Source organism: Paenibacillus sp. MMO-58 (genome assembly GCF_037146255.1).
In the GTDB taxonomy this organism is placed as follows: domain Bacteria; phylum Bacillota; class Bacilli; order Paenibacillales; family Paenibacillaceae; genus Pristimantibacillus.
Map to the genome: position 1 here is coordinate 1 of NZ_JBBCVY010000001.1, position 57,671 is coordinate 57,671.

Genomic DNA, 57,671 nt, shown 5'->3' on the forward strand with positions numbered 1-57,671 from the left:
TTTATGCAATTATCGATGACTTAGAAAATAAGCTAGAGCCAGTCATTGAAGAAGCGATAAAGCTAGCTAACAAGTAACTTATTATATGTTGGCTTTCAACTAACGGGAAACTATAGCTCAATACAGATTGCAGCAGCCGGCCATGAGCAGCTGCTTTTTCATTGCGGGAGGATAACGTAATTGCTGCGTAGAAATTGTTATGACGAAATGGAAGAAGATGGTGGGAGAGTGAGTGTAGAATGGACCCTCGTCAAATTGAGTCTCTATGTAATGAATTAGAGCTTGGTGATATAGTAATTGGTCCTACTGCGATATCAGGCGGTTTATTACATCGGATGTATGCAGTACAAACCACCTTGGGGAGATACGTAGTCAAAGCTTTAAACCCTGAAATTATGGCCAGACCAACAGCCATGCAAAACTTCATCAAATCAGAACTTATTGCTAATCGTGCTGCAAACTATGTACCTTCTCTTCCGGCTAAGACGTTTAATGGTGCTTCGATTCAGCAAGTGGGTGAGCAATTCTGTCTCGTATTTGAATGGCTGGATGGAAAAAGCCTTAAGCCCAGTGAAATAAATTCAGGTCATTGCAAAATAATGGGCAGCATTCTTTCTTCTCTACATACGGGGGATTTCTCTGACCTTGGGATAGTTAATCATTCCTCAGAAGATCGGGGACTAACTGACTGGAACTTCTATTTGAAAAAAGGGCAAGAGAGTAATGCCGAATGGACGAATTTATTATATGAAAACAGCCAAATGCTTAACGATTGGAATATCGAAGCTATAAATTCAGCTAAGCAAATTTCAACGGATATGGTCATCAGCCATGGAGACCTAGACCCTAAGAATGTTTTATGGAATGATAAACCTGCACTGATTGATTGGGAATGTGCAGGTTATAGAAACCCTAAACTTGACTTAATTGAAACGGCTATTTATTGGTCTGAAAATGAGTCGGGCGAGATCGACCAGGAAAAGTTCTTATCTTTCATAGAAGGCTATAAAGGAATAACACAAAACCATATCCATGCAAACTGGAGAATGATTTTGGCAAGTGGCTTTTTAGGTGAGTTGGACTGGTTAGAATATTGTCTAAAGCGGTCTTTATGGATTGATTGCACAGATCAAGATGAACAGAAAGCCGGGACCGAACAGGTTGCTGGGACAATACTAAATATTAAGCGTTATGCAGAGAAAATTAATGAAATTGAAGAATGGCTGAATGGACGATTACGCTAACGAGAGACATTAGTTCAATACAACGACAGCAGCCGGCGCATTAAGTACGGCTGCTTTTTTTGTTGAACGGGTAGGATACTTCAACCAGTGGACATAAAATATGTTAATATTGGGATAAATTAACCAATTGGGGGGTGGAGAACGTAATGGCAAACTACTCTTTAGACAATTACCATGAAATAGAGAACATTTACTTACATGATAGTGAATTGCAAGAGATAACGATAAATTACAGAGGTAAAGAAGTTAGTTTGAAATTGGTTACAGCAGTTACAAGAGAGAACCCCTCCCAAACGGTTGAGTTTTTATTTGAGCAAGTAAGTTACATCCATGTCCCTATTAAAGAGCCATGGGGTAGTGGATTTTATATTTTTTCTATAGAAGCAGAGTTAGCAGAGGATAATCGTATTATTACAAGCGTTATCTTAAATTCTGGTGATATAGTGAAATGCATTTCTGTATCAATTAGAACCAGTGATTAAGCTATCGGGGAACGATAGTTCAATTAACACATAGGCAGCCGATCGAGGATCAGCTGCCTTATTTATAGAAGAAGGACAGGATAGTCCCCCAAGAAATGATATAATATAAATATAAGTTTAAGATAAATAATGAGGTGGGAATTATGGGGAATTGTGCAGATGTTTTAATAGTCATTGATTTGCAAAATGGTGTATGTTACAACAAAGAGCATTTGTATAAAATGGAAAAATTGCTTGCTATAGTAAATGAAAGAATTCTCTTATACAGAAAGTTAAATAAACAAATTATTTTTGTTCAACACTGTGATGATGAATTAGTACCTGGAGACGAACAATGGGCTATTAATGCAAAACTTGATGTTCAAGCACAGGACGTATTGATAAATAAAATACATGCAAATTCATTCTACAAAACGAACTTAAAAGAAAATTTAGATCAATTAAATGTAAACAGTATAGAATTTTGCGGTGCCCAAACTGAATACTGTATGGATGCTACTATTAAATTCGCTCATGGACTCGGTTACAAAAACCTTATGGTAAGAAACGCAACCTCCACTTTAAATAATCCATTTATGTCAGCAGAAGAGACTATTAATTTTTATGAAAATATGTGGAGTCATAGATATCTACAGTTCATTTAAGCCAGGAGTTGTTAAATGAAACTCTTATAAATTAAGTCCTGAAGATATGACTGATATTAAATGGTTAAGTGAAGATATGTTTATGGTCGAATATCCAAATGGATACGTAGTTGATGTCGGATGGTATGGCAGGTTTTCAACTCTTAACGGCGTTTTTATTATACATATTATCAAGAACACAGAATGGAGCAACCCAGTATTCAAAGAAGAATATCGGTCAGTAACAGCTTTGTATGAAGGAATGAAGATAGCAATTCAAAAAGTAAACCAGTTAATAAAGTAATAGTTGCTTGTAAACCGAATATGGAAGTGGCTTCATATAACACCATATTCACGCATAGGGCATTCTCTTCTCGGTCCTCCGATGATTTCGAGATTGAACTAACTGGGAACGATAGTTCAGCAACGCGAGCAGCCGGCGTATTCCTTTCGGCTGCGTTTTTATAGAACTAAAGTTTAGCAACTAATTGACCAATGTAAACGAACAAATATCGCCAATTGCAGATGGAGGAAGGCCCACTCAGTAGTTTAGCTGACTCCATCTCGTTCAGTTAATGGGTCAGATATTAGGGGTTATTTTTCTAATTGATGCGGAGGTCTAATGAAACGTAAAACTAAGCTAAGCGTTGCTTTTATCGGAGTAGCTGCTGTATTTTTATATTGCTGGCTGGTCGGTTTTCCCGCTGCATGGACGATGCAAATGGCGGATATCGCAAATAACACGGAGAAGTTTACGGATAAAAACGGTTATGCCGTTCCTGGGGAGTATTCCGTTTCCGTCGATTGGCAGATTTGGAGAGCAACGTGGGGAAAGAACTGTACAATGACGGGGCGCACCGCATTTTTGTGAGTTGGCTTGATAACGTCGGTTTGCAAGGTGGAGGCTATCGGATTGGCTTTCGAGCAGTCGGAACTTATTCGCGAAACGGAGCTTCATTAATTTCGGGCACACAATACAAGACACTAGGCGAAAATAATTTTTCGATAGAAATGGTAGCGAAAATGAAGTCCGAATATAAGGGAAGCATTTATGAAAGCGCCACATACGGCGGCGGTGGACTTAATTTCAAGGATGGGGATGAATTTTCTTTTTACCTTTTTCCGAATAATGCCTATGAGAAGGATGGAATCACGCTAAATGAAAATGGGATAGTCCGCCTGACAGTTACGGGATTGTATCAAAATCTATGGTCCAGGAAATAGAAATAAGAGTTCGATTTATTCGGCAACCGATTAAGCTAAACGGGGAACGATAGTTCAACCAAGACAGGGAGCAGACCGCCGCGGCGCTGCTCCCTGTTTCATTGAAGTAACGGGCAGGATAGTTCCAATATGTGGTAGTATGGAGACGATGCATATGAGTGCTTTTATAGTTCACTCCATACATTCAGCTAACAGGGGACGACGTCAAAGGAGATGTTTCGTATTGAAAAGAAAATACTTGGTCTTTTCCTCCTTATTAATTATTTTGTTACTTGTAGTAGCTTTAGAAGTGACCCATTTTGGGGGAAAGCAAAGAGAATTGGTGTACGTCTATGATGAAAGTATATTTCATGAATTTACGATTGACGATTCGGGTTACGTCACCTTCAGATGTGACATAACCATAAGAAACCGAAGTAAAACTGAAGTGAAATTTTACATGACGGCAGATGTAACTAAGGATATTGGATTAACTAAAGGAAAATTCGCTTATTCATTTGAAGGTGAATCGCAAAATTACAAAGTTTATACTATTGCTCCGAATTCTAAACAAACTTATCCTGTGGAGTTTACAGCACTTAGTGGCGATAAAAAGACTAAGAAGGATAGGTTGCCCCCGAAAGAGGTTATTCTCACCTCATTATAAAGCAGTCGGTTAGATTGGATTTCAATGATGGGCTGGATATTATGAGTAAGATGGGGTATTTCGTTGTATGCTTAGTCCCTTAAGCTATCGGAGAACATTAGTTCAACTTTTCTGCAGGGAGGTCGGGGGCATAGAGAGCATTCGTTTTGTTAAAGCACTAATTTATTGGGACAAAGATCCAAGCAAATATCCCTGTAATACCTGGTTACCAGATCTTATCGTGCACTATGGAAGCATAGAGGGTAAACAGTTAACCGGTGAAGCCTGGACCGTACCTGTTAGAATTACAAGTTTAATTGAAGGCACTCATGATGCAGATGTATGCTTTTTAGTTGATGATGCACCATGGCATCTTCTTGTCAGCGGATATATGTTTAAATTATGGGCTGGGAAGGAAATTGCATCTGTTAAAGTCTTATAGTATGCAATAGGAAGTTGAGCTAACGGGAGACGATAGTGCGGCAGCTGATAGGGATCAGCTGCCGCTTTTTATGGAATAAAAGGGAGGATAGGTGGGATTCTGATGTTAATTAATAGGTATTATAGTCCCTTGATCATATAATCATTTAATAGTAAAAAGTAAACATGTAGTGAAATGGAGGAAATTTACTATGCACATAGTTTGGTCGACTTTAATTGTTCAAGTTGTAGTATTAGTCGCTTTTTTAACGTTTCTTATATGGGGAATAGTTAGAATAATAAGGGTCTTAAAGAAGTAGTTAACCTTTTTTGAACTAACTGGGAACTATAGCGTAACAATGAGACAGCAGCCGGCCTCAACGATCGGTTGTTTTTTTGTTGAACTAAAGGGAGTTTAGCGTAATTACTAGTGGTATAATTTAGTTGAATGTATATTGTATTTATATTAAATACAGGAGGATACATTTTGGAAAAGCACATATATCTAATGTCTATGGAGGTTTTATTGCTTTCAATTCTATATAGTTATGGGATAAGAAAGAATGGTGTGAGTGCGTTAAGTATCTGGTTATCACCACTTCTTGAGAAATTAATCTTCTTAAGAAGTTTTAATCAAAAGATACCACTGGAATCAATTATTGCGCGGTTGTTGTTTAATGTTCTTTTAACATCACTTTTATTAACCTGGTTGTTTAAGCTAATTTCTATTGAGATTTTAGACTATATAACTTCACTTGTTTTTATTATTTTCTTGTTGAATGGTTTCGTTGGATTTATCGGATTTACTATATCTTATATTTTATTTAGAAAAAAGTAATAGTAAGATGAGAGCCTTATGATAATGAGTCGGTAAGGAAATGAGCCGAATCCGTAGTAAGCTTTTCAACTAACGGGACACGATAGTTAAACAAAGGAACAGGAAGAGGCTGCCGGCGCTGATTGGCAGCTTTATTACGGGCAGGTTAACGCAACTACTGATCAGCAGGATGCGTATTTATAAGAGAAGCCAATTACCTGTTAGTCAAAATTCAACAGATAGGAAGATTGTATCAAATGATGAAGCAAACTAAATTCACCTTGCTATCTCTAGCACTAGCCGCAGCTTTAACGATTCCAGCAGTAATTAACGCTGATTCTGAAGAGGTAACACCGACAGAATCCAATTCCCCAATCGTAACTCCAGCCACGTCGCCAGAAGTACCTGACGAAGGCTTTGAATCTATTACGCCGTTTATTAAGGGTAACCAACAGCCTCTCACAACCGTGACCGCTTCTACTTCTGGCGCCCCCGCCTATTTTGTAATACCAGCTGGTTATGGACATGGAAAATTTTATTTTCACAACACAGGTAAAGGCGTGCTAACGGTTACGATGAAACACTCGTCAGGGTTAGAGTATATTGCAGCAACTATACAGCCAGGACAAGCATATACATGGAGAAGTACGACGGATTATCCACAAGGAATGCGCGGTGGTGATTATGCCATCTCATTCCAGTGTTCCACTGGTGTAAGTGTAGAGTGGTCTGCATCCGCTTCCGATAGTGTAACTTGAAGAAATAACATTGAATGAAGATCTGGGATTGATAAAGGGAAGTCGGATGAATTGGTATCTTCACTTTTTACGTTAAGCTATCGGAGAACGTTAGTTGAGAAATAACCTGGAGGAGCTGCTGGCGCTGGTCGGCAGCTTCATTACGTTAACGGGCAGCTTAACAGAATGATCCATAAAATTAACGTACACTGAGGTAATATATAGTAATAACCTGAATGGAGAAGGTTTTGAAATGGATAACTTGTCCATCCGAGACGAGATTGAAGAACTACTCAAATCACTAAAAAGTCATGAGCATTTAGTTGAAAGGAACAAAAATGTATGGAGACCAGTGATCAAAAATATCGAAGAGAAATTCATTCAAAAGCAACATTATACAAATAGTTTGCATTGGGGTTGGCAGAGACTTAGAGATCCACAATACTTGTTTAGACTAGTTGACGTACCAAATAATTATATTAAGTACTTTGTAACCGACGATAGGGTTTGGTTTATTGTAGAGGATTACAGAGATAAAATGTGGCTATATGAAGGAGACCCGAATTTTATTTCAAAGAATGTAATTCCTGAACTTATGCATCTTAGGGAATATTACTTAGTTTCCAAAAAGTACGAATGGTTACTATGCGTTAATCACCATAATATTGTGTTCGGATCAGGGCAAGTGATAGTGAATAAAATGAAAACATTTGAAGGGCAGAACTCAGAAGAAATTATTTGAAATAATTGAACCATGTGATTGACCGGAGAACGTTAGTTCAACCCATCTTAGAGAAGTAGGTTTGGAAGCCTCAGCTCCATTTTTATTTAACTAATGGGGTAGGATCCTTTAAATATCGGATATGTTAAACTCTAATGTTGATTTTTGATCATAAGAAAACCGCCTTGGGGAATAAGGCGATTTGTTAGATTACTCCGAACTGACAGCGTCTGACCTGATTACGAAAGCATATTCCCGCAACTGCTCGTCCCATTTACCTATTAATCGAAATCCTCTTATCAACTTTCCTGGTTCGTAGTCGTTACTATTCGAACTAAGTTTGGAGCTTAAATTTTCTTTAAGCTTAAATGAACCAACCTTATCCGTTAATTCCAAAGAAACGGATTCCGTTGCAAGTGAGGAATACTTCATTGTTCCGTCTTCTTGCAAAACATAGTCATACATCTCAATGGATTCTGGAATCGTATCGCTAAAATGAAGGTAGCTGTTTACGTTTTGGATATGGTAAACGCCCTTGACACGCTTTTTACCATCGGATTTGAATCGGTAATGAGCCAAGCCTTTTGAGTTCGCATAAGAACTGAATGCCCGCCATGCATCCGTGCAAAGCACGTTTTAGTCGGATATATGTGTCGCGTTTTCTTGACTTACGTTCAATGATACTCCGCTTGCCCTTTTCTGAGTACAGAAAATAGGTCTCGTCCATTTCATCGATACTTTGGAAACAAATTGTTACTGATTATCTCAGCTATGCTGCTTCAAACTCATCGACTTCTAACAATTGGGAAGAGATGCTTAAACCATATCAATTGCGCATTGAAAAGTTAGGCGATGCTCAAAAAACACTTGTGATAGCTGAAAAAGATATCGGCTCAATAGAAATAAAATGGTTATTTAAATAAAATAGCTCCGCAAGGCGGATTGAGCTAAACTATACGTCACCATCGTTACTCATAATCACCGTGATCCGGCTTGGAATATTGGCCAGATTCGTGCTCACGATCTCTACTCTATAGTCAGCTCGGAGCGTATCCAGCACCTCAGGTACGTTTATTCTGAAGCGCTTTAGCTTACCGTCATCCCGAAGCACGTTAATGATGTTGCCTTCTTTGTTTATAATACGGCCTTGAATCGTTCGCCGCGCCTTCGTCAGAAGGTCTATTAGCATTACTACGAGGAGCCCCAAAAACACTAGGCTCACAAGAAAATACGTGCCATGTAAGCTCAGAGTCAGAGCGTCATCTTCTAATCATCGCAGCTCATGATTTTCGTTCTGCACTCTACCTGCTTTTGCTTATCATCTATTTACAAACGATGTCGTGTATGTAACCACACCCAACACCCAATCACCTCAAACATGCATTTGGTTTAATTTGGATAATAGTATACACGATTGGGGTGAAGGAGAGAACAACTTTATGCGCTTATACTGTTGCCATTTAGCCACGGGGCCATTGCCGCCTGTATTAAGGTAGGGTCACTCGGTTAGCCCATTCAACTACCATGAAAGAACGAATTTACTTTAATGCTCTGTGGTGCAAATATGAGATGCATGGATGGCTAACGGGAAACTTTAGTTGAACAACAAGACAGCTGCCAACAAGCAATTGGCAGCTGTCTTTCATTGAACAATTGGGGAGAATAGTATCACGTTGCGAATAATTTAAGTCATGGTTAATTTACGAAGTTTATAAAAAGACGAAGGAATTGGTTCTCATGAGCATTAAATCGGAGGAATTCTTAATAAACATGTTAGAGTTCTTACCTTCAACAGGTAATGGTTATGAAAAATCAATTGAGCGTTACGGTGAGGTATTAGAAACCGTCATAATTGAGGACTTCTTCTTGCCTGATATTATTAAGTTACTAAGCGAGAATAGAAACATCAAGCTGTTAGAAAGTATTTTTGATGTACATGAACGAGTCATTAACTTTCTGGCTCAGTATGGTGGGCTGACGATAAAACAGCCAGCATATAAAGTTCCGAATAAAACCACTAGCTTTCATTTTAATCCGAATAAAGCGATAAATCATATTAATAAAGAACGAGTTGAAACTTATGAGGAACGTATTAATTCTGCGTTGGTAGTTATTGGTGAAGCTGATAATGAACATCTAATTTTAATGATGACTCCTTCAGGGGGAATTTATGGAGCTCTCGATGATTATCTGACTTTTCTCGGTAATAACCCAAAAGAAGCAATTGAAGCTTTATGTGAAGGTAAGGAAACTTTTTAGACTCTTTATTAAACTAGGAACGTTAATTCAGCCATCAAGGAGCAGTTTGTCACTACGGCAGCTGCTCCTTTTATTAAACTAAAGGGTAGTATAATGAAACTTAGGGGGACTATTACAGAATATCAAATGTTGTGGTAACGAATGTACTCGTTTTATCATAGAAATACATGTACATATAGATTTTTTAGTTGTGCTTATTAAGTATTTCTATCGATTGGAGTATTGTGATATAACTCATGAAATGCTAGCATAAACCTAATAATATATAATTCCCATGAGAAAAGTATGCTTTACGAATGAAAATTAATGAATAGGAGAGGTCGTATCAATAGCCGACTATTCGATAGAAAGTAGGTGGATCTCATGATGCAAAAACAAGTGCTCGTTCGCGAAGCGACGGCGGAAGACCGTGACGCGGTCCGGGACGTGCTGCTGGACGCCTATGGGCAATACGCGAATACGTTATCCGAAGAACGCTGGGAGCAATATAAAGAAAACATCGTCGCCGCCGCGAGCGCCGGGGCAACAAAAAACCGGCTAGTCGCCGAATTAGACGGCCGCATCGTCGGCAGTGTGTTCCTGTTCGAATCATCGGAGCAAGCGTACGGTTACGTCGGCATCCACACGCCAATCATCCGTCTGCTCGCCGTCTCACAGGAAGCCCGCGGCCATGGCGTCGCAACGCAGCTCATCCGCGAGAGCGCCGGGATCGCGCTCGCGTCCGGCGCCGAGCTTCTTCATTTGCACACGTCCGACATGATGGATTCTGCGGTTCGTCTATACGAACGTCTCGGCTTCGAACGGGCGAAGGAGTTCGACGTAAAGAACGGGGAGACGCTCGTCAAAAGCTATCGGCTTCGCCTACGGGAATCCGCGATATTGAACGCCCGCTAAACAAGCGAGGATACGAGGAAGAGATTCCCACGCCTTGACAAAAAACAGCTCAAGTTCGTGGAGCGTGTGGGAAATGAGCATTTTAGAGAATGAATGGCTTTAGAAAACGGCACGAAAAGAACCATGCAGAAAAGCAAAGATCATTACGCTAACTGGGAACATTAGTTTAAATCAAAGACCGGCAGCAGATCAGAGATCCGCTACCGGTCTTTGTTGAATTAAAGGGCAGGTTTAGTTCCAATATATGGTATCCTTATTGTGATAAGGAGGGGATATCGATTGGATGGCGGAAATCGGCTCCTAGAATCCTTAAAGTAAGCAAAGAATCTAAGCTAGACGGGAGACTTTAGCTCAACATCACGATAACCAGACAAAACAGGAAACTGCAATCATCAACAAAATTAGTGATGAGGAGATGTATGTATTGGGGGAATTTAAGTATAAGGGCATAATTCTTAGTACAGTCACAGTTCTGGCACTGGCAAGCTCTGTTTATCTTCATTACTCAAAAGACAAAAGTGAAGAACGATATGACTTTCTTCAAGAACAAGCGAACAAAACGTTTCAACGTCAATTGGGGCAGGTAAGCGAATGTTTTGGTGTGCAAATAGACGACTCAGCTTACACAAAATGTATCGCTGCTGTTGCTGCTGCAGATTCGATTCCGCACCTCACTACCTATGAGCAGGGACAAGGAGAAACAATCGATTTTCTCTTGAAAAAGCTATATATAGAGATGTTGGTTCCAGATAATAAGTCCACTATTATTAACCATCACGACCAATTATTTAGTCTATTCGGGCGCTTAGCACAGAACCCAGCCGATTCGCAGTTAAAGCAACAATTGGAAGAAATCATTGAAGGTTTAAAATTAAGTTAGTTATTTGAGCGAAATGTGAGTGTTAAGAAAACGAAGCCTGCTCATGTTCAACTATCGAGCTTAACGTTGAACTACCCCGAAAATTACTCTTAGCTCAGACCTAAAAATGGCAGCACGAAAACAAACCCAGCTTTTACGGTTTTTAAAAACTGTGCTTCTTAGGGAAATATGAAAATTCGAAATGGTTAAGATGCTTCTGAGGTTGAGAGAGCAACCTGAAAACCAAGGTTTTCAAGCCTACGAATGGCTTGTTTCATAAGGGTTTCCTGTTGTCGCTGTTCAAAGTGCACTCATGTTCCCGCGCAAGGCTAATTCTAGTTCTTCTTTCTTTTTCTTTAAGGTTCGTCTTGCGAAGGCAGCCAGCTTTTCTGGATCTTCTTCCCCCTCGATCATAGCCCCCATCATATCGCGGCTGCTTACGCCCATAATGTCGGAGACAACAGCAGCGAGTTTAATATTGGCACCTTCCAGAACCTTCTGGACGCGGTTGTGTTCACGGGATCGTTCCTGAATCAGGCTGCGCCGGTAACGGACTAATTCGCGAAGTTCGCGTTGGTTACGGTCAGGAATATAACTCGGCTTAAGTAGCCCGTGACGCAGCAAGTTGCAAATCCACTCTGCATCTTTGACGTCTGTCTTCCTGCCAGGGACTGCCTTAATATGTTGGGCGTTAACGACAAGAAACTGAATCTCCTCGGCTTCAAGCAGATTGACAATGGGTTTCCAGTAGACGCCGGTGCTCTCCATGGCCACATGTGTACAGCGATGCTGCTTGATCCAGTCGATCAAGTCAAGCAAGAAAACCGTGTGTGTACGAAACGTCTTAATCTCCTTTCCTTCGGAAGTCACGATGCAAGCGGTAATGGACTTCTTGTGAACATCCAAACCGCAAGCGCGCTCGATGAGGACATCCATAACATTCACCTTTCTACGGCAATTAGAATGGAGGACTGGGCAACAACCAGAAAATGATTAATCTACCCCGCGTGCTTCCAAAAAGGAGCGACATACCGTGGTGCACCATGATCGTTGGAGTCAGACTAACGGGTGGGTTCGCAACACCATAGCTTAACGACCTTCCTCACCAGCCGTAAGAATAGTATAGAACGCAGCAGCAAAATTTTCATTATTCTGTGGTGCCCCGAGAGGGGCATGGATGGCTAACGAGAAACTTTAGTTCAATGATCATCCAGGAGCAGTTTGCCGCGGCAGCTCCTTTTTCGTTAAGGGAGTTTAATGTAAAAATACCCTATATAATTAATCTATTTGTCTCCAAACTTCTTTCCGAATTCCTCCATTAAATCGATGATTGGAATCAACTCCTCACCTTTTGATGTTAATGAATATTCTACACGCGGAGGTACTTCTGGATAGATTTTACGATTAATTAAGCCATCAGCTTCTAATTCTCGAAGTTGTTTTGTTAGGGAGCCTTGTGAAAGTCCCCATAATCGAGTCTTAATTTCATTATATCGACGCGGGCTAAACTTTAAAAACCAAAGAATCAGATACTTCCAACGTCCCGAAAGTATGTTTTGAGTGTAGGCAATGCCATATACCTCCCTATGATCTTTCTTACATTCATCACTAAATCCATCTTCATCTATTCTAGACACCTTAATCACTCTTTTCTGCTGTTAGGTACGAAAAAGTGTACTATGTCAATTTTTATTGCCTTCTTCAAATATCCGAGCAACGTATATATATTAGTACATGTATACAGATTACTCAAACTTGGGACATAAAATAGAATATTGGAGGGATAGAAATGAGATTTGGAATTATAGGTGCAGGACCAATTGGGTCTAATATTGCGAAAAAATTGGTTGAAAATGGACATGATGTTAAGATTGCAGATGCTCGTGGAATTGAACGCTTGGAAGGAAAAAAGCTTTCAGGAACACCTGTAATCGTTGGAGATGTAATTAAAAACATTGATGTTCTTATAACATCTATCCCTTTTCATGCGCTACCAAGCATTCGCAACATTATTGATAAAGTTGGGGAGGAAGTAGTCATTGTAGATACCTCAAATTATTATCCTCAATTGAGCGGTAAAATCGAAGAAGTTGAGAACGGGATGGTTGAAAGTGTTTGGGTATCCAAACAATTAGGGAAATCCATCATTAAAGCATTCAACAATTTCTTGGCCTATACGTTAGAGCATCATGGAACTCCCGAAGGGACGAATGGACGCATTGCTATAGCGGTTGCTGGCGATGACCTATCCCATAAACAAATCATCATGGGTGTAGCAAACGATCTAGGCTTCGATTCCGTAGATAGTGGTTCTTTAAACGATTCATGGAGACAACAACCAGGAACCCCTGCATACTGCACCGAACTTACAAAAGAGGAACTGTCTATTGCCTTAACTAAAGCGAATAAAGAAAAAGCTCCAATTTTACGTGATAAGGTGATGGAAAAGCTGTATTCTACTGGCGGTTCCTTTTCAATTCAAGATGTTGTTAAAGCAAATAGAGAAATCTTCAATTCTTAAGTTAGAAACCTTTATCTAGGTAATTGACGTTCAACTAACTGGGAAACTATAGCTCAATACAACAGGACGGCAGCTGACCCTCAAGTCAGCTGCCGTTTCATTAAGTACGCGAATGTAGTGCTATTTTGAGGTATCGGCATTAAGCAAACGGTCGGTCGGATTACCTTGCGCTTCGTTCGATACAGCCTCCCATGCCTCCCAAGCGGCTAATCGATCGGCATAGGCTCCGCGTACCAAAGGCAAGACTCCAGCACCGACCGCAAACCGCAGAGGCGGGTTCTGAGCGTCTACGATTTGAAGAATCGCTTCGGCTGTTGCCCGCGGATCGCCTCGGTGTTCAGTCGATAAACGACCGAACACCTGATTTCGAAGGTTAGTGTAGACTTCCATTCCCTGTGATGTCTTCATGGACAAGGGACTTCCAAAATCGGTTGCAAAGGCGCCGGGCTCAAGTAACGTCACCTTAATGCCGAAGCCTTTAACTTCTTGCGCGAGGCTATCGTGCAGTGCTTCGACCGCCCATTTGGAAGCGCAATAGAAGCCGATGAGCGGTGCCGCAACAATGCCCATGGCGCTTGAGACTCCGAGAATGTGCCCGCTGCCCTGTAGCCGAAGCAAAGGCAGGGCAGCTTGGATGACCCGAAGAGTACCAAAGTAATTGGCGTCAAATAGTTCGCGGACGTCGGATTCGTCAGCCTCCTCAGTCGTGCCAACCAACGTGTATCCGGCATTGTTTAAGACGACGTCCAGCCTGCCGAAATGCGCATATGCCTGTTGAACGACACGCTCGACCTGACGGGCATCCGTCACATCGAGCGCTAGGGGGAGAACGGCTTCTCCAAAACGTTCCTTAAGTTCGTTGATGCTTTCCAGAGTGCGGGCGGTCGCGGCAACCTTATCCCCGCGAGAGAGAGCAGCCTCGGCCCAAATGCGCCCTAACCCACGAGAGGCTCCGGTAATGAACCAGACTTTGTTTTCCATAGTATTCTCCTCCAATATGTTCCTGTGTGTAGTATTTTAGCTCTCTGTCGTTCTTGTCTAATGTTACGGCGTATCAGCTTGATACGGAACTTCAAATAGGTTAGCATGGTGTTAACTATTGGTTTATGCAAAAGGGGGGCTTTTTGAATGAATGAACAACTGAAGACGTTTGTTCAAGTGGCGCAGTCCGGAAGCTTCTCTAAGGCAGCCGAACAGCTATTTATTTCTTCCACCGCGGTAATGAAGCAAATGAATTTGTTGGAAAAGCAAGCCGGAATCCCTCTTTTTAACCGTACCAACCACGGTGTCAGGCTCACAGAGGCAGGCGCAGCTTTTATCAAGGATGCAGAATTTATGCTGCAATATTATCAAGAATCTCTGATCCGTATGCGTCAGGCCGCACAAACAAATCGGCATATTGTTCGGGTCGGCACTTCTATGCTTAACTCATGTAAGGTTTTGATTGATTTGTGGAATGGAATTAGCGACTTATCGCCGCAAATCGGAATAAGTATCGTTCATTTCGAAGATGACGCACATACCCTCCCAACCACTTACCGTACGATCGGCCAATCGTTTGATATCATGGTAGGGCCATTTCTTGCAGACCGCTGGAAGGATTACTACCGTGTGCTTGAATTGGGGAGTTACCGTTTTTGCTTTGCCGTATCTCGGCACCATAGACTGGCTTCTAAGAAAACACTTTCTGTCACAGATTTGTATGGGGAGAGATTGGTTGTGGTGAATGGCGGGAACTGCTCAGTCATTCATGACATACGTGATTTTCTGATAAAGAATCATCCTCAAATACGAATTAAAGAGGTTCCCCGACTCTACGACCTTGATGGGTTTAATCGCTGCGAGGAAAGCAATACGGTTATGCTGACATTGGAGGCGTGGGCAGATATTCATCCATCCTTGGTGACGATCCCAAGTGATTTGGATTTTGCAGTTCCATATGGATTGCTATATTCATTACATCCATCGGAGGTAGCTAATCAATTTATAGAAATCATAAAAGAAATGAATGCTAGCAAATAGGGGGACGCATTCATCTAACGGGAGACATTAGCTCCACCACGAACAGTTGCCGGCAAACATCGGCAGCTGTTTTTCTTGTAGAAAGGGCAGGATAGCCGAATAGTTTCAAGAATAATTCAATAAAAGATTATTCATATTCAATAGATGTGCAAAATTTTAGTCACTATGAGAATTGCTTTGCAAAGAAAGATGAAAGGATGAGGATTCATGGAAGTAAATGTGTTAGAGCGTTTACCAAATCCAATAATTTTAAAAAAGCTAATGAAAATCCAAGCATCACTAAATATTATTCTTTGTCCGGAAAAATGGCTCCGTTACCATAGCTTTGTTCAAGATTGGGATGAGAGTGTTTGTATGGCGAAAATTGATAATGGAGCTGGTGATCATCTTATTATTTTGTTTTCCCCTGTAGGCTCCATAATAAAAGGCTTCGATCATGAATCTGAATTAAGCCCATATGCGCAAGATGAACATAAAGTAGTGCAAGGGATTTATGATGAAGTGCCAAAGGAATTATTATCTTTACTTGAAGACGATGCAATTGAAAAAGACGATGTGACTTTTTGTTTTTGGCGTAAAAACAGTGACACTAACTGGCACAAGGGAAACGTGGAGATTCCAGAAGGTGAAAGCGATGGTTCTGATTTTTTAGTGGGCTGTATATTCCATACACCAGAGGATTTTATAGAATTTGCAATAGATTATTTTGAATTATCACCATCAATAGATGTTGTTGCGAAAATTTACGATGATTTCCCCATAACGGAAGAGATGATCAATATCTTAAATCCCGACTGTGATGTAAAGGGGGTTCTTCAAGAATTAGAGTTATTACGCTTAAGGAGTTAGTGAAGATAAAATGATTTTGAGCGTGACCGCCGGCTCAGCGAAATCATTAGTCTTGATTCATGGATTGCAGAAGGCGTGCACAGGTCGTGAGTAGGTCCGAGTTTTGCTGCTGCAGATAAGATTGTTGCACTAACGCCATTATCTGCGCAGGAAGAGCGGATCTGGAACGTTATGAAGAACGCATTTCGTTTCCGGCATTGGACGTTAATTCCATTAAGCAATCTACTATGAAGCTATCGGTTCGATAGGCAGCTTCATACGTTAAGATGAGAGAGCACATATTGTCGATGATAAACTATAAGAAGTGACCCTATGGATCGATTAGACGAGAATATCGTTTTGTGGAAGAAGGCAGCAATTGTTCTTTAGTTGGATGATGAACAAAAGTGCTGTATAAAGATTCCACTTCGCACTGCTGTGTGTTATTGTCAAAGTGCTACCTTGAAGTTTATCATACCGTGTCCAAGGACGGCAGCAACGCGAGAAGCCAATAAGGCTAACCCTTCCGTCGCCTGCGCAGCCGACAGATCACCAAGGTCGTATATCTGCTTCCACCCGAATGCCCCTTTAAGCAAGTCCGAGACCATTTGCTTTGAAACAGTATCGTTTCCACACATAAACAGGTCATGATCTCCGTTAGCGACTATACCCGGATCCACCATAACGTCCAAGAGGACTTTTTCGCTTAGATTTTCTTCTCCAGACATTTCGAGTGCCGCAAGTTTCTCCGGTTGCCGAGATCCGAGCATCACGGTATAACCTTGCTTAGCAAATGCCAATCCTAATGTTCTGCCAGCATTGCCGGCTCCGATAATACCAATTTTCATCTGTATTCTCCTCCTTAACGAGCCATACTGGGGCCCCTAACACGAGCATATTCCAAATGCCATACTTGCGAAAGAACGCAAAATGTTTAGGTATAGACTGTTTTTCTAGTTCAACTAACTTTTTGTAAGGAGGGTTTGGCTATGAATCAGCCAGATGAGCTTCTCTGCTTCCCGGCAATTGTTTCCGCTATCGAAGTCATTAGCGGAAAATGGTCGTATTCTGTGATTTCGCAGTTGTGTCAGGGCACACAGCGCTTCAACCAACTGCGTCGAAACCTGCCTGGCATTAGTATCAAGTCGCTGACCGATACGCTTCGTCATCTTGAGAATCGTGGCATCATTAGTCGTAAAGTGGTTTCAACAGTACCGGTTACCGTCGAATATGCATTAACCGAGAGTGGAAGGGCATTCAATGAGGTTCTTGTACGAATGCGTGACTGGGGAGTTACGTGGGGTAGGTACAATCTTGCTGAAGATTAACATTCATTCTCAGAGTCCAGCTCTACATGATGGTTTGCATGCAGGACTATTTTTTAGTGCTTATTAGCGGCGGATCATAGGCAAGGATCAAAAAATTGCAATGGGAGTGAAGAGGAAATATTTTTACAATCTAAATAGAAAAGGACAGGGAGATTACCCTGTCCTTTTTTTTTACAGATGAGGACAAATGCATGATGAGTTTACGCTTAATCAAGTTTACAGATCGACTTTCCAGTTTCCCATCATCTTGGCGACTTCCGGATCGCGGTACGATAAGAAAAGACTTTTCCGCGTATCGAGAGTGGAAATTTGTTCGATGTCGTCCATGCTCAATTCAAAATCGAAAATGTTAAAGTTTTCGACGATCCGTTCTTTTTTTACCGACTTCGGGATTACAACGACTCCACGCTGAACAAGCCAGCGAAGCACGACTTGGGCGACGGACTTGTTGTGTTTTTCTGCGATTGAAGCCAGCACTTCGTTCCCAAACAAGTTGTTAAGTCCTTCAGCCAAAGGTGCCCAAGACTGGTGCTGCACTCTCTGCTCTTTCATAAAAGCGGCGCTCTCGATCTGATGGTAGAACGGGTGTGTTTCGACCTGATTGACGGCGGGCACGATTTCGTTATGCACGATAAGGTCCATCAATCGGTCAGGCAGGAAATTGCTGACCCCGATTGCCTTGATTTTGCCTTCACGGTACAGCTCTTCCATCGCACGCCAAGCGCCATAGTAATCGCCGAAAGGCTGGTGAATAAGGTATAAATCCAGATAGTCGAGCTGGAGCTTCTTCAGGGATTTGGCAAACGCCAGCTTGGCACTCTCGTAGTTGGCATCCTGAACCCAAAGCTTGGTTGTGATGAACAGCTCCTCACGTGGTATACCGCTGCGCTTGATCGCACGGCCCACCGCTTCCTCATTCAGATAACCGGAGGCAGTATCGATTAGGCGGTAACCAGCCATCAGCGCTTCATATACGGATTTCTCGCATTCTTCAGCATCAGGAACTTGGTAAACACCGAAGCCAATGATTGGCATTTTCACACCATTGTTTAATGTTACGGATTGCATTGTAATTCCTCCCAGTGTTCGAATGTATAACAGCAAACGGCCCCCCCCTTAAATCGGACGCTGCGGCGGGGTTTCCAGTTACGAACCGTTTGCGTTACACTAAGCTTAGAACCTTCGTGTTACACGAAGTCAAGCTGTTATATTATTTATTTTTCAAGGGGGATTTCACATGCATACAGTAAAAGAAGCCGTTCAAATAACGGGACTCACTGAGCACGCAGTACGCTTTTACACGGATAAAGGTCTGGTGCCAAGCGTACAACGTAACAAAAACAATATTCGGATGTTTGATGATGAATCGATCAACTGGCTGCATGGCATCAAATGCCTCAAGCAATCCGGGATGCCGATCGAAGTTATCAAAATGTACGTTGATCTCTGTCTTGAAGGGGATACGACCCTCTCGCAACGCTATTCACTCATGATGGAGCATAAAAAGGAGGCAGTCGCTAGGCTTGAAGAAGCCAAACAGCATGTTGCCCATTTGGAACAAAAAACCCTACTATATCAGGCCATTCTGGAGCACCGCTCTCCAGACACAATGAATCCTGGTAACTGGGACAAAATCAAGCATATGCATAGTGACGTATTTTACTCGCCGGCTATTCAGAAAACGTAAGACATGTTTATCCATATTTCGTTGATGTAATTGAGTCATACAGGGTGAATGGATTTCGCTGATTTAATAAGCAAACTGGGAATGCTAGTCCAATAAGTACATGGTAGATGTTTATAATTTTTTATAATGGTTAAACTATAAAAATATCTATCGATTGTGTTTAACTGATATTCATGACTAAACTGTGTAAGTCGGACCGTCTGAAGGTGCTGACAAAGAATATACATTAGATCAACGATAAATAAACCGCCAAGGCATTGTGCCCTGGTGGTTTTTCTTATACCCGTTTCCAACGCTCAGGTGGGTAATAAAGCGACTTGCTGTTCGCGGAGCAATCGAGGTAACGCATACCCTTTGTTAGTAGCGGATTCTCCCCAAGAGAACCGCCACCATTAAAGTAAAGGGTAGATGAATTTCAATATGTGGTATTATTGAGTGAAAATTAAAGAGAATTGATTAAGGAGGCCTGCAATGAAAACTCCTGAACAGTATGAATTAGAATACCTATTTGTTAGACTTAAAGAGAAAAATCATTACATCCTTATAGAAAAACAAAATGGCAGCTGATCCAGATGATCAGTTGCCATTTTTTTGTTGAAGAAAAGGGACAGGATAACGTTATAAAACAATAAATTTTTGCGTCTTTATAAAAGAGATGTTTTTTATTGATTTATGTGAAGGAGGGGAACGATGAGGATGACCCACTATAATAGAAGTAAAGGGCAGTTATATAGGCATGCGGTAAAAATGAGTTGAGGCAGTAAGTTCAGTTTTGCAGTACGTCCCCCACAAAGGAGTTAATCATGTCACAACAACGTAAGATTCTTTCTACCATAACCATACTCTATACTATTTTGATTATTTATTTTTTATTTCTCGCTTTCGGTAGAGTAGGCGCCGCAGAGCGAACGACTGGCTACACCTTTATTTTTTTACCGGAAGATTTCTTTAAGTTGCCAAGTATATCTGATCTTCTAGATCCTACCCTGATGGATTTTGTAGGATTTGGAAACCTCGCAGCCTTCATTCCTTTCGGCATATTGATCCCATTGTTATATCGGATCACCTTTGTTAGATTCATTACATTGTTCTTTCTGTCGATTCTCTTAATGGAAACCATACAGGCACTAACGTTGCTCGGCAGCTTCGATGTTAACGACGCCATTCGAAACTCATTAGGCGCAGCAGTAGGTTTTGGGGCATACAAGCTTGGTGTTCGCTCAAAAAACGGTTGGCGCAATATTGCGATGACCGCGATTTCCTGCATGGTTCTTTTATTAGGGGTATGGGGATTGTGTGGGATTGTAGATAAAGCGTTCACCAAAGAAGAAGGTCCCTTTGTGGCGATAAACGAATTGAAAGACAGCTCCGGAAATTCAGCAATGGGAAAACAAACGAATAGCTTTAAAATTAGCGGTCAAAACGTAAAACCCGGTTATAATATGTATGGCGTCGAAGGTAAAAATTTAGAAACGTTCACATATACGTATAAGGAGAAGTTTATTTTCTCCTTTTATTACGGAATACCTGATCAAACGGATCATTCCGGAAGCATCCGTGTTTCCGTTAATGGGAGCGAGGTAATGACCGGCTCTGGAGAGGATCAACGTCGTTATCCGGAACTGTTCACGGCTATATGCGAGATTCCTGTCGAAGCGGGGAGCGAGCTCACGATAACGATTGAGGGGAACGAAAAAATATGGGATGTTGGGTATAGGAAGATGAAATATTTTTGGAACTGAGTCAATCGCCTTACTTACAGGTGACAGGTCTTTTTTTAATTTTCCTCAATTAATCCGACAGACGAATAACTTGCCGTTTCAGCTAGTGCGGAGGAAACCGTATCACAGTAATTCTTTACCCGAGAAACGTTAGTTCAGCGATCCAGGGAGCAGTTGCCGCCGCGGCAGCTGCTTCTTTTCATTCAGCAGCAGGGCAGAATAGTTGTAATTATTATCTACCCTTTTTAATAACTTGAGAGGTGCTAAAATGATTATATATTGCTATTGAGAACAGGGGCTGGGACCATGACCGTATATGAAAAACCAAAATTGGCCGTAAGTGAAATCGAGGAAGTGTTGCGGAAGCATTTTGGGCCAGGTGCGGCCGAAATAACCCCATTGACTGGGGGCAACTTGAGCACTGTGTTTTCCTTTGTTCATGAAGGCAATGGATACGTCGTCAAATTCAGCGAATTGGAAGGCGCTTATCAGACGGAAGGCTTTGTCTCTGACTTGCTGTCCGTTCAAGGCATTACTTTTCCGAGATGCTTAGCGCTGGGGAAATACGGTCCGTTGGCTTATATCATCATGGAACGGATGGGTGGACGCAATCTAGCTGATTACACGGTAGAGCAACAGGCCTCTCACTTACCTGAGCTTATCAGTATCCTTACCAAACTGGCTGGCGTGGACGTCGGATCAACAAACGGATTTGGGTGGATCGGGCCTGATGGCAACGGAACTTACGCATCCTGGAAAGACTTCGTCATTGCGTGCAACGCGGAGGATCAGACCGGGACGTTCTGGGAAAACTGGCACGACCTTTATCGAACTTCTTGCTTAGAGCGAGACGTTTATGAAGAAATCTATAACCGCTTGATGAGCTGCATATCGTATAACGAACCACACAGAGGTTTTATACACGGGGACTTTCACCAGTGGAATATCTTGTCGAATGGCGATTGTATTACCGGCATCATTGACGGTAACTTTATATACGGCGACTCCCTCGTGGACCTAGCGATTCTCGATCGGCATATGCCGTGGAGCGGCGCCATTAAGGCGTACCAAGGTTTTCAAGCCAAATGTGGCATCACGATACCTAACTTCAAAGAACGGCTAATTGGCGCTTATTATTTCAAGGGACTCGACGGACTACGATTCTATGCGAAGATGGGATGGAAAGACGCCTATCATAGCACACGGCATTTTCTTCTTAACCTCGAGAGTTGAGCGGAAAGACGAAAGTGGAGTTGCTTTTACGGCTTTCACAACTATCGGGAAACTATAGCTCCATAAACAAGCGGCAGCGACTGGATGATAATGATAGGCTCCCCCTATGGTAGACAGGTGAGAAAATAAACCTAACTGCAAGGGGAGCATATCAATTTTGTCCAAGAATGCCGCTATTTCTTTATCTCTCTTTTCAATACAAGCCTAACTTTATGATCGTCTATCTTAAATCAAGCCTGATTGGGATAGATTTGTATGGAAAAACTCAGCGAGCTTCAAAACTGCAATCGTTACATACTCGTCTTTGTCGTAAGTATCGACATGGGTGGCGCCATCTAACCAGAACAGTTCCTTTGGCTCTTTTGCTTTCGCAATTGCTTCGGTTGTCATCCACGACGTGACCGCTTGATTTCCTGCGATCATGAGGAGTGGACGAGGAGAAATCTGCTCAATGAACCGGAACGCCTCAAAATAAGCGATTCGGTCAATACTGTTCCATGTAAAGAACTTAGCCGAACGTTGATGCTGCGCGCGGTCAGTGCAGTAGTATTCCCATCCCTCGAAGGCGTGCAGATCACCCATTGCGCGAGCTTGATCTTCGGTTTCAGGAAAAATCGGAAACATGCTGATTCCTTCCCCGCGGGCTTCCGATGTTCGAGCCTGCGCCGCTGCATTGAGCATGCTCTTGAAGATGGCAGGGTCTTGTTTGCCGTCACTTCCGTTACGGAATTGAAGATGGATGTCGGCCGCGCTAACAGTGGCTACGGCCTTAATGCGGTGGTCGGTAACCGTGGCCGGAATAACGTAACCACCAGAGGCGCAGATGCCAAGCGCACCGATTCGCTCCGGGTCGACTTCTTTGCGTATGCTAAGGAACGAGACGGCGGATTTAAAGTCCTCTACTCGATGGTAGGGATCCTCAAGCCCCCTTGGCTCGCCTCCACTTTCTCCCTGATAGGCTGCATCAAAGGTAAGTGTGATGAGTCCTTGCTCGGCAAGGCGTTTCGCATAGAGTCCCGCGCTCTGCTCCTTTACCGCGGTGCCTGGATGCCCGATTACTATCGCCGGGCGCGGACCGTCAACATCTCCTTTTGGGCTGTATAGATGGCCGGCAATCTTTACTCCCGCACTCTCGAAGGTGACGTCCATTTTCATATAATTTTGCATGTATAATTCCTCCAATTTTTTTGTTTGATCTTTTCAATAACTCCGTAGGCCCGGTGACAGACCTGCAGCATCAAATCTCTACTCATAATTCAACAGTAGTCCATTAATGAATGTTGATACATTTGTGAACATGTATATAATTATACTCGGGTGCAGAAAACCCGCAATTGTTAGATCAGAGCAATTTGTTAATTAGTGAACACAGGTTAAAATATTGTTTATTATTTCTTGAAAGTTGGAGAATCTTATGTCTAAAACGGATCGAAGAATAGGCAAAACGCAAGAAGCAATCAAGGCCGCTGTAATAGATTTGATGTCTGAAAAGAATTTCGATGACATTACGATTCGAGACATATCCGACCGGGCCAATGTGAGTAGAGGGACCATTTACCTTCATTACTTAGACAAATATGATTTACTCGATAAGCTTGTTGAGTCGCATATTAATGAGCTCCGGGAAATTTGCATAATGGGAGCAGATCTAGACTATTTTAGCGGCTCACCGCTATGGACCGAATATTTCGAACGAAATTATTCGTTCTTTTCGTTAATGCTAGCGAGTAAAGGAGCTCCATATTTTCGCACTCGGTTTCTTGACTTTCTTATCGAACAATTTAAGCAAGAGGTAGACGTCACCACGGGAAAGAACCAGGGATTAAAAGATGAGGTAATAGTGAGATTCGTAGCATCCGCATTCGTGGGGGTAGTGGAGTGGTGGTTTATAAATGACAAGCCGATCCCGCATCATGTCTTGGCTGAACAACTCGGGTTATTGTTTGAGAGAAATTTGTAAAGGAACATACAATCAGGTGGCTAATGTAATAATGGGTACACTTTTAATACGGACTTGAGAACGTTTGTTGAAATAAGAACCCTGCTAATGAGTAGGAAAGGATGATTTCAGTGGTGAAGAAACCCGTCAATTTGGATGAATTAGTCGGCGAGATTGAAATTGATTTAGATGATACGTTTACTTTTATAGACGTTACAACAGGGGAAGTGATCACGTTAACTAGAGACGAAATTAGAGTTGCTGAGGATGAATGGCCGCTTGAAAAATTCCCGGAATGGCAAAGAGAGAACATTCAAAGGGCAATTTGCATTCTTGAGGATGAACAAGGGAAATATGTTGACTTTACGTTGAAAAACGACTTCAACGAATATGAACTCATAGAAGAGTTCATTAGGAATCTTGAAGATAAAGAGATCAATAAAGCATTAAATACCGCAATTATTGGGAAAGGCGCATTTCGCAGATTTAAAGATAAAATAATAGAATTTGGCATTGATAAGCAATGGTATACCTACAAGGAAAACAAGATAAAGGAATTGGTGATTGAATGGTGTATTGAACATGATATTGAGATTCAAAATTAAAAACCACCTAAAAAAAGCTGCTGCCACGGCAGCTTTCTTTACTGTTAACGTGCAGGAATTTTGCAATATATGTAAATATTTAACTGTATGTATTGAAGGCCGAAATGGGGGGACGAAATGAAGTTTTATATAGCGTCCAGTCTTAGAAACATAGAAAATGTGCGTGAAGTCGCTGAGATTTTGAAAGCATGTGGTTTTCAACATACATACGACTGGACAATACATTCGAAAATAGACTCCATCACTAAACTCCGTAAAATTGGCCAAGAAGAAGTTTCAGGGGTTTTAGCTGCAGATGTTGTAATTGTCATGTTTCCAGCAGGCAAAGGGAGTCATGTCGAGTTGGGAATAGCTCTGGGAGCAGGAAAGAAAATTTATTTATACTCCTCGACTAATGATCTGAACAAAATCGGAAATACATGTACTTTTTATCATGTAGATTCAGTTGAACAGAGGATTGGTTCCTTAGATGACTTGATAAATTCAATCTGTCTTGAATACCAGTATCTTTAAACGGAACTGGATTCCCTGTTCAAGGAAAAGTGCTTTTAATGGGAGTGCCTTTCTCACTTGACGGTAAACATTAGAGGAAGTGACTGGACTGACTTATAAAGAATGGTCCGAGAATTGGGGAAGGAAATACGGATGATGAACTCGTGATCAAGCTGTCTTTCCTTTATAAACATTCATAATCTCAAATTTTTCACGTAATAGGAGGAAGAAGTGCAGATGAGCCATCCTTACCGCCCCTTGCATGCTCCACAATTGCAGCCGCAGTTGCATAACCTCTCGCACAACTTCCGGGAGTTTGCGCCGAGCCGTCGCCTGGCGTCGCATGTAGCTGCCTATTGGACGGTGGATTTCGTGCCGGTACCGGGAAATCCGGGACATCGAGTCATCCCCGATGGCTGTGTCGATATTATAGTGGACCTGTTCGCTTCATCAAGCAGGCAGGCCGCTTATGTCGTAGGGCTAACGACACAAGTCGAAGTTTTGCAATTTGCAAAAGCACGCTCGGTATGGGGCATCCGGCTGTATTCGGAGTCGGCCCGCACGATCCTGAAGTCTCCTATATCGAAAATAACGGCAAAGCGTGTGTTTTTGGAAGATCTCTGGGGTCAAGAGGCTCTCGATTGGGTTGAAAAGCTGCTGACTGCCCAATCGTTACCAGACAGGATCGAGGTCGTAGAGCAGCAATTGGGCCGAATACTGGCTGCGACCGAGGCACCTGCCCCCACTTTGATCTACCAGAGCATGCAGTATATATACGAGGTTAAAGGTAATCTTTCCGTAACGGATTTGGCGGATAAAGTGAACTTCAGTGAGAGGCATCTGCGAAGGGCCTTTGAACTGGAGCTTGGCCTCAGCCCGAAGGAGATGCTCGGCATCGTCCGCTTTCAAAGCGTGCTGGAGGAATTGTACAGCGGAGACTATTTCAACATGACGGATTTGGCGCTTCAACACGGGTACTACGATCAGTCGCACTTCGCCGGCGTTTTTAAGCGATATTACGGACTTCCACTCAAACGGCTGACCAAGCAGGAGTGAGGAAGTCCGTTTTTTACTATTTTGCAATGAGGGACAATTACTATAATGGGAGTGAAATCAAGCAAGGCGAGGGGAGCTGCAGAGCATGACGGTAATGTTGAAACGAGTCGCGATTTATGTGGAAGAGATGAAGAGGGCGTTGGATTTTTATCGCGTGCTGGGGCTGACTATTCCAGACGGCGCCGACGAAGCGCATCACGTAGACGTGGAGCAAGAAGGAATTGTGTTTGCATTCGATATGGTGGAATCGGTAAAGCGTGTTTTTGAAGGCTGGGAAGATCCTGTCGGCTACCGGACCGAGCTCGCCTTTCAGTTCTCCAGCAACGAAGCGCTGGATGACGTGTACCGTCAGTTGACGACGCTTGGGTATGACGGCTACCTCGAGCCGCGAGATACACCGTGGGGAGAGCGATATGCGATCATAAAGGACCCCGATAACAATTTAATCAGTCTCGTCGCTTAGCGAAGAGAAGGGCCTGCTTGTTGCTTACAGAGGAATAAATGAATATTATCCGATTTCTTTAGAACAATTGGTTTCTAAAGAAACGGAGCATTGAACTCGCAGGAACATTAGTTATCACACCTCCTCAGGCACTTCTTTTGTACGTAGGTATTCGGCAATTTGTTGTGTTAAGAAGCCTGGGCATAGATAAACCGCCAAGACGCATGCCTTGGCGGTTTATTTATCGTCTAACTGTAACAATTAGAGAACATTCGGACCAATCACTTCTCCGCTGAGATGGATCTCATTGATGACTGGATTAGTAAAATTAGTAATAGGGGTAGGCATGCCACTTTCAGTTGAGACGTTGAAACCCGAAGCCGACCCTGCTGCGACTGTCAAATAATAGTTGGCGGTGGCGCTGCTGACAGCTGTATCGGTACATTGAAACGTTGTCGTGAACCTTCCTGTAATAACAGTCGGACCCATACCCTCTGAGTTAATTTGGGTTATGCTCCCGGAATCTATTACCGAACAAATTCGTTCGCCGGTTAGAGGTGCATCACGGTAGATACTGAATTGCATGACTTGGCTTGAAATAGATAACTCAGGAGCATTTTCGCTTAAATAGGAGAAGCTCCACACAATGGTGGCGCTTATTGGTATCCGGCTGCCCAAATTAATAGTATTTAGCGTAATGAATCGATCACTTATTTGTGTCTCGGGACCAAATGCAGCGGTGGCAATCGGGAGTGTAACACTGGTGATTGGAGGTGCTCCGGTGACCATCGGATCTGGGATTTCAAAGGAATCGAAAGAAGTCAGCAAACCTACACCTGAAGGACCAGGCAAGCCTTGAGGGCCAGCAGGGCCTTGTGAACCGGTCGGCCCGACATCTCCTTGAAGCCCTACAGATCCATTAGAGCCAACCGCACCAGTTGGCCCTGGCGGTCCGCTAGGACCAGGCGGGCCTTGACGAGTAATGATTCTAACTTTGTGCGATCGGCGCCGGCATATTTTCTTGTTCTTTTTTTTGCGGTGGCGAGGTACAACACACTTCATAACATACACTTCTCCTCAGACAATTAGTTTGAATTAGGACGGATGACCTTCCCGCTGAAGTGAATTTCGTTAATGGTTGGATTCATAAAGTTGGTGATGGGGACAGGTGGACCATTAAATTGAGCATTAAGTCCTGACGCGACTCCGGAAGCTGCAGTCAAATAATAAGTAGCGCTCGGCCCTGCTACTTGTGTATCGGTACATTCAAACGATGTTGTAACGGTGCCGCTAATCAATGTCGTTCCCGTTCCCTCAAGGTTAATTTGAGTAATCTTACCAGAATCTACAGTCGTGCAGATGCGCTGGCCGAATAAGGGAATGTCTCTGAAAATGCTGAAATTCATTTTCTGACTTGCTGTAGCAAGTTCAGGGGCGGTCAAGGAAATAAAACTAAAACTCCACACGATTGTAACTTGCAGCTCGATTCTACTAGAAACATCAATATTATCGAGAGAAAGGAATTGATCACTGACGACAATTTCTGGTCCGGTTTCTGCAGGAAAGATCGGAAGCGTAACGGTTTCAATAGGCGAACTTCCAGGAACCATCGGGTCCGGAATCTCGATAAAGTCATAGAACGCAAGCAGTCCGCCCGGTAAACCCTGAGGCCCTGGAGCTCCTTGAAGCCCTCTTTCCCCTGTTAGTCCCTGAGGTCCTGTTGGTCCCTGAAGCCCCTCAGGTCCTGCAGGACCTGAATGGCCTATAGGACCCATGGGTCCAGAGTTGCCTTCGAGCAGCACTATTTTCAGACGGATACATTTGTTGGCCGATTTGTTGGCCGATTTCTTTTTGTAATAAACAGGATGTTTTTTAATAGTAGTTTTCTTGTTATGACAATCCATTTACACACCCCCTGGACTGATAACTTATTTTATGTTTGCAAATAAAAACAGTGTTGGTTAATCAACTATATTGATAGACAACAACCCAAGCTCAAGCAGGCTTTGCATACTCGCATAGGCCCTCTTGAGCTTGGTCGCTCTTCAATCGTATAGATTATTCACTAGAACTACTTCATTATTCAATCATGCATACGTTTTTCTCTATATGCTGTAGGGCTGATTAAGTATCGCGCTTGTGTAAATTATGGTAAAATGTGGATTATATCTTTTTGGAACGCATGAAACATTTTAGGCTGGTGATGGAATGTGAAGATGTCTAAACTTGGGGAATTGGCCGTTATTGCTATTGTAGTTGTATCCGTTGTTTTATGCATCCAATATACCGAACGCACCTACTATGGGGATGATGGGGTAGTCATCTCACCTGAAAGTAAACCTATGCTAAATGAGGTGCCGTTAGAGGTTAAAGCAACTATTGCAGAAGTTCATGGGATATTAGAAGATTTACTCGGCTGGGGTGCGGATCAGGAGTTTCAATTCACGGGTTCTGATAAAGAACAGTTAAAGGATGCCGAGGGCAAATTGGATGGCGTTCCGCCGCTTTCAAGTGACTTTTTAAGAGAGGATTTACAAAATGCTCAAAACCTTCTTAAGTTCGGTGTCATGCGTGAGGACCTGAAAGCTATTCAGTATGCGTACCGTATCCTAAATGATTTAGATATTGCCTTTAATGATTACTTTGGCACTAAAGTCTGGCACTATTCGCTTGCTGGAGTGGGTAATGGAAAGAATGTAGAGAAGGTAAGAAAATATCTGAATTTCACGGAAATGGATAAAGGATTTCATTTAGTTTTCACCGCTCAAAGGAGGGTAAAGTGAAAAAAGGCATTTTTGCGTCTGCTGTAATTGGGATTATAATGCTTATCAGCCTAACAGTCTTAAATGTTGACAACTCTAACACGGCAAAATTCATAAGGGAACTCAAGGGCTATGACCTTAAAGTGAACGATATTACGAAAGAAGTAAAAAAAGAAACACCAAATTTGGATACAAAGAAGTACACGATTTTGTTGGTGGATGAAAGCGAGCGGGTTCACATTGAAGTCCCGGAGGACGTAGAAAAATCAGTTGAAGAAAAAATACCTATATACACAAGTCCAGCAATAGATTTTACTGGAATACCGCATTTATATATAAGAGATAAACTGGTTGTAAGTTATTTCGGTCAGAATGAAAAATTGTTGAATGTATTAGAACGAATATTGGGTAAATCGCTTGTTAATTAAAATGCGCAAGTAGAGTAAGCAGTTGTCGCAGTTCTTCTACGCCAGCTGCTTTTTTATTGTCAATACTTTGTCCCCTTTCGAATAGGTATAAATATGTATCTATTATGAGGGGTGAGCGTATGTATTCAGCTGAAATCAGCCGTTCGAATCCGTCGTGTATCTTGTTTATTATCGACCAATCCGGGTCGATGTCTGATCCATTCGGGGCAAGCACGAAGTCCGAGAGCGTTTCGGACGCCATCAACCGGTTATTGCAAAATCTCGTTATCAAGTGCGCGAAGTCGGAAGGGATACGCGATTACTATCATGTCGGCGTAATTGGCTACGGCGCCGGTGTCGGTCCTGCGTTCGGAGGTGTTTTAGCGGGGAAAGAAGTGGTGCCGATTAGCGAAATTGCGGATAACCCGTCAAAGCTGGATAAGCGGTTGAAAAAAGTGCCGGATGGGGCAGGAGGACTGGTTGATCAACTCGTCAAGTTTCCGGTCTGGTTTGAGCCCGTAGCAAACGGAGGCACGCCGATGTGCGAAGCAATGAGAACGGCTCAAACCGTTCTGACTCAATGGATCAGCGAGTACACGCATTGTTTTCCGCCGGTTGTCATTCATATCACGGATGGGGAATCGACCGACGGCGATCCAACACTTGAAATGGAACAACTAAGAGCACTCTCAACCGATGACGGAAATGTCCTGCTCTTCAACCTGCACATTTCCGATAGTCCGAGCGCGGTGGATCTCCGCTTTCCGGAAACCGCGGATGCGCTGCCCGACGCGTATTCCAGGATGCTTTACGAAGGCTCAAGTTCGCTGACGCCTTTTATGATCCGAGTCGCCAATCAGGAATACGACTTGAATCTTTCTGATGGAGCGAGAGGTTTTGTGCTTAATGCGGATTTAACTCTCGTGATCCAGGCGCTTGATATCGGTACGCGTCCGGCCAATCTGCGATAGAGCTTCAGCTATGCGAATCGAAAGCGAACGTTTTTTATTGCCGAAGGCAGGAAATCGCAGCGATGAATACGAGGATGCCTCCCATAGCAGCACGCATGTTCACAAGGAGACGACATGTTGCAGATTCGCTATAGCCGATGGGGCTAGTGAGTCCTCCTTTGCTGAACTGTGGGCGAGACTGCTCGTAAAGGGCTATTGCCTTGGCAGATTGGGAGATAGGCAGATCCATAGATCAGTCTCCCCCTTATCGAAAGCCTGGCAGAAAAAAATGAGCGGCAAAATTCTCCCCTGGTATGCGCAAGAGAAGCTCAGCAGCGGGGCGTTTTCCACATTAGCGGGGATCACGTTCGAATTTCCGATGAATGCCCAGTCCGCGGCATTTGACGCGATCGCGGTCGGCGACAGCTGTATTTTTCATGTTCGAGAGGAGACGATGATCGCCTCCTTTCCTTTAGGCACAGCCGATGATTTTGGGCGTCGACCGGTTCTCATCTCGAGTAACGCGGCCAATAACGTTCAGCTTCAAACGTTTGTTCGCAAATGGAGCGGTACCGCCGAAGCGGGAGACGAGTTCTGGTTGATGACCGATGCCCTAGCCTGCTGGCTGCTCACTCGATACAAGGAAGATAGCAACGTAATAAGGATCATACAAAAGATAGATGGCGAGCGCGACTTTAATCATCTCGTGCATGAAGAAAGACGGCGGCCTCATCGTGAAGGCTATTTCTATCTTAGGAATGATGATGTTACGTTCATTCGTCTAAAACTGGTTAAAGGGAAGTGAGGCTATTGTTCTGGCCCACTCCGCAAGATTATAGGGAGGCCATCCAAAACCCGCGTATCTGCTTCAAGGACCCGGATCTGCAGGCTGGCCTTCCTGAACTGGATAAGCTCGGCCTCCCCCGTCCGATATCGGGAAGCTTCGCCAGCGTATACAAAATGAAGTGCGGCGATCGAGAGTGGGCGGTCAGGTGTTTCACTAACAATGTGAAGGATCAGAAGATCCGTTACGATGCCATCAGCTTGCATTTACGCTCCAATCCTCTTCCTTATCTCGTCCCATTCGAATATCTTTCCGAAGGCATCAACATTAACGGTCAGTGGTTTCCGATTGTAAAAATGCAGTGGGTGGAAGGAGAGTCGCTGCTCGATTACATGGGGCGGAATTTGCATCGTGCCGACCTGCTGCAAGAACTCTCCGATAAATGGATATTAATGACCCGCGAGCTGTGCTCGGCCAATATTGGGCATGGCGACTTGCAGCATGGAAATATATTGATCAACAATAATGAAATTATTCTGATCGACTACGACGGGATGTATGTCCCTGCTTTAAGCGGCATGCCAAGCAACGAGCTCGGTCATCGAAACTATCAGCACCCGGAAAGGAATGAAGGGCATTTCGGCCCCTATATCGATCATTTTTCGGCATGGGTAGTTTGGATATCGATCGCAGCTGTTCGTTCGGATCCCTCATTATGGCATTCGCTTGAAGCGGGTGAGGCGGAGGAAAGCCTTCTTTTTCGACGGAATGACTTTGTTAGTCCGGATGTTTCACGGGCGTTCGAATTACTGACGATGGTTGAAGAAGAAGCGGTACGCAAGTCCGCGAACGCCCTTCGCTCATTCGCGGCAATGGAAGTGCCGGAGGTGCCTAGACTCCCCGATCCCGATTCTGAGGGGAGGGATATGCAGCCTTCAAGCCTCCATATCTCGTCCATCTCCCGAAATATGGCATTTAAGACTTCACTAATCGTCTTGTATGATCGGTTCTTGAAGCGGAAGCCAAGGAAGGTTGCCGCCATATCGCCGCCAGAAGCTTCGTATTCCGGCGGAACGTCATGGGTGTTGGACCATATTACGTTGGACAGGGCGCCGCACAAGAAGAGACCAACGTATTTGTTTTTGCAGGACAGCTTCGTTTCCTACCTGATTTTACTCGCAGCAGCGATAGCCGCGGTTACGTTGTACAGCAGTTCCCCGGTCGCAGCGCTATTCATCTGTTCAATTATAGGTTTTGGAACGGAGATGGCTTTTTTAAGCTGGCGTTACGGAAAGGTTCCTGCCGTCCAGGAAAAGAGAGCCACGTGCGAAAATATAACAAAGCTGGAGCTTGCCCTGTCCGAATTGAGTAGCGAATTGAACGGATTAAACGATAGCAAGCAAAACTTTAGTCAAATGGAAGAGCAATTGATATACGATTGCGTACAAAGGCTCGAGGAAGCGGTTTATCGGGAAAGGCATGAAAAGGAAGCGGTGGAGAAGGAGCTTCATATTCATTTAAACGGGTTATTCGGCGAAAGACGGAACATTGACCATGAGGAAAAAACGGAGCTGTCCAGCAAATTGGCTTCGTTCCAAAAAACATGGCTGGAAGAGCAACTAATTAAACATAAGATAAGTCAGGAAAAAATTCCGGAGATCGACGATGAAATGAAACGCCGCTTAAGAACGAACGGAATTCGAACGCCGGCCGATTTTATGGACATTACGATCAATCAGTCCTATGGCCGCAAACAAATCGATAGGGCCTATTTGATTTTAAAAAACGGCGGTTCGGTTCATGTAGGCATGAGCCGGTCTCAAGCGAAGGCGCTGGTCGACTGGAAAAGAAAAGTCGAACGCAAGTATCGAACTAAAATTCCTGCAGTTCTTCCTCACAGTGAAATCTCTGCCATAGCGTTAAAGTATAAGGATCGAAAGTCAAAATTAACCGATGCGGAACAAACGTATAAAACCGTAGCGCAGGAAAGGTTAAATGTGATCAAGCAGACCCATCATCCTGAGCTGGATTCCTTAACGAGTGAATTGGAGGCTGCCAGAATCCGGCTTGAGAACGAGCTTCATCACTTTGATAGGCAGATCGATGAACGAAATAAACGCCATTCCGACATACTGGAGGAATATCGCGATCTAAACAAACGTATGTCATCGTACATGGATGTTCATTTTTTAAGTTACGTAAAGCAAGTATTCCTGTTTCGAGGGTAAACGACCATCATCCTGAGACAGCATCCCCTTCCGGTAGCCGGGAGGGGATTTTTATAGTGGTTTAAGGCGAATTCTCTTCATATTGATGTCGCAATCCCACAGTATCCTGGAGTAACTAAGTAAATATTTTTTCACTTCTTATTCCGTAAAATCTCTAATGCTATAATGAATGGAATCATATGTTATATCAAATATTCATATTTCACTTAGAGGTGATAATCATGGAATACCGTGTACTAGGACGATCCGGGTTGAAGGTAAGCGAGATCAGCTTGGGCTGCTGGGCGATTGGCGGGCCATCGTGGCGGGACGGTGAACCCGTTGGCTGGTCGGGCAATGATGACAACGAGTCTCTTGCCGGCTTGCGCAGAGCGCATGAGCTTGGCATTAACCATATGGATACAGCGGATGTATATGGCGACGGTCATTCGGAGCGGGTAATCGGACAGTTCATGAAGGATGTTCCTCGCGAATCCGTCATTGTAGCCTCAAAGGTAGGTTGGTTCAGAGGAACCGCTCCTAACGCGATGCAGCCGGTACATATCCGCCACCAGCTGGAGCAGACTCTTACGAATCTCGGAACGGATCATGTTGATCTCTATTATTTCCATAATACGAACTTTGGCCCGAACGACCGCTATCTGGAGGAAGCAGCCGATACGATGCGCGACCTTCAGAAGGAAGGCAAGGTCCGCGTGATTGGCCAATCCGCTTACAGCTATGCCGATTTTATGCGGGTATGCCCGGTAACCCGTCCGGATGTGCTGCAGTTCCATTACAACGCTTTCGGCAATGAATTTGATCGGGAGAACACCAATCTGTTCCGCTGGGCGGAAGAGCAAAACCTAGGCATGGTGCTGTTCGGACCGCTTGCCCAAGGCTTGCTGCTGGATAAATTCGATCCGGAGCATCCTCCTAAGTTCGGAGAAGGGGATATCCGTTCAACGAACCATTCTTATTCCAAGGAACGCTTGCTCGAGATCCGCAGACAGCTTCAGCCTCTTAAAGAGCATTTCGGAGATAGCACGCAGGATCTGGTTAGAGCAGCTATTCAATATGCACTGGCACAGTCTCCCAATGCATGCGTCATTCCCGGCTTCAAAAATATCCGTCAAGTGGAATCCAACGCGAAGGCAGCGGGAGAGCCGCTGACAATTCAGGAAGTGGAACTCATCCAGCAAGCCTTTGGCAGAAAATAAGAAACAAAATAAAGCTCCCTCTAATGCCAGTATGAGCTGGATGCGAAGGAGCTTTGTTTTTTAACGGAATTCAAATCCATTGCCTTGGGCCAATGGAATGGAAGAGAGACTTGCGGTTTGAATCCAGCGCATGGAGGATTCGGTTGCAGGTAAAATCGCTGATTGGCCGCGGGAGATTATCGGGATCGCAATAGCGGCATTCGAGTATTTCCGGTGAGCTTGGTATGGGATGCTGATCTCCATCGATATCCGCCAAAAAAACAAAGTGGTGCATGTCATAATCCGGGTCGTAATAGATACCCGTTAAAGCCCCAATCTCGACCGTCAGCCCGGTCTCCTCGACCACTTCTCTTGCGGCGGTCTGCTGTGCGGACTCGTTAGCTTCCGATTTGCCTCCCGGCAGATCCCAATTATTCTTGCCATAACTATGCTTGACCAGCAACACCTTGCCTTCGGTATTTGTAATAATCGCTGCTGCACCCATTAGCTTGTTCGACAAACCTATTCCTCCTTGATAGTTAAAGGTATGAGCTCTATTCCTTTAACGCCAATAACTGGAATTAGGTTGCGAGGGAGAAGCAGTCAGAAAATGATTTTAATAGAACTAGGAGGAAAAGATAATGAAGGAAACGGCTTGGAAGGCTCGATGGATATGGGGAGGGAATGAGGAAAGCCCGCGTAACGAATGGCGCTGCTTCCGCTCGACGTTTGACGTGACGGCAGATGGAGCCGAGGATACCCAGCTGCGAATTAGCGCGGATTCGAGATACGTCGCTTATGTAAACGGGGTGCAAATCGGCAGAGGTCCGGTCCGTTCTTGGCCGGAAGAGCAATTTTACGATACTTATTCCATTGGTCATTTGCTTCAGCCCGGCGACAGGAACACGATTGCCGTTCTTGTGCTGCATTTTGGCGTAACCAACTTCTATTACTTGAGGGGGAAAGGCGGGCTGCTTGCGGAAATCGCTTCAGGCGATGACGTGCTGGCAGCAACGGATTCGTCCTGGAAGACGGAGAAGCTGAGAGGTCATCATTCCGCAGCTCCGCGCATGTCCTGTCAGCAAGGCTTTGCGGAAATTTACGATGCGAGGGAATCGGATGGCGATTGGACGGAGACAATCTACGACGATTCTTCCTGGTTGCAGGCTGCAAACGTAGCTGAAGTCGGGGAAGGTCCGTGGAAAAAGCTGATTCCCCGCGATATCCCGTTTCTGACGGAAGAAAAGCTGTATCCTTCCCGCATCGAGTCCTTCCAGCGGGTGAAGCCGCCTGCCTGGACGGCAGCTATCGACCTTCGCAACGCAATGGTTCCCGGTTCGGTGGAGCACGCCAATCCTATTCAATATATGGGCTACATCGCTACGACGCTTTCACTGGCTGAAGCAGGCCAAGTGACGGTTGGCATTTTGCAATCCCGCGGCGAGAAGCTGTGGATTGACGGACAACGGATCGAGAAGAGTTATGGCAACGATCCGGAACGCTACTATGAGGTAGCTCTGGAAGCCGGCGAGCATTTCCTTCTGCTTGATATTACCCAAGGGGATCATGGGGGGGCTTACCACGTAGCGATCCATTCGGAGCAGAAGTTCTCGCTTTATTCTCCCGATTCGGCCGGGGAGACGCCGTGGCTGCTTATTGGACCTTTTGACGATACAGAATACATTGATACAAGGGAAAACAGGCAGATTGACAGGAATGAGCCTAACTATATAAAAGCGGCAGGAGCCGCTTCAATGGAGGGACTGGCTTCCGTTCGGTCTTGGATCTGCCCTCTGGATGGCGTTTATTATACCGAGCAGGACGTATTTGGCTCCAATGTATGGCGTCCTGAAGCCGAGCGGTACACCTTGCCGTCTGGTCTGAATGCCTGCCTAACGGCGGCGCAGGAATATGCGGTTATTCCGCGTTTCCGGGATGGGGATACCGAGCTCGTCATTGACCTTGGCAAGCAGCGGACCGGCTTTTTTGGCTTCAAGATCGAAGCTCCGGCTGGGACGGTTGTGGATGTATATGGCCTTGAGTATCTAAAAGCCGATTTCCGCCAGCACACATTTGGTCTCGATAATACGTTCAGGTACGTCTGCCGGGAAGGACGGCAGCAATATGAATCGCCGGTCCGGCGAGGGTTCCGTTATGCGGTGCTGACCATAAGGGGAGCGGCAGGGCCAGTTAAGCTGCATGAGGTCTATATGGTGCAAAGCACTTATCCGGTTGCGGAAGCCGGAACATTCCATAGCTCCGATCCGCTGCTGAACGATATCTGGGCGATCAGCCAGCATACGACTCGGAACTGCATGGAGGATACGTTTGTGGATTGCCCTTCTTACGAGCAGACTTACTGGGTGGGAGACAGCCGCAACGAGGCATTGGTTAACTATTATATTTTTGGCGAGCTTGATATCGTTAAACGCTGCTTGCGTCTTGTTCCTGGCTCAAAGGACAGATCCCCGCTATATATGGATCAGGTGCCAAGCGGCTGGACGAGCGTTATTCCGAACTGGACGTTCTTCTGGGTACTCGCGACGATGGAATATGTGGAGCATACGGGAGACAAGGCTTTTGCAGCCGAGATGTGGCCTGAGGTCCGCTTTACGCTTGAGCATTATTTGACTCACATCAATGAGCAAGGGCTGCTCGAAATGCGGGGGTGGAATCTGCTCGACTGGGCGCCGATTGACCAGCCGAACGAAGGGGTTGTTACCCACCAGAATCTGTTCCTGACGAAGACTCTCCGTCAAGCGGTACAAATGTCCCTCGAAGCAGGGAAAGCGGATGAAGGAGTCTCTTTTGCCGAAGCGGCCGTATTACTGGAGCAAGCCATAAATGATCATTTATGGAATGAGGAGCGGGGAGCTTACCTTGATTGCATTCATGCTGACGGACGGCGCTCGGATATCTACAGCATGCAGACGCAGGTCGTTGCTCTATTGTGCGACATCGCTCAAGGGGAGCGCAGAGCAAAGCTGGAATCCTATCTACTTCAGCCTCCGGCTTCGTTTGTGCAGATCGGCAGTCCGTTTATGTCATTCTTCTACTATGAAGCGCTGGAAGCGATGCGGCATATCCCCGCCATGCTTGACGATATCCGCCGCAATTACGGCTTAATGATCGCAAACGATGCAACGACCTGCTGGGAGATGTACCCGAATTTTACGGAAAATCGCGCCAATGCCGATCTGCTTACCCGCAGCCATTGTCATGCGTGGTCGGCAGGTCCGGCTTATTTCCTGGGACGCAATGTGCTTGGAGTTAAACGTCTGGACAGCGGCTGGAGCAAAGTGAGAATCGAGCCTTCTCCATGCGACTTGAAATGGGCAAGAGGTGCCGTTCCGTTGCCTAACGGAGGAACCATCGAGGTTGACTGGAGCATCGCGAATGAGGTCATGTCCCTTCGAATCTCCGCTCCGGAGGATGTTGAACTTGATGTTCAGCTGCCTGAAGCCCTAACCGGGAATGTATCCATTGTCAGAACGAAAAAGCTGCCCTTATAATAATGAAAGCCGGGTCCTTGTTGACCCGGCTTTTCTTTGTCTTCGGTTGTCTTCGGATATGTTAATCTTGACAAGGGCAGGCTGAGCGACTAATCCCGCTGCGAAAATAACATATTGTCCGATTGTCTGAAGCGATTGTCATCATCGCTCCGGCCTTGACGGCTGGTGCTTTTAACATTCACGAAAACGACATATTTACGCTGGCCGCCTCCATGCTCTATCCTCGGAAGTAAGCGCTGACAAGGACGAGCAAACGTTCCTTCGCGGCGAGAGCACTTGAACCCATTTGGAAGAGGTGATCCGATGCAAGATTCGAAGGCTGCCGCAACGGGCAGCATGGCGCTACGATCCGGGACATCGACCAAGCGGCTCGGAAGAAGGATCGTGCAAAACTGGGAATTGTACATTTTTGTTGCACCGGCGTTTTTCTATTTTCTTATCTTTTGTTACCTGCCGATGTACGGTGTCCAGATCGCGTTCAAATCGTTTATTCCGACCAAAGGAATAGTAGGAAGTCCTTGGGTTGGATTGGACCATTTTGACCGGTTCTTCCAATCCTATTATTTCTGGGATTTGATCTGGAATACGCTGAGCGTTAGTCTCTATGATCTAGCGATTGGCTTTCCGATTCCGATCATACTGGCGCTGGCCTTTAATGAAGTACGCAACGGCTTTTTCAAAAAGATGGCCCAGACGGTCACCTACGCACCTCACTTTATATCGGTTGTTGTTATGGCCGGGATGATCATTTCTTTCCTGTCACCGTCTACCGGAATTCTGGTTCATGTCATTCAATGGCTTGGCTTTGGCACGCCGGAATTTCTTACCGATCCCAAGTGGTTCAAGACGATGTACGTATTCTCGAATGTGTGGCAGAGCGCGGGCTGGGGGACAATCATTTATTTGGCCGCTTTATCCGGCGTGGATCCCGGACTTCATGAAGCAGCCATTATCGACGGGGCTTCGCGTTTCCAGCGCATTCGCCACATTAATATACCCGTCTTGATCCCGACGATGACCATTCTGCTAATTTTAAACATGGGAAGCTTGTTTGGGGTTGGATTCGAAAAGATTTTGTTGCTCCAAAATCCGCTTAATATGGAGTCTTCCGACGTCATCGCTACCTTCGTCTACCGTTCCGGTCTGGAGAATGCCCAATACAGCTTCTCGGCAGCGGTTGGCCTGTTTAATTCCGTAATAAACGCCATTCTGCTGATAGCCGTAAATCAGATCGTTCGTCGGACGAGCGAGAACAGCTTGTGGTAAAGTGAATGCTTACGATGAAAGAGGAGGGAGACGCATGTTCCATGGCATTAAAGAGAGCAGGGGCGATAAAATTTTTCTCGCTTGCAATTACTTGTACGTTTTTCTCGCCTTTCTGATCGTCTTCTATCCGCTGGTGTATATGATCAGCGCATCCATCAGCGATCCGAAGGCCGTGGCTTCGGGAGAGATGTGGCTGTGGCCGAAAGGCATTACGTTAGAAGGCTACAAGATGGTGTTCAAGAACACCAATATCTGGATCGGCTACGAAAATACCATCATCTATACGGTGGTTGGGACGGCGATCAACTTGTTCGTGACGCTGCCGGCAGCTTACGCGCTAAGCCGCAGAGATTTCGTCGGGAGAAATTTCTTCATGGGCATGTTTATGGTTACCATGTTCTTCAGCGGCGGTCTGATCCCAACTTATCTCCTCGTGAAGGAACTAGGCATGATGAATTCGATGTGGGCGATCGTTCTTCCGTCCGCCGCGTCCATCTGGAATATAATCGTTTCCCGTACCTTTTTTCAAAGCTCCATTCCGAAGGAGCTGCAGGAAGCCGCGCAGATTGACGGCTGCTCGAATATGCGGCTGTTTTTCAGAATCATTCTGCCGCTCTCGCTGCCGATCATCGCCGTAATGGCGTTGTTTTACGGGGTAGGCAATTGGAACAGTTATTTCTCGGCGCTGATTTATCTGAACGAGGCCGGAAAGTATCCGCTGCAGCTTGTATTGCGTCAAATCCTGGTACTTCAGGAGATGGGGGCGCAAGGAGGCGGCGCGATCGATATCTCTTCGGCAACCGCCATGAACAGCAAGGCGGAGATTGCGGCGCTCGTCAAATACGCCGTTATTATCGTCGCCACCATTCCGGTCATCGTGATTTATCCATTCTTGCAGCGTTATTTCGTTCAGGGTGTAATGATCGGTTCCGTTAAGGGCTGATCTTCCCATATCATTCAACTAAAAAAGGGAGTGTGTATTGCATGAACAGGATTTCCAGGGCATCATCCGTTATTCTCAGCGTTACCATGACAGCCAGCATGCTGGCCGCCTGCAGCTCTTCCAATGAGAACAACAATTCCGCTTCGCCATCCTCTTCTGCAAATTCTTCTTCACCCGAGGCTTCTACCGATAGCGGCGTAAAAAAAGACGGCTTTCCTATCGTTGACAAGCCGATCACTCTTAAGATGATGTCGCAGGACGTGGGCAAAGCAGACTGGAACACCATGCCGGCGTTAAAGGAAATGGAAAAGCTGACGAATATCAAGTTCACCTATCAATTGACGCCGCTGGACAGTTTCTCCACGAAGAAGAACCTCGTGTTCGCGAGCGGAGACCTGCCGGATGTCCTCTACGCTCCGGATTTGACGCCGGCTGAACAGGTGACGTACGGAACGCAAGGCGTGCTTATTCCGCTGGAGAAGTATATTGACGAAGGATACGCGCCGAATCTCAAGAAAATTTTCGACGAGCATCCGGACATCCGCAAATCGTTTACGACGCCTGACGGACATATGTATGCTCTTCCGTACATCGATCTGTCGGCTATCTGGTACCGCAGTCCAATGTGGTACAACGGCAAATTCCTCAAGGCGTTAAACGTGAAGGAGCTGCCGAAGACGACGGAGGAGCTATACAACCTCCTGAAGCGGGTGAGGGACGAGGATCCGAACGGAAACGGGAAGAAGGACGAAATACCGCTCACTTCCGTGAAGCTGGACGATCTGCGCATGTTCTTCTTTGGATTCTGGGGCATGTATGACGAGAAGATTTATGCCGACAAGGATGGCAAGGTCCACTACTCTCCGCAAGAGGAAGGCTATAAGGGGTACCTGACGTTCATGAACCGTTTGTGGAACGAGAACCTGCTGGATCACGAGACCTTCTCGCAGACCTCCGACCAGAAAAAAGCGAAAGGCCAGAATAACCAGATCGCGTTGTTTAACGACTATTTCCCTTACTTCACGCTTGGCGGCGAGCCTAGCGGGGATAATCCGCTTATGACGCCGGTCAGCAGCGAAATCGCGGGAACGCCGGTCTATGGCATGCATCCGGGCATCTCCGCCAACGGAACGTTTGCCATTACGAGCAAGGATCCGAATCCGGAGGCGACCATGCGCTGGGTTGACTATCAATACAGCTACGAGGGCGCAACGCTTATGAATCAAGGGCCTGAAGGCACGCTCTGGAAGTACAAGAACAAGGATACTCACGAGAAGGAATGGGTCGAGCTTCCGAACGGTCAGGATCGTGAAGACTTCCGGGGCACGCTTACGCCAAACTTCGGGATCTTAACCCCGGGTATCAAAATTAACGAACTAACGAACGGCCTTACGACTGAATTCGATAATTGGATTCAAAAGGAAAGCGAAGAAAAGCTGAAGCCAATCGGCAAGGCACCGTTCCCTAACGTATATCTGACCAATGACGAGCAAAGCGAAATTACATCCTTGCTGTCCGACCTCGACACATACGTTCAGCAGATGGAAGCGAAGTTCGTGACGGGACAAGAGCCGATGTCGGGTTGGGACAAGTATTTGGCACAGGTCAAAAAGATGGGCGGGGACCGTATAGCGGAAGTATATCAGGGCGCATACGACCGCTGGAAGTCGGGCAAGTAACGGGAAATAAGCCAACGACCTCGGTCGTTGGCGGTTGATCCTATTGGACATAAGCGAACATTTTGCGGTATTGCCCCGGCGTGTAGCCGGTCTCCTTCTTGAATTTGCGGATGAAGTTAGGCGCGTCCACGTAGCCGACCCGGATGATGATGTCTTTGAGCGAATCGTCCGTCGTCTTCAGCTGGTGCATCACTTCTTCCAGCCGTTTCTGCCAGATGTATTGGACGAAGTTCACGCCCATCTTCTCCTTGAAGGAGCGGCTGACGTGGGACGGAGACAGGCTGAATTCGGAAGCGACCGTCTCGAGGCTAAGGGCATTGTCCGCAAAATGTTCTTCAATGTAAGCGATCATCCGGTCGGTAAGCGATTGTTCTTCCTTCTGGTTGGCTTGCTCCACCTGCTCGCATAGCCGGGAAGCTAAATGTAGGAGATTGCGTTCCAGCTCGTCTAGCGATTGGCCCGATATCATCTGCGGCGCAATTTCTTGAATCAGCCGCTGGTTCTCGAGTTCGGACGCGGTCTTCAGAATGGTATTCAAAAGATCGATGCCGATGCAGCGGATGAGCAGCGTGGACAGCTCGGACTGCCTTAAGCTCAGGATGGCCGACTGGATCATTTGCGAAGCTACTTCAAAGCTGCCTTGCTTTAAGCTCTGGGAGAGCTTTAACAATGTATTGTTGGGAATCCAGAAGGTTTGATCCGTTGCAACCGATTGTTTCTCGAAATAATTCACCGAACCGGCGCTCGAGGACACCCTCAGGTCGTAGGCTGAACACGCTTCGATATAGCTCTGATTCAGCCCATCCGGACCGGGATAACTCGTGCCGACGCCAATGACCGGCTGAATCTGGCAAGATTCCAGCAAATGACTTCGCAAGGCTTCAACGATAAGCTGCTTGTGTTCGAATTCGTCTGCAGCCTCATCCGGATCGAAGCTGACCAGGACGCCAATCTGGCCTAATTGGGACAGCTCAACGCCGTACCCGTGACTGTTCAGATTCGGTAATTTAATGTGCGTTAACAGCTCCAGTATCTCCTGATGCTCCAACACGCCGTTTTTCTCATTGCTGATCCAACCAATGACCATAACGAAGTGGAGGGAGCGGTCGAACCTTAGATCCAGTACCTCTCTTAGCTCCGGCGTCAGAATTCGGGAGCTGCCGAACCGGAGCAGCATGGAGAGCAGATGATGGCGGGCGAACGGCTCTTGCAGGTCGACTCTGGCACTGTATTCCAGCAGCGTTGTCCGGATTCGGTCTAATTCGTTGCGGGACTCGCCGGGACGGCTCGCAGGCTTCCAGCTCTTGGATGCCGCGAACTCAACCAGCGTCGAAATCGGCTGGTATTGCATTCGGGCCAAGAGTAGCGCGATTGCCGCGCCGGCGGCCACAACAAAGATAAGCAGCATAATGATGAAGCTTCGCACATGCAGGACGCTGCTGAAGAATTGCTCGCTTGGCATGATGGTCACGTAGGTCCAGCCGTTGACCGGCGATTGAACGGAAACGATCGAATGCTCCTTGCCGTTCAGGACATGCTTTTGAATGCCCGGTGTTAAATGACCGAACAAAGAACGGGTATCCGTATCCGATAACGTCTCGCCTTGGAGATTATCTACCAGAATTTGACCCTGGTTATCGAGAATATAGGTTTGGCCTTGATAGTTACCTAGAATGGAATCGATGAGGCTCGTCAGCTCGGATTTCTGGATCAAATACATAACCGTTCCGTACGGATTCGGATTATTGGGTTTGATCGGGATCAGATAGGCGAGCATCGATTGTTTCCGGCCGGAAGAGTTGCTAGCGATATCGGCAGGCCGCATCGTCGGAAACTTGACGTCGTTCAAATCCTGGTATACCGCGTTTTTATCCCAATTCTGAAACAGAAGATTGTTCGTGAATACGTCGAAGTGGTTCATCCCTTCACTGGAGTAGATGCGGTCGTCCTTGTGGAAATACAAGTACAGCTCCCCGATAATCGAGCTTGTCGCCTTGTATTGATCCAGAGCTTCAATAGCTTCTCCGCTATGAATCGGATCGTGCACGAGGTAAGAGGCAAGTCTGTGGTCGTACGAGATGCGGACCGCAATCTCGCTTAGTTCCTTCATTCGCCCGTCGATGATCGTTTCGGCTTGCGTCAATTGGTCGAGATGGGAGCGTTCGATTTCGGAACGAAGGCGGTGCGAAGCGTTTTCATAAATAAAGATCGACGTAAAAATTAAAGGAATCAACAAGATGAATAAGTAGGACCAAGTGTATTTCAGAAAAAGCTTGGACTTGAAATAGTTCCGGTTCAAATGGTACGCCCCCTGACAACGGTTATCTATCTCTTTTACAAATCTTAAATATCTGAAAATTAAATCTATTATACAACGTTAACCGGATTGAAAGAATGGTTTTTTAGGAGGAATTAGGATGAGTGAGAAGGAACAGGCAATTGCCTTAGAGGAAGAAGCGGTCGAACAAGGGGTACATAACTACAGCAGCGAGGAAAGCTGGGTTAAGCCTGAGGATCCTCTGCTGCTTGAGCGGCTCGAATGGTTCAAGGATCAGAAGCTTGGCTTAATGATGCACTGGGGGCCTTACTCCCAGCTAGGCCTGGTTGAATCTTGGGCCTTAAGCGACGAGGATGGGGACTGGTCCCGGGACGGCATTGATTGGGATATCGATTCGGAAGAGCTGAAGCGGCAATATTTTGCCTTGAACAAGACGTTTAATCCGCTTCGTTTCCAACCCGAGCTGTGGGCCGAGCTTGCGGCGGAGAACGGCTTCAAATATTTGAACTTCACCACCAAGCACCATGACGGGTTCTGCATGTGGGATACGCGCACGACCGATTATCGCATTACGGGACAAGAATGTCCGTTCCATACGCATAAGCACGCGGATATCGTGAAGCACCTGTTCAACTCGTTCCGGGACAAGGGGCTTGGCATCTCCGCCTATTTCTCCAAAGCGGATTGGCATTCTCCCTATTATTGGACGCCGGGAATACGGCCGGATACGAAGACGTCCAGGGGACCGAGCTACGATCCTACGGAATACCCGTGGCTATGGGAGAAATTCGTTCAATTTACGCATGAGCAGATCATGGAGCTGATGACGAATTACGGCCGGATCGACGTGCTGTGGCTGGACGCCGGCTGGGTGAACGATTACCGCAAACAAAATATTCGGCTGGGAGAAGTGGTCGAGAAGGCGCGCGAAATCCAGCCTTGGTTGCTCTCGGCGGACCGGACCGTCGGAGGACCTTACGAGAACCTGATCACGCCGGAGCAGACGCTGCCGGAACGGGCGCTGCATGTGCCATGGGAAAGCTGCATTACGATGGGCACGTCGTTTTCTTTCCGTTACGAGGACCGTTACAAATCGGTCCGTCAGCTTATCCAGCTGCTCATCGAAATCGTAGCAAAAGGCGGCAACCTGGCGCTTAACATTGGCCCTCAGCCGGATGGCAGATTGTCGGAGACGGCGATCGCCCGCATGAAAGGAATGGGGAAATGGCTGAACGTATACGGTGAAGCGATCTACGGCACTAGGGTCTGCGAGCCGTATTCGGAGGGAAATACATGCTTCACGCAGAAAAACGGCGTCGTTTATGCGTTTTACCTATACAAGGACGCAAGCGAGCCGGTTCGGGAGGAGATTCATCTTCCTTGGAGCGGAGAAGCCGGAAGTATCGATCTGGTTGGCGGTGAGGAGCGGCTTGACTATCGCCGTACCGAAAGCGGGATTGCCGTTCGTCTGCCGGATTCGGAGCGCTCCGCTAAGGAGACGCCAATCGCGCATGTCTTCCGGATTCATGCGTAACTATCGCTTGAAAGGAATGATTCGGGATGCAGAGATGGTTCGAAGACGCAAAGCTGGGCATATTCATTCACTACGGAATCTATGCGGTTGACGGCGTGGCGGAATCATGGTCCTTTTACAACGGGAACATGACGTATGAGCAATATATGAAGCAGCTAAGCGGGTTTACGGCTTCAAGCTTTGACGCGGAAGGGTGGGCCGATCTGATCGAGAAGTCGGGAGCGAGGTACGCCGTTCTGACGACGAAGCATCACGACGGCGTAGCATTGTGGGACACGCGGCTTAGCGACCTGAATGTCGTGAAGAAGACGCCGGCAGGCCGGGATTTGGTCAAGCCATTCGCGGACGCGATTGCGAAGCGGGATATTCGGCTTGGTCTGTACTACTCGCTGATCGATTGGTCGCATCCGGATTATCCAAGCGTCTATCAGGACGGCAGGATTCCCGAGGATCTAAGCCAAGTCAACCGTTTTTCCAGTCCGGCAGACGGTATCGAGGACGGGGACAGATGGCAGCGATTCCTGCAATTCAACGACGGCCAGCTTCGGGAGCTGCTGACGAATTACGGCCGGGTAGATCTGCTGTGGTTCGACGGGGATTGGGAGCGGAGCGCCGACCAGTGGAATTTGCCGGCGTTCAAGCAGTACCTAAAGTCGTTTAATCCGGATGTAATCGTCAACTCGCGGCTGCAGGGACATGGCGATTACAAGACGCCGGAGCAAGGACTTCCCATTACGAGACCGGAAGGGCCTTGGGAATTTTGCACGACGATTAACGGCTCGTGGGGTTATGTGCCGACGGACAACCGTTATAAATCGCTTGGCATGATTATCCGGATGTTCTGCGACTGTATCTCCATGGGCGGAAATATGCTGCTGGACATCGGGCCGCGGGAGGACGGAACGATCGACAAACGTCAGGAAGATATTTTGCTTGGCCTCGGCGAATGGATCCGTCAGCATGCGGAGGCTGTTTACGGAACGAGGGAAGGCATCATGACGCGTTATTACTTGGGCGGAAGCACGTTGACCCCGGATAAGAAGACGCTCTACCTGTTCGTCTATGACAATCCGAAGGAGCATATTTGCCTGAAAGGGTTATGCAATCCGATTAAGCGGATTACCGTTCTGCATTCGGGAAAAGAACTGTCGCATCACATCCATGGAGGAGTTCCTTGGTTCGATATTCCCGGGACGACCTGGATAGGGCTGACGGCGGAAGACACGCATGAGCACGTTACGGTGCTGAAGCTGGAATTTGGCGACGAAGTGAAGTTTTACGGAGGCGCGGGAGCCGTGGTGACCCATAACTAGCCAGAAGAAAGAGATTGGGGGACAGGACATGATGCTTAGCGGAGTGCCGGAGCCGGTAATCGAGTACGGGCCAAGGCATTATATTTGCCGGCGTGCCACAGGGCCGCTCATGCTTGACGGATGCTTGAACAAGCCTTTCTGGGAAGCGGCGGACTGGACCGAAGATTTTACGGATATCGAAGGGGATGTTCGTCCCAAGCCGGCGAAGCGGACTCGCGTCAAAATGCTGTGGGATGACGAATATTTGTATGTCGGAGCGGAGCTGCTCGAGGATCAGATCTGGGCAACGCTCACCGAGCGGGATTCGGTTATTTTTTACGATAACGATTTTGAAATTTTTATCGACCCGGACGGGGACACGCATGGTTATTACGAGATCGAGATCAATGCGCTGAATACGGTTTGGGATCTGCTTCTCGTCAAGCCGTACCGCGACGGCGGACCGCCGGTAAACGGCTGGGATATCGCCGGACTCCGGAGCGCCGTTTACATTGAAGGAGAGCTGAACAATCCCGCAGCGGATAACCGTATGTGGAGCGTGGAAATCGCTATCCCTTGGGCCAGCTTGCGGGAGTGCGCGGCGGAGAGCAGGCCGCCGCTGATCGGGGAGTTCTGGCGCATCAACTTCTCCAGAGTGGAATGGCAAGCGGAGCAGACGGAAGGCGGCTACCGCAAGGTTATCAATCCGAAGATCGGCAAGCCCTATCCGGAGGACAACTGGGTGTGGTCGCCGATGGGCATTGTGAACATGCATTACCCGGAATTGTGGGGCTATGTGGTGTTTTCCGGCGATGACGGTCCGCATTCTTTTGTTATTCCGGAGGACGAGCGGATCAAGTGGGAGCTGAGGAAGCTGTATTACCGCCAGCGCAACCATTACGCGGCTGAAGGCAGGTATGAATCCGATGCGAAGCGGTTAATGGATGGCGATGAGTGGTCCGTCGAAGCAGCCGTCGAGACGACGCGCAGCCTGTTTCAGATCTCGGCCTTGTCGGAGGATGGAATGTCACTGTGGTGCATTCGCGAGGACGGAAAGCTGTGGAAGGAGAGATTGGGACCATGACGACTTGGACTTCGCCGTTTTCGCTGAACCGGGCGGAGCGGGATATGATCGAGAGCAAATTCCGTAGAAAAAGCCAGCTGGCGCAGGCCAGGGAACACGAGCTGTTCGATGTGTTTCGGGAGGAACTGACGGAGGAAGAGAGCTGGGCGCTCAAATATTTGTTTGCCTATATGCCGGTTAACGATCTTGCCGATTATGACGGAGCCTTGTTCTTAAGCCATGTACGGAGTACGCTGGCGATCCGCCGGCTCGTCCCTTGGGGCGATCGGGTGCCCGACTCCCTGTTCTTGCATTATGTTCTTCCTTACCGGGTCAATACGGAAAATATCGAGGATCACCGCGGCATTTTGTTCAATGAGCTAGCCTATCGCATAAAGTCGCTGACGATGGAAGAGGCCATTCTGGAGACGAATTATTGGTGTCACGAGAAGGCTGCCTATATCGGCAGCGATTTGAGAACGATGTCGCCGCTTACGATGATCAAGAGCGCAAGGGGCCGCTGCGGCGAGGAGTCGACGCTGGCGGTCGCGGCGCTGCGCAGCATTGGCATTCCCGCCCGCCAGGTTTACACGCCGCGATGGGCGCATTGCGACGATAATCATGCCTGGGTAGAGGCTTGGGCCGACGGAAAATGGCATTTCCTCGGCGCCTGCGAGCCGGAAGCTCGGCTCGACCAAGGGTGGTTCGGCCCGCCGGCCCGCCGGGCGATGCTTCTGAATACGCGCATCCTGGCCGACTATCCGGGTCCGGAGGATATTACGGTAGCAAGCGATTGGTTCACGGAAATCAATCTTCTCGAAAACTACGCCTCGACGCGTACCGTTGAACTATCGGTGAAAGACGGTGCCGGCAACCCGGTCCCGGGTGCCGAAGTGCGCTTCGAGCTCTACAATATGGCGGAATTTTATCCAATCGCTACGTTATTTGCGGATGAACGGGGAGAAGTCAGCTTCAAGACCGGATATGGCGATCTGCTGGTCCGCGGTGCTTGGAACGGCCGATGGGGCGAGATTAAGCTGGACGCTTATGGGGATAACCTCCATGAGTTGGTTTTGGATCGAACGGGGCAGCCGGAAGGCATCTTGGATCTTGATATGGTTCCCCCGCCGGAGGGCGAAGGCGAACCGGCGGAACCCTTGTCCGGCGAGCGGGAAAGCAGGCATTCTTGCCGGCTTGAAGAAGGGGCGAGGCTTCGCGCGGTCTATGAAAGCACGTTCGCAAGCAAGCAAGATGCCGAAGAATTGGCCGCTTCGCTAGGGCTTCCTGGGGAACGAGTGTGGAGCATTCTGAGCCGCTCGCGCGGGAACTTCCGCGAAATCTCGTCTTTCCTGCGGGAGCGGACGGCTGAACACGGGCAGTGGCCGCTACGTCTTTTGGAGAGCCTTCGCGAGAAAGATTGGATCGATGCGCGAAAGGACACGCTGGACGATCATTTGTTCGGTTCGCTTGCCGCTTGCGGCAGCCTGCCGGACGACGAGTTTGAACGGTACGTGCTTTGTCCGCGCGTGCTGAACGAGATGATCGTGCCGTACCGGCAGTTTTTCCAATCGGCGTTTACGGAGCCGGAACAGGAAGCCTTCCGGTCGGACCCGTCTGCGCTGGCGCGTTGGCTAAGCGAAAGGCATGGAGAGTGGGAGGACCTTCCGAATCTGAAGGGGAAAGGCAATCCGGTGGGCACGTTTAAGCTGCAATGGGGAGATCTGGAATCGCTGAACATTCTATTCGTAGCCGTATGCCGAAGTTTAGGCATCCCGGCGCGGCTGCATCCGCATGAGTTAACCCCGCAATACATGACTGGCGGCGAATGGCGGGACGCGATGCAAGGCGCGAATTTGTCTCCGTCTTCGATCGGGGGAAAGGGCAGCATTCGGCTGCAACGCGATCCCGAAGAAACGGAGGATGCGCCTGAGCCGTCGTATGCCGAGAATTTCACGGTGGCCCGACTGGAAGAGAACGGGTTCTACAAAACGTTAGTCTATCCGGATAAATTTGGCGATGTGTACGGCAAGCTGCTTGAGGCAGAGCCGGGTTCGTACCGGCTTACGACGGGCATGCGACTTCGGGACGGCTCGGTATTGGCGCGGTTTTCCTATTTCCGCGTACATGCGGGCGTGAATACGGATGTTCGGCTTACGTATCGTGAGGCTTTCCGCGAACTTCCGGTGTTAGGCGTAATGGACCGGGCGAGGCCGCTCGAAGGATTGGACGGCGCGGTAATGACGATAGGCGAACAGATCATGGAGAATGGCGCAATCGTTGCTTGGATCGAGCCGGAGCGCGAACCAACGAAGCATTTGCTTCGCGAGTTAGGGGAGCTGGCCGTTTCCTCGGCCAAGCTTGGGGGAGTGATCCTGCTCATCATCGGCGATGCGGAATGGACCTCTTCGTTTGATCCTGCGCAATACGCGCAATTACCGTCAGAGGTCAGATTCGCGAGGGATCGCTCACAGATCCAGCTGCCGCCAGCGGCAGTGCGCGAGGCGGGTTACCCGCATTTGTTTGTGCTCGATGGCAAAGACCGTATTCGTTATGCCGCGTCGGGCTATAAGATCGGAATGGGCAAGGAAGCATGGCAAGCGCTGGCTGCCGTAAGGCAGACCAACGAATCAACGCCAGCGAAAGGGAGCGAATCTTAAATGACACAGCAGAACTACGTGGTCGCCGGTTATGCGAGCGATAACAATCTTGCCGAGCTGACCGGGGAAGACTTGGCGAAGCTTACGCATCTGAATGTCGCGTTTGGCCATGTCAAGAGCGATGCCATCTCAACCGATCATTTGCGCCATCTGGACGAGCTCACGCGGATTAAGAAGGAGCGCCCGCAGTTGAATATCCTGCTCTCCGTCGGCGGCTGGAGCGCCGGAGGCTTCTCGGAAGCGGCGTCGACGGAAGAGGGAAGAAACCTTATGGCGGAATCGGCGGTTCGCGCGGTGATCGAGCATCCTTTTGACGGGATTGACCTGGATTGGGAGTATCCCTGTTATGGGGAAGCCGGAATCGGGGCTAGCCCGGAGGACCGCACGAACTTTACGCTGCTGCTCGCCGCCATCCGGGAAGCGCTGGATAAGCTAGGGGAGCTGGACGGCCGGCATTATCTGCTTACGATCGCTGCTGGAGCCGACCAATATTACATTGACGGAACCGAGATGGATCAGGCACAGAAATACCTGGATCTGATTCAGCTCATGACCTACGATATGCGCGGCGGATTCCAGGTGCTGACCGGTCATCATACCAACCTGTATACGCCGACCGGAGACTTGTTCAGGATCAGTACGGACGCTTCCGTCAATCTGTTCGTTCGCGCCGGAGTGCCGAAGGAGAAGATTGTTATCGGCGCAGCCTTCTATTCCCGGATGTGGAACCAGGTGCCAGACCGGAACCGCGGGCTTCACCAGATGGCCGGCAGCGTTGGCGGGTACGGTCCGGACTTCACGGCTTTAACTGCGGAATACATTGGCAAAAACGGCTTTGTTCGTTACTGGGACGAGGAAGCTCGCGCGCCATATCTGTTTAACGGTTCAAGCTTTATCTCTTACGACGATGAGGAATCGATCCGGCACAAGTGCGATTACGTGAAAGCTAGCGGATTAGGCGGTCTGATGTTCTGGGAATTCGGCTGTGACCGGACTCGCCGGCTGCTTAATGCCATACAAGACGGATTTCGGGGAGATGGGGAGATGTTATGAAGGTTGGATTAAGTACATACAGTCTGCTTCCCGCGCTTAAGGCAGGGGACATGTCGGTTCTTGACGTTGTGGAATGGATTGCCGGGAACGGCGGGGAGCATATGGAAATCGTGCCATACGGCTTTACGCTTGTCGATCAGCCGGAGCTTGCGGACGCCGTGCGGGAGAAGGCGAAGGTAGCGGGAATCGAGCTGTCCAACTATTCGATGCCGGCCAACTTCGTGCAGGACAGCGAGGAAGCGTTCCAGGCCGAGGTCGCGCGGGTTAAGGATCATGTCGATCTGGTAAACAGGCTCGGCATGAAGCACATGCGTCATGACGTGACGGCGTTTACGCTTCCGCCGGAGAGCATGACGATTCAATGGTTCGAGGAGAATTTGCACCACATGGTCAGGGGAAGCCGGCTGATCGCCGATTACGCCGCAGCATACGGCATTACGACAACCATCGAAAATCATGGCTTCAGCGTACAGGCAAGCGACCGCGTGTTACGCGTCCTGCATGAGGTGAACCGCCTGAACTTCAAGACGACGCTCGACGTTGGCAACTTCCTCTGCGTCGACGAGAATCCCCTCGTTGGCGTGAGCCGCAGCTTGCCGTATGCTTCGCTTATCCATATTAAAGACTTCTATATCCGGCCTAGCGACGAGTCACCGGGCGGCGGCGATTGGTTCAAGTCAGCCCATGGCACGCATTTGCGCGGCGCGATTGCCGGCCACGGCGATCTCGACCTCCGGCGAATCTTCCGTCTGATCAAGCAATCTGGTTACGATGGCTATCTGACTGTCGAATTCGAAGGAATGGAGGAGTGCCGCATGGCCTCCCGCATTGCCATGGATAACGTGAAGCGGCTATGGCAGGAAATATGAGAAAACGAAACTATTAAATTCTAATGTGGTAAGAAAATCGGTCTCCTTAGGAGGCCGATTTTTTTTTATAATCCGTCGTATTCCGCTTTTACCCGTTGCATTTGGGCAATATGCCGCTTGGCGTGAAGCACCAAGAAATAGATGTACTGGTACACATCGATTTTGCCTAAGTTATTCACGCTCATCATTGTTTTATACAAGATTCCTTCGCCATTGCTTAATTCTTCCAGAATCCCCAGGCATTCTCCTACCTGACTTTCTAGCAAGGCATGAACCTGATCGAGCGGCATTTCTCTCTTTGGTTCCATATGCTCCGGCCTGATCCATTGGAAAGATTTGTGTTCCGCGATCTGATCCAAATCTCCCAGATTATCTTGATAATGCTTCAGCGCATCTTCCAGATTGGATTTGGCGGCCAGCATAAGGGCTTTGTTTTTTCCTTTTCGAATGAGGATTAGCAGAAAATGGTTCGTAAGAGTGACATGCTCCAAAACCTGAGCGATGCTCCATCCTTCGCGAGGCTGGTAGTTTTGCAAAGCTTCCGGAGCAGCAAACCAATACTCGTAATCATCCAGTATTTTATTAAGCTCTCTCTTAATGTGCTCCATCGTGCTTTGAATGGACATTAGACTCACCAGCCTTGATTAATCAGTTTCCGTGCAGATACTGCTTGATCTCTTTTTCTTTTAGCTTGATTTTATGATTGCAAGGCTTTTCTTGAAAAAGAATAGCGTAGATTTCGTAAGTATCCCACCATGAATCTCGCAGCTTTCGGTAAGATAGAACCCCAGGAATAGAGATACGGCAGCAGCGAGCCAGTATAAGCCGCTCCCCCGAACCATTAAACATTGCTCTTTTTCTTGTGCAATTAATCGTAAAGAGCAGAGAACCTGCTCTTTACGATAATTCATCCAGCGTCATGCCAAGGCTTGGCGCCATATGAGCGAGGAACCACTCCGTCTCCGGCAGCCCGAGCTGCTCGATGGCAGCTTCCGTCTGCCCTTTGGCCACGAGAAATTCCCGGTTTCCGGTGGATACCTCGGTCAGGCATTTCAAGTAAGCGTCAAGCAGGTCTGCGGCTTTTACGATTTTGTGGAGCAGCTGGTCTTCTTCGGACAACGTGCTTCCCGGCTTGCCGAGAAGCGGGGCATACGAGGCTTGAAGTGGTTCCGGCACCATGCCAAGCAGCCGCTCCGCGGCCATTGCTTCAATCTCTCGGAAGCTTGCGAGCATTTTCGGATTATGATGCTTCACGGGAGTCGGGATATCGCCGGTAAAGACCTCGGTCGCATCATGGAACAAGGACAGCGTTACGGCGCGGTCCACATTATAGCTGCGGCCGAAGAAGCTGTTGCCGATCTCGCATAGCATATGGGCAAGCAGCGCCACGTGGAAGGAATGCTCCGCGACGGTCTCCTTGGTCGTATTTCGCATCAGACTCCAGCGTTCAATATATTTCAGGCGGTACATATAGGCAAAAAAATGACTTTCCATCCGTTTCGCAAACTCCTCTCTAATCCCCGTGCAGCTATGTTTGTTTTACTATATCCTACCATAATTCAGCAGACTCCCACATACATGCGGTAAATCCTAACGAAACGACGTATCCTTATTTGCCCGAAAAGAGGGCATTCGGAATTCTAACGAAACGCAGACACGCTATTAGCTTGAAAAAGCCAGCCAGATGACCAAATGCAGCCCAATAGCGTTACTACGTTTCGTTAGAAATGGGAAACAGCAAAATTAGGCGAAATAACGATAGGTAGTTTCGTTAGCCTCGCGGTAAGAGGAGGCGAATGGTTTACGGCCATACGGGAAGGGGCAGCATTGCGTTTGGAGGAGGAGAAGGAAAATCCGAAGAAAAATCTGGATGCGTGGAAAACTTCCCAATCCTATTTAATAGGAGGCGAAGCGCTTGAGGGGGCGTCGATGATGAAGGTGCGAAGCCTCTATTACGGGACGACGCCAACGATGGACATGAAATGGTATGCTCTTCAGAAGCTGGAGAACGACACGTATTTGCAGATCATTGTTGGAGACAAACCGGTCGATGCGTTTGATGATTTCCTCCTGAAGTGGAAGGAGCTTGGCGGCGATTCGATCACCGAAGAGGTAACTAAGATAATAAACGGAAAACAATAGCCCAATAGCCTTGTTGACTTAACTTATTTAAATATTTTTCTTGTTTAAATTTAAAAAAATTATTAAAATAGTCCTTGGGTAAAGGAAATAACGCTTTTGCCTTTTTAAATTGCTTTTTAACGGTTAACGACTAATTCGGCATTAATGAACCAGAGATGGAGCTGGACATAAGCCTAAATAAGAGTTGGTTTCTTACAACTTTTATTTAGGCTTTTTTTGTCCCTATTAGAATTACATATTGAAGGTAAAAGAGCAGGTATACCTAAAACTAAGGATGGATTTTTTGGAAAAGAATGAAAAGCAAATTCAAAAGGAAGTTGCGAGTCACATTGGAAGACTACTGCGAGAAGCTTTTGGAAAAGGCCCGCAATCGATTTTTGTTAATATCAGCCGCCCGTTTATTGTGATCTACTTGAGGAATTTCTTATCGCCAACCGAAAAGATTCTTCTTCAGCAGGACCAGGTGAATTCCGTGCAGCATACCCGTGATCTCGTCATGAAATCGCTGATGCCGGAAATAAAAGCCTACCTCCTCCTGCTTGCGGGTATGAACATCAGGGAGTTTTATTATGACTGGGGATTTCATAATCATTCCGGCATGCTTGTTGGCATTGAAGCGGAGGATGATTCTCTCGGTTTCAGACCGCAGGAACGGTATACGGGGAAAGAGGAGCTGCACGATGAGATCGATCGCATAAGTCACCAAATCCAAAAGAAGCCGGATGAAACTTATTCATACATGATCAATGATCGGACACTCCTGGTCGTCAGAAGGGGAATCCTGATCAGCATCGGCAAGGAGTTGATCCGCCTTGGTTTCGAAGAAAGCCTGAAGCTCGCGGAACGTAACCTAGAAAAAAGCTATTTGATTAACAGCAGCCGCTTCCAGGAGATCATCAAATCGCAGATTTTAGACGTGTTTGTAGATTGGGATTTCCATGAGGATAAAAGCGTTATCGTCTTTATTCTAAATCCGAACCCTAATGAATAAACGGATAAGATGCGGACAAAGGCAAATAATAGGTAAAGTTTCGGTTGAGTTATTCCGAATATATTACTACAATAAATCTGGGGCGAAAGAAATAATGCTTTTGCCTAAATTAAGGATGAATGATCTTGGAAAAAGAGGCTCAAGCCGAAATAGCGAGCTACGTTGGCAGATTGCTGAGAGAAGCTTTCGGGAGAGGACCGCAGTCCATTTATGTTAGCATCAATCGGCCGTTTGTCGTTTTATATCTTAGAAACTTCTTGTCGCCGACAGAGAAGATTCTTCTTGAGCAAGATCAAATCCACTCGATTCAATCGACCAGAGACCTATTAATGAAATCGTTGATTCCCGAGATCAAAGCCTACCTGCTGCTGCTAGCAGGCATGGATATTCAGGAATTTTATTATGACTGGGGCCTGCACAATCATTCCGGTGTTATGGTTGGCGTTGAGGGCCGGGATGCCCAAGGCCAACCTTTGCTCGGTTGCGAATATACGGGGAAAGATGAGCTTCAGCACGAAATCAGTCTAATCAGCCAGCAGGTTCAGAAACGCCCGGACGAATTGTATTCTTGCCTGATCAATGATAGAACTCTACTCGTTATTCGGGTGGGAATTCTGATCAGCATCGAGAAAGAATTGATCCGGATCGGACATGAAGAAAGCTTGAGACTGGCCAAGCGCAATCTTGAAAAAGGGCATCTGCATAACAACGGTCATTTTCAGGAGTTTTTAAACGCAAAGGTTATGGATCTGTTTGTTGACTGGGATTTCCATCTGGATAAAAGCGTCATGGTGTTCATTTTAAATCCGAATCAATAATTGGCGGTAATGAACCAGATCGATCGCTGGACATCAGCCTAAATAAAAGCTGCAACATGCGGCTCATATTTAGGTTTTTTACTATGGGTAAATTATTTTCGCACAAGGAGTAGGAAATATGAGCCATTATGTTGAACGAAGCGAGGTTCTTAATCGAATAACAGATGCCATCTTTGCTCTCAATAACTCCTGGGAATTTACATACATGAATAAAGAAGCAGCCAAATTGTTTTCTTGCACGCCGGAAGAAGCGATTGGCAAATGCATATGGAGTGCGTATCCAAAAGAGGTTTATAGCATTTTCTACGAGCATTACCTTAAAGCGGTGCAGGAGCAGGTTCGGGTCGAATTTGAAGCTTACTGTCCGCCCATCTCGATGTGGCTGGAGGTAAAAGCTTATCCTTCCGAGAGTGGTCTTTCCGTATATTTGCATGATATTACGAAGAAAAAAGGCTTGTCTCTGCTGAAGGAGCAGCACTACGAGTC

The 57,671-nt window shown here is 46.6% G+C and carries 56 protein-coding genes and 2 pseudogenes (1 of these 58 running past the window's edge); 44 read left to right on the forward strand and 14 right to left on the reverse strand.

What is annotated here, in order from left to right; all coding sequences use genetic code 11:
- The first annotated feature begins 239 nt into the window (after positions 1-239).
- The 9 genes from WFJ73_RS00005 to WFJ73_RS00045 all read left to right on the forward strand — a co-directional run bounded on the left by WFJ73_RS00005 (position 240) and on the right by WFJ73_RS00045 (position 6,914).
- The gene (locus WFJ73_RS00005; protein WP_336770832.1) at positions 240-1,244 is read left to right on the forward strand and encodes a phosphotransferase; all 1,005 of its coding nucleotides are present in this window, start codon (positions 240-242) and stop codon (positions 1,242-1,244) included.
- Between the two features lie 146 nt (positions 1,245-1,390).
- Positions 1,391-1,726, forward strand: a complete 336-nt coding sequence (locus WFJ73_RS00010; protein ID WP_132313647.1) for a hypothetical protein — start codon at positions 1,391-1,393, stop codon at positions 1,724-1,726.
- Between the two features lie 143 nt (positions 1,727-1,869).
- A complete protein-coding gene (locus tag WFJ73_RS00015; RefSeq protein WP_336770833.1) occupies positions 1,870-2,370 on the forward strand; it encodes a cysteine hydrolase family protein in 501 nt (166 codons plus the stop codon).
- 601 nt (positions 2,371-2,971) lie between these two features.
- Positions 2,972-3,220, forward strand: a complete 249-nt coding sequence (locus WFJ73_RS00020) for a hypothetical protein (RefSeq protein WP_336770835.1) — start codon at positions 2,972-2,974, stop codon at positions 3,218-3,220.
- Positions 3,175-3,573, forward strand: a complete 399-nt coding sequence (locus tag WFJ73_RS00025) for a hypothetical protein (protein WP_336770836.1) — start codon at positions 3,175-3,177, stop codon at positions 3,571-3,573. The genes WFJ73_RS00020 and WFJ73_RS00025 overlap by 46 nt, the downstream gene beginning before the upstream one ends.
- A gap of 223 nt (positions 3,574-3,796) precedes the next feature.
- On the forward strand, positions 3,797-4,219 hold the full coding sequence (locus WFJ73_RS00030; RefSeq protein ID WP_336770837.1) for a hypothetical protein: 423 nt from the start codon (positions 3,797-3,799) through the stop codon (positions 4,217-4,219).
- A gap of 886 nt (positions 4,220-5,105) precedes the next feature.
- Positions 5,106-5,456, forward strand: a complete 351-nt coding sequence (locus WFJ73_RS00035) for a hypothetical protein (protein ID WP_336770838.1) — start codon at positions 5,106-5,108, stop codon at positions 5,454-5,456.
- Positions 5,457-5,692: 236 nt separating this feature from the next.
- Entirely contained in the window at positions 5,693-6,193 is a 501-nt protein-coding gene (locus tag WFJ73_RS00040; protein ID WP_336770839.1) for a hypothetical protein, read from the forward strand.
- A 232-nt stretch (positions 6,194-6,425) separates the two neighbouring features.
- On the forward strand, positions 6,426-6,914 hold the full coding sequence (locus tag WFJ73_RS00045; RefSeq protein ID WP_336770840.1) for a DUF6756 family protein: 489 nt from the start codon (positions 6,426-6,428) through the stop codon (positions 6,912-6,914).
- Positions 6,915-7,394: 480 nt separating this feature from the next.
- On the opposite strand, the pseudogene WFJ73_RS00050 reads toward WFJ73_RS00045, so the two are convergent.
- Positions 7,395-7,638, reverse strand: a pseudogene (locus WFJ73_RS00050) (IS1595 family transposase); the annotation flags it as partial.
- 207 nt (positions 7,639-7,845) lie between these two features.
- Positions 7,846-8,082, reverse strand: coding sequence for a hypothetical protein (locus tag WFJ73_RS00055; protein ID WP_336770841.1), 237 nt, complete (start codon positions 8,080-8,082; stop codon positions 7,846-7,848).
- Positions 8,083-8,630: 548 nt separating this feature from the next.
- On the opposite strand from WFJ73_RS00055, the gene WFJ73_RS00060 reads away from it, so the two are divergent.
- The 3 genes from WFJ73_RS00060 (at position 8,631) to WFJ73_RS00070 (ending at position 10,926) form a co-directional block, all read left to right on the forward strand.
- A complete protein-coding gene (locus tag WFJ73_RS00060) occupies positions 8,631-9,152 on the forward strand; it encodes an SUKH-3 domain-containing protein (protein WP_336770842.1) in 522 nt (173 codons plus the stop codon).
- Between the two features lie 363 nt (positions 9,153-9,515).
- Positions 9,516-10,046 (forward strand): GNAT family N-acetyltransferase, encoded by a 531-nt coding sequence (locus tag WFJ73_RS00065; protein ID WP_336770843.1) that lies wholly within the window; start codon positions 9,516-9,518, stop codon positions 10,044-10,046.
- A gap of 424 nt (positions 10,047-10,470) precedes the next feature.
- Positions 10,471-10,926 (forward strand): hypothetical protein, encoded by a 456-nt coding sequence (locus WFJ73_RS00070; protein WP_336770844.1) that lies wholly within the window; start codon positions 10,471-10,473, stop codon positions 10,924-10,926.
- Between the two features lie 291 nt (positions 10,927-11,217).
- Here WFJ73_RS00070 and WFJ73_RS00075 read toward each other — a convergent pair.
- Positions 11,218-11,841 (reverse strand): annotated as a pseudogene (locus tag WFJ73_RS00075) (IS110 family transposase); the annotation flags it as partial.
- Positions 11,842-12,188: 347 nt separating this feature from the next.
- Positions 12,189-12,542 (reverse strand): winged helix-turn-helix transcriptional regulator, encoded by a 354-nt coding sequence (locus tag WFJ73_RS00080; protein WP_336770845.1) that lies wholly within the window; start codon positions 12,540-12,542, stop codon positions 12,189-12,191.
- Positions 12,543-12,694: 152 nt separating this feature from the next.
- Between WFJ73_RS00080 and WFJ73_RS00085 the strand changes: the two genes are divergently transcribed.
- On the forward strand, positions 12,695-13,426 hold the full coding sequence (locus WFJ73_RS00085) for an NADPH-dependent F420 reductase (RefSeq protein WP_336770846.1): 732 nt from the start codon (positions 12,695-12,697) through the stop codon (positions 13,424-13,426).
- Positions 13,427-13,546: 120 nt separating this feature from the next.
- On the opposite strand, the gene WFJ73_RS00090 is transcribed toward WFJ73_RS00085, so the two are convergent.
- Positions 13,547-14,407: an SDR family NAD(P)-dependent oxidoreductase gene (locus WFJ73_RS00090; RefSeq protein WP_336770847.1), complete on the reverse strand. Its 861-nt coding sequence runs from the start codon at positions 14,405-14,407 to the stop codon at positions 13,547-13,549.
- A gap of 147 nt (positions 14,408-14,554) precedes the next feature.
- Between WFJ73_RS00090 and WFJ73_RS00095 the strand changes: the two genes are divergently transcribed.
- Entirely contained in the window at positions 14,555-15,448 is an 894-nt protein-coding gene (locus tag WFJ73_RS00095) for a LysR family transcriptional regulator (protein ID WP_336770848.1), read from the forward strand.
- 207 nt (positions 15,449-15,655) lie between these two features.
- On the forward strand, positions 15,656-16,297 hold the full coding sequence (locus WFJ73_RS00100) for a hypothetical protein (protein ID WP_336770849.1): 642 nt from the start codon (positions 15,656-15,658) through the stop codon (positions 16,295-16,297).
- A 428-nt stretch (positions 16,298-16,725) separates the two neighbouring features.
- On the opposite strand, the gene WFJ73_RS00105 is transcribed toward WFJ73_RS00100, so the two are convergent.
- Positions 16,726-17,124 carry an NAD(P)-binding domain-containing protein gene (locus WFJ73_RS00105; protein ID WP_336770850.1) on the reverse strand — a complete coding sequence of 133 codons (399 nt, stop codon included), beginning with the start codon at positions 17,122-17,124 and terminating at the stop codon, positions 16,726-16,728.
- A gap of 141 nt (positions 17,125-17,265) precedes the next feature.
- On the opposite strand from WFJ73_RS00105, the gene WFJ73_RS00110 reads away from it, so the two are divergent.
- On the forward strand, positions 17,266-17,604 hold the full coding sequence (locus WFJ73_RS00110) for a winged helix-turn-helix transcriptional regulator (protein WP_336770851.1): 339 nt from the start codon (positions 17,266-17,268) through the stop codon (positions 17,602-17,604).
- A 216-nt stretch (positions 17,605-17,820) separates the two neighbouring features.
- On the opposite strand, the gene WFJ73_RS00115 is transcribed toward WFJ73_RS00110, so the two are convergent.
- Complete coding sequence (locus WFJ73_RS00115; RefSeq protein WP_336770852.1) at positions 17,821-18,672, reverse strand: aldo/keto reductase; 852 nt, start codon at positions 18,670-18,672, stop codon at positions 17,821-17,823.
- A 169-nt stretch (positions 18,673-18,841) separates the two neighbouring features.
- On the opposite strand from WFJ73_RS00115, the gene WFJ73_RS00120 reads away from it, so the two are divergent.
- The 3 genes from WFJ73_RS00120 to WFJ73_RS00130 all read left to right on the forward strand — a co-directional run bounded on the left by WFJ73_RS00120 (position 18,842) and on the right by WFJ73_RS00130 (position 22,245).
- The gene (locus WFJ73_RS00120) at positions 18,842-19,291 is read left to right on the forward strand and encodes a MerR family transcriptional regulator (RefSeq protein ID WP_336770853.1); all 450 of its coding nucleotides are present in this window, start codon (positions 18,842-18,844) and stop codon (positions 19,289-19,291) included.
- 803 nt (positions 19,292-20,094) lie between these two features.
- The gene (locus WFJ73_RS00125) at positions 20,095-21,033 is read left to right on the forward strand and encodes a VanZ family protein (protein WP_336770854.1); all 939 of its coding nucleotides are present in this window, start codon (positions 20,095-20,097) and stop codon (positions 21,031-21,033) included.
- A 285-nt stretch (positions 21,034-21,318) separates the two neighbouring features.
- On the forward strand, positions 21,319-22,245 hold the full coding sequence (locus WFJ73_RS00130; RefSeq protein ID WP_336770855.1) for a phosphotransferase family protein: 927 nt from the start codon (positions 21,319-21,321) through the stop codon (positions 22,243-22,245).
- Positions 22,246-22,470: 225 nt separating this feature from the next.
- Here WFJ73_RS00130 and WFJ73_RS00135 read toward each other — a convergent pair whose 3' ends face one another.
- A complete protein-coding gene (locus tag WFJ73_RS00135; protein ID WP_336770856.1) occupies positions 22,471-23,412 on the reverse strand; it encodes an alpha/beta hydrolase in 942 nt (313 codons plus the stop codon).
- Between the two features lie 247 nt (positions 23,413-23,659).
- Here WFJ73_RS00135 and WFJ73_RS00140 point away from each other — a divergent pair, with 247 nt between their 5' ends.
- The 5 genes from WFJ73_RS00140 to WFJ73_RS00160 all read left to right on the forward strand — a co-directional run bounded on the left by WFJ73_RS00140 (position 23,660) and on the right by WFJ73_RS00160 (position 26,800).
- Entirely contained in the window at positions 23,660-24,205 is a 546-nt protein-coding gene (locus tag WFJ73_RS00140; RefSeq protein ID WP_336770857.1) for a TetR/AcrR family transcriptional regulator, read from the forward strand.
- A gap of 113 nt (positions 24,206-24,318) precedes the next feature.
- On the forward strand, positions 24,319-24,789 hold the full coding sequence (locus WFJ73_RS00145; RefSeq protein WP_336770858.1) for a UPF0158 family protein: 471 nt from the start codon (positions 24,319-24,321) through the stop codon (positions 24,787-24,789).
- A 117-nt stretch (positions 24,790-24,906) separates the two neighbouring features.
- Positions 24,907-25,302, forward strand: coding sequence for a nucleoside 2-deoxyribosyltransferase (locus WFJ73_RS00150; RefSeq protein ID WP_336770860.1), 396 nt, complete (start codon positions 24,907-24,909; stop codon positions 25,300-25,302).
- Between the two features lie 216 nt (positions 25,303-25,518).
- Positions 25,519-26,337 (forward strand): helix-turn-helix domain-containing protein, encoded by an 819-nt coding sequence (locus WFJ73_RS00155; protein ID WP_336770863.1) that lies wholly within the window; start codon positions 25,519-25,521, stop codon positions 26,335-26,337.
- Between the two features lie 85 nt (positions 26,338-26,422).
- Complete coding sequence (locus tag WFJ73_RS00160; protein WP_336770865.1) at positions 26,423-26,800, forward strand: VOC family protein; 378 nt, start codon at positions 26,423-26,425, stop codon at positions 26,798-26,800.
- A gap of 240 nt (positions 26,801-27,040) precedes the next feature.
- Here WFJ73_RS00160 and WFJ73_RS00165 read toward each other — a convergent pair whose 3' ends face one another.
- Together WFJ73_RS00165 and WFJ73_RS00170 are read right to left on the reverse strand one after the other, a co-directional pair.
- Positions 27,041-27,841, reverse strand: coding sequence for a hypothetical protein (locus WFJ73_RS00165; protein WP_336770867.1), 801 nt, complete (start codon positions 27,839-27,841; stop codon positions 27,041-27,043).
- A 23-nt stretch (positions 27,842-27,864) separates the two neighbouring features.
- Positions 27,865-28,683 (reverse strand): collagen-like triple helix repeat-containing protein, encoded by an 819-nt coding sequence (locus WFJ73_RS00170; protein ID WP_336770868.1) that lies wholly within the window; start codon positions 28,681-28,683, stop codon positions 27,865-27,867.
- Between the two features lie 312 nt (positions 28,684-28,995).
- Here WFJ73_RS00170 and WFJ73_RS00175 point away from each other — a divergent pair, with 312 nt between their 5' ends.
- The 6 genes from WFJ73_RS00175 (at position 28,996) to WFJ73_RS00200 (ending at position 35,109) form a co-directional block, all read left to right on the forward strand.
- The gene (locus tag WFJ73_RS00175) at positions 28,996-29,562 is read left to right on the forward strand and encodes a hypothetical protein (RefSeq protein ID WP_336770869.1); all 567 of its coding nucleotides are present in this window, start codon (positions 28,996-28,998) and stop codon (positions 29,560-29,562) included.
- The gene (locus WFJ73_RS00180; RefSeq protein ID WP_336770872.1) at positions 29,559-29,969 is read left to right on the forward strand and encodes a hypothetical protein; all 411 of its coding nucleotides are present in this window, start codon (positions 29,559-29,561) and stop codon (positions 29,967-29,969) included. The genes WFJ73_RS00175 and WFJ73_RS00180 overlap by 4 nt, the downstream gene beginning before the upstream one ends.
- 119 nt (positions 29,970-30,088) lie before the next feature.
- The gene (locus WFJ73_RS00185) at positions 30,089-30,919 is read left to right on the forward strand and encodes a vWA domain-containing protein (RefSeq protein WP_336770874.1); all 831 of its coding nucleotides are present in this window, start codon (positions 30,089-30,091) and stop codon (positions 30,917-30,919) included.
- Positions 30,920-30,929: 10 nt separating this feature from the next.
- On the forward strand, positions 30,930-31,703 hold the full coding sequence (locus tag WFJ73_RS00190; RefSeq protein ID WP_336770876.1) for a hypothetical protein: 774 nt from the start codon (positions 30,930-30,932) through the stop codon (positions 31,701-31,703).
- A 5-nt stretch (positions 31,704-31,708) separates the two neighbouring features.
- A complete protein-coding gene (locus WFJ73_RS00195; protein ID WP_336770878.1) occupies positions 31,709-33,910 on the forward strand; it encodes a hypothetical protein in 2,202 nt (733 codons plus the stop codon).
- A 221-nt stretch (positions 33,911-34,131) separates the two neighbouring features.
- Positions 34,132-35,109: an aldo/keto reductase gene (locus WFJ73_RS00200; RefSeq protein ID WP_336770879.1), complete on the forward strand. Its 978-nt coding sequence runs from the start codon at positions 34,132-34,134 to the stop codon at positions 35,107-35,109.
- A 70-nt stretch (positions 35,110-35,179) separates the two neighbouring features.
- On the opposite strand, the gene WFJ73_RS00205 is transcribed toward WFJ73_RS00200, so the two are convergent.
- The gene (locus WFJ73_RS00205) at positions 35,180-35,608 is read right to left on the reverse strand and encodes an NUDIX hydrolase (protein ID WP_336770881.1); all 429 of its coding nucleotides are present in this window, start codon (positions 35,606-35,608) and stop codon (positions 35,180-35,182) included.
- A 121-nt stretch (positions 35,609-35,729) separates the two neighbouring features.
- Here WFJ73_RS00205 and WFJ73_RS00210 point away from each other — a divergent pair, with 121 nt between their 5' ends.
- The 4 genes from WFJ73_RS00210 to WFJ73_RS00225 all read left to right on the forward strand — a co-directional run bounded on the left by WFJ73_RS00210 (position 35,730) and on the right by WFJ73_RS00225 (position 42,488).
- A complete protein-coding gene (locus tag WFJ73_RS00210; protein WP_336770882.1) occupies positions 35,730-38,600 on the forward strand; it encodes a family 78 glycoside hydrolase catalytic domain in 2,871 nt (956 codons plus the stop codon).
- 336 nt (positions 38,601-38,936) lie between these two features.
- Positions 38,937-39,866 carry an ABC transporter permease gene (locus WFJ73_RS00215; protein ID WP_442955918.1) on the forward strand — a complete coding sequence of 310 codons (930 nt, stop codon included), beginning with the start codon at positions 38,937-38,939 and terminating at the stop codon, positions 39,864-39,866.
- Positions 39,867-39,900: 34 nt separating this feature from the next.
- Entirely contained in the window at positions 39,901-40,809 is a 909-nt protein-coding gene (locus WFJ73_RS00220) for a carbohydrate ABC transporter permease (RefSeq protein ID WP_015843103.1), read from the forward strand.
- A 41-nt stretch (positions 40,810-40,850) separates the two neighbouring features.
- Positions 40,851-42,488, forward strand: coding sequence for an ABC transporter substrate-binding protein (locus WFJ73_RS00225; protein ID WP_336770887.1), 1,638 nt, complete (start codon positions 40,851-40,853; stop codon positions 42,486-42,488).
- A 40-nt stretch (positions 42,489-42,528) separates the two neighbouring features.
- Here WFJ73_RS00225 and WFJ73_RS00230 read toward each other — a convergent pair whose 3' ends face one another.
- Positions 42,529-44,787, reverse strand: a complete 2,259-nt coding sequence (locus tag WFJ73_RS00230) for a helix-turn-helix domain-containing protein (RefSeq protein ID WP_336770888.1) — start codon at positions 44,785-44,787, stop codon at positions 42,529-42,531.
- Positions 44,788-44,905: 118 nt separating this feature from the next.
- Between WFJ73_RS00230 and WFJ73_RS00235 the strand changes: the two genes are divergently transcribed.
- The 6 genes from WFJ73_RS00235 to WFJ73_RS00260 are packed head-to-tail and all read left to right on the forward strand — an operon-like array spanning position 44,906 to position 53,234.
- Entirely contained in the window at positions 44,906-46,300 is a 1,395-nt protein-coding gene (locus tag WFJ73_RS00235) for an alpha-L-fucosidase (RefSeq protein WP_336770890.1), read from the forward strand.
- A gap of 26 nt (positions 46,301-46,326) precedes the next feature.
- Positions 46,327-47,613 (forward strand): alpha-L-fucosidase, encoded by a 1,287-nt coding sequence (locus WFJ73_RS00240; protein ID WP_336770892.1) that lies wholly within the window; start codon positions 46,327-46,329, stop codon positions 47,611-47,613.
- A gap of 28 nt (positions 47,614-47,641) precedes the next feature.
- A complete protein-coding gene (locus tag WFJ73_RS00245) occupies positions 47,642-48,676 on the forward strand; it encodes a carbohydrate-binding family 9-like protein (protein ID WP_336770894.1) in 1,035 nt (344 codons plus the stop codon).
- A complete protein-coding gene (locus WFJ73_RS00250; protein WP_336770895.1) occupies positions 48,673-51,312 on the forward strand; it encodes a transglutaminase-like domain-containing protein in 2,640 nt (879 codons plus the stop codon). The genes WFJ73_RS00245 and WFJ73_RS00250 overlap by 4 nt, the downstream gene beginning before the upstream one ends.
- On the forward strand, positions 51,313-52,365 hold the full coding sequence (locus WFJ73_RS00255; protein ID WP_336770897.1) for a glycoside hydrolase family 18 protein: 1,053 nt from the start codon (positions 51,313-51,315) through the stop codon (positions 52,363-52,365). It abuts the gene before it with no gap.
- The gene (locus tag WFJ73_RS00260) at positions 52,362-53,234 is read left to right on the forward strand and encodes a sugar phosphate isomerase/epimerase family protein (RefSeq protein WP_336770898.1); all 873 of its coding nucleotides are present in this window, start codon (positions 52,362-52,364) and stop codon (positions 53,232-53,234) included. Before WFJ73_RS00255 ends, WFJ73_RS00260 begins: the two co-directional genes overlap by 4 nt.
- 65 nt (positions 53,235-53,299) lie before the next feature.
- Here the strand turns inward: WFJ73_RS00260 and WFJ73_RS00265 are convergent, their stop codons facing one another.
- Complete coding sequence (locus WFJ73_RS00265) at positions 53,300-53,860, reverse strand: DinB family protein (protein ID WP_336770900.1); 561 nt, start codon at positions 53,858-53,860, stop codon at positions 53,300-53,302.
- Positions 53,861-54,131: 271 nt separating this feature from the next.
- The gene (gene yfbR / locus WFJ73_RS00270) at positions 54,132-54,728 is read right to left on the reverse strand and encodes a 5'-deoxynucleotidase (RefSeq protein ID WP_336770901.1); all 597 of its coding nucleotides are present in this window, start codon (positions 54,726-54,728) and stop codon (positions 54,132-54,134) included.
- Between the two features lie 333 nt (positions 54,729-55,061).
- Between yfbR and WFJ73_RS00275 the strand changes: the two genes are divergently transcribed.
- From WFJ73_RS00275 to WFJ73_RS00290, 4 genes are all read left to right on the forward strand, one after another.
- Positions 55,062-55,376: a hypothetical protein gene (locus WFJ73_RS00275; RefSeq protein WP_336770903.1), complete on the forward strand. Its 315-nt coding sequence runs from the start codon at positions 55,062-55,064 to the stop codon at positions 55,374-55,376.
- A 283-nt stretch (positions 55,377-55,659) separates the two neighbouring features.
- Positions 55,660-56,367 carry a DUF2294 domain-containing protein gene (locus WFJ73_RS00280; protein ID WP_336770905.1) on the forward strand — a complete coding sequence of 236 codons (708 nt, stop codon included), beginning with the start codon at positions 55,660-55,662 and terminating at the stop codon, positions 56,365-56,367.
- A 119-nt stretch (positions 56,368-56,486) separates the two neighbouring features.
- Positions 56,487-57,185 (forward strand): Na-translocating system protein MpsC family protein, encoded by a 699-nt coding sequence (locus WFJ73_RS00285; protein ID WP_336770906.1) that lies wholly within the window; start codon positions 56,487-56,489, stop codon positions 57,183-57,185.
- Positions 57,186-57,303: 118 nt separating this feature from the next.
- A protein-coding gene (locus WFJ73_RS00290; RefSeq protein WP_336770908.1) for a PAS domain S-box protein crosses the window boundary here: on the forward strand, positions 57,304-57,671 show its 5' end (the start). It continues 1,045 nt past the right edge of the window; 368 of the gene's 1,413 nt are visible here — the first part of the coding sequence; the start codon lies at positions 57,304-57,306; its stop codon lies off the right edge, out of view.

What these genes read in the sequence shown, in the direction of transcription:
- WFJ73_RS00055 (WP_336770841.1), bottom strand. Translation starts at nt 8,082, where the DNA reads ATGCTAATAGACCTTCTGACGAAGGCGCGGCGAACGATTCAAGGCCGT.
- WFJ73_RS00210 (WP_336770882.1), top strand. Translation starts at nt 35,730, where the DNA reads ATGAAGGAAACGGCTTGGAAGGCTCGATGGATATGGGGAGGGAATGAG.
- WFJ73_RS00130 (WP_336770855.1), top strand. Translation starts at nt 21,319, where the DNA reads ATGACCGTATATGAAAAACCAAAATTGGCCGTAAGTGAAATCGAGGAA.
- WFJ73_RS00135 (WP_336770856.1), bottom strand. Translation starts at nt 23,412, where the DNA reads ATGCAAAATTATATGAAAATGGACGTCACCTTCGAGAGTGCGGGAGTA.
- WFJ73_RS00165 (WP_336770867.1), bottom strand. Translation starts at nt 27,841, where the DNA reads ATGAAGTGTGTTGTACCTCGCCACCGCAAAAAAAAGAACAAGAAAATA.
- WFJ73_RS00170 (WP_336770868.1), bottom strand. Translation starts at nt 28,683, where the DNA reads ATGGATTGTCATAACAAGAAAACTACTATTAAAAAACATCCTGTTTAT.
- WFJ73_RS00015 (WP_336770833.1), top strand. Translation starts at nt 1,870, where the DNA reads ATGGGGAATTGTGCAGATGTTTTAATAGTCATTGATTTGCAAAATGGT.
- WFJ73_RS00255 (WP_336770897.1), top strand. Translation starts at nt 51,313, where the DNA reads ATGACACAGCAGAACTACGTGGTCGCCGGTTATGCGAGCGATAACAAT.
- WFJ73_RS00140 (WP_336770857.1), top strand. Translation starts at nt 23,660, where the DNA reads ATGTCTAAAACGGATCGAAGAATAGGCAAAACGCAAGAAGCAATCAAG.
- WFJ73_RS00245 (WP_336770894.1), top strand. Translation starts at nt 47,642, where the DNA reads ATGATGCTTAGCGGAGTGCCGGAGCCGGTAATCGAGTACGGGCCAAGG.
- WFJ73_RS00065 (WP_336770843.1), top strand. Translation starts at nt 9,516, where the DNA reads ATGATGCAAAAACAAGTGCTCGTTCGCGAAGCGACGGCGGAAGACCGT.
- WFJ73_RS00095 (WP_336770848.1), top strand. Translation starts at nt 14,555, where the DNA reads ATGAATGAACAACTGAAGACGTTTGTTCAAGTGGCGCAGTCCGGAAGC.
- WFJ73_RS00120 (WP_336770853.1), top strand. Translation starts at nt 18,842, where the DNA reads ATGCATACAGTAAAAGAAGCCGTTCAAATAACGGGACTCACTGAGCAC.
- WFJ73_RS00250 (WP_336770895.1), top strand. Translation starts at nt 48,673, where the DNA reads ATGACGACTTGGACTTCGCCGTTTTCGCTGAACCGGGCGGAGCGGGAT.
- WFJ73_RS00185 (WP_336770874.1), top strand. Translation starts at nt 30,089, where the DNA reads ATGTATTCAGCTGAAATCAGCCGTTCGAATCCGTCGTGTATCTTGTTT.
- WFJ73_RS00105 (WP_336770850.1), bottom strand. Translation starts at nt 17,124, where the DNA reads ATGAAAATTGGTATTATCGGAGCCGGCAATGCTGGCAGAACATTAGGA.
- WFJ73_RS00110 (WP_336770851.1), top strand. Translation starts at nt 17,266, where the DNA reads ATGAATCAGCCAGATGAGCTTCTCTGCTTCCCGGCAATTGTTTCCGCT.
- WFJ73_RS00190 (WP_336770876.1), top strand. Translation starts at nt 30,930, where the DNA reads ATGCGAATCGAAAGCGAACGTTTTTTATTGCCGAAGGCAGGAAATCGC.
- WFJ73_RS00285 (WP_336770906.1), top strand. Translation starts at nt 56,487, where the DNA reads ATGATCTTGGAAAAAGAGGCTCAAGCCGAAATAGCGAGCTACGTTGGC.
- WFJ73_RS00020 (WP_336770835.1), top strand. Translation starts at nt 2,972, where the DNA reads ATGAAACGTAAAACTAAGCTAAGCGTTGCTTTTATCGGAGTAGCTGCT.
- WFJ73_RS00260 (WP_336770898.1), top strand. Translation starts at nt 52,362, where the DNA reads ATGAAGGTTGGATTAAGTACATACAGTCTGCTTCCCGCGCTTAAGGCA.
- WFJ73_RS00010 (WP_132313647.1), top strand. Translation starts at nt 1,391, where the DNA reads ATGGCAAACTACTCTTTAGACAATTACCATGAAATAGAGAACATTTAC.
- WFJ73_RS00265 (WP_336770900.1), bottom strand. Translation starts at nt 53,860, where the DNA reads ATGTCCATTCAAAGCACGATGGAGCACATTAAGAGAGAGCTTAATAAA.
- yfbR (WP_336770901.1), bottom strand. Translation starts at nt 54,728, where the DNA reads ATGGAAAGTCATTTTTTTGCCTATATGTACCGCCTGAAATATATTGAA.
- WFJ73_RS00090 (WP_336770847.1), bottom strand. Translation starts at nt 14,407, where the DNA reads ATGGAAAACAAAGTCTGGTTCATTACCGGAGCCTCTCGTGGGTTAGGG.
- WFJ73_RS00005 (WP_336770832.1), top strand. Translation starts at nt 240, where the DNA reads ATGGACCCTCGTCAAATTGAGTCTCTATGTAATGAATTAGAGCTTGGT.
- WFJ73_RS00220 (WP_015843103.1), top strand. Translation starts at nt 39,901, where the DNA reads ATGTTCCATGGCATTAAAGAGAGCAGGGGCGATAAAATTTTTCTCGCT.
- WFJ73_RS00085 (WP_336770846.1), top strand. Translation starts at nt 12,695, where the DNA reads ATGAGATTTGGAATTATAGGTGCAGGACCAATTGGGTCTAATATTGCG.
- WFJ73_RS00150 (WP_336770860.1), top strand. Translation starts at nt 24,907, where the DNA reads ATGAAGTTTTATATAGCGTCCAGTCTTAGAAACATAGAAAATGTGCGT.
- WFJ73_RS00215 (WP_442955918.1), top strand. Translation starts at nt 38,937, where the DNA reads ATGGCGCTACGATCCGGGACATCGACCAAGCGGCTCGGAAGAAGGATC.
- WFJ73_RS00115 (WP_336770852.1), bottom strand. Translation starts at nt 18,672, where the DNA reads ATGCAATCCGTAACATTAAACAATGGTGTGAAAATGCCAATCATTGGC.
- WFJ73_RS00040 (WP_336770839.1), top strand. Translation starts at nt 5,693, where the DNA reads ATGATGAAGCAAACTAAATTCACCTTGCTATCTCTAGCACTAGCCGCA.
- WFJ73_RS00060 (WP_336770842.1), top strand. Translation starts at nt 8,631, where the DNA reads ATGAGCATTAAATCGGAGGAATTCTTAATAAACATGTTAGAGTTCTTA.
- WFJ73_RS00240 (WP_336770892.1), top strand. Translation starts at nt 46,327, where the DNA reads ATGCAGAGATGGTTCGAAGACGCAAAGCTGGGCATATTCATTCACTAC.
- WFJ73_RS00235 (WP_336770890.1), top strand. Translation starts at nt 44,906, where the DNA reads ATGAGTGAGAAGGAACAGGCAATTGCCTTAGAGGAAGAAGCGGTCGAA.
- WFJ73_RS00125 (WP_336770854.1), top strand. Translation starts at nt 20,095, where the DNA reads ATGTCACAACAACGTAAGATTCTTTCTACCATAACCATACTCTATACT.
- WFJ73_RS00175 (WP_336770869.1), top strand. Translation starts at nt 28,996, where the DNA reads ATGTCTAAACTTGGGGAATTGGCCGTTATTGCTATTGTAGTTGTATCC.
- WFJ73_RS00160 (WP_336770865.1), top strand. Translation starts at nt 26,423, where the DNA reads ATGACGGTAATGTTGAAACGAGTCGCGATTTATGTGGAAGAGATGAAG.
- WFJ73_RS00045 (WP_336770840.1), top strand. Translation starts at nt 6,426, where the DNA reads ATGGATAACTTGTCCATCCGAGACGAGATTGAAGAACTACTCAAATCA.
- WFJ73_RS00225 (WP_336770887.1), top strand. Translation starts at nt 40,851, where the DNA reads ATGAACAGGATTTCCAGGGCATCATCCGTTATTCTCAGCGTTACCATG.
- WFJ73_RS00100 (WP_336770849.1), top strand. Translation starts at nt 15,656, where the DNA reads ATGGAAGTAAATGTGTTAGAGCGTTTACCAAATCCAATAATTTTAAAA.
- WFJ73_RS00200 (WP_336770879.1), top strand. Translation starts at nt 34,132, where the DNA reads ATGGAATACCGTGTACTAGGACGATCCGGGTTGAAGGTAAGCGAGATC.
- WFJ73_RS00155 (WP_336770863.1), top strand. Translation starts at nt 25,519, where the DNA reads ATGAGCCATCCTTACCGCCCCTTGCATGCTCCACAATTGCAGCCGCAG.